This is a genomic window from Acetivibrio straminisolvens JCM 21531 (genome assembly GCF_000521465.1).
Lineage (GTDB): Bacteria > Bacillota > Clostridia > Acetivibrionales > Acetivibrionaceae > Hungateiclostridium > Hungateiclostridium straminisolvens.
Map to the genome: position 1 here is coordinate 1 of NZ_BAVR01000008.1, position 57671 is coordinate 57671.

Annotated in this window: 52 protein-coding genes, 4 pseudogenes and 1 CRISPR repeat array (1 of these 57 running past the window's edge); of the genes and pseudogenes, 10 read left to right on the plus strand and 46 right to left on the minus strand. The window is 37.2% G+C overall.

Going from position 1 to position 57671, the window contains the following annotated elements; genetic code table 11:
* Window positions 1-3: 3 nt before the first annotated feature.
* From JCM21531_RS03325 to JCM21531_RS03390, 14 genes are all read right to left on the minus strand, one after another.
* Window positions 4-396, minus strand: a complete 393-nt coding sequence (locus JCM21531_RS03325; RefSeq protein ID WP_038287338.1) for a DUF6365 family protein — start codon at window positions 394-396, stop codon at window positions 4-6.
* Between the two features lie 10 nt (window positions 397-406).
* Window positions 407-1324, minus strand: coding sequence for a radical SAM protein (locus JCM21531_RS03330; protein ID WP_038287340.1), 918 nt, complete (start codon window positions 1322-1324; stop codon window positions 407-409).
* A 34-nt stretch (window positions 1325-1358) separates the two neighbouring features.
* Entirely contained in the window at window positions 1359-2273 is a 915-nt protein-coding gene (locus JCM21531_RS03335) for a radical SAM protein (RefSeq protein ID WP_038287344.1), read from the minus strand.
* Window positions 2266-3165 (minus strand): radical SAM protein, encoded by a 900-nt coding sequence (locus JCM21531_RS03340; RefSeq protein WP_162149296.1) that lies wholly within the window; start codon window positions 3163-3165, stop codon window positions 2266-2268. Before JCM21531_RS03340 ends, JCM21531_RS03335 begins: the two co-directional genes overlap by 8 nt.
* A 73-nt stretch (window positions 3166-3238) precedes the next feature.
* Window positions 3239-4321 (minus strand): ABC transporter permease, encoded by a 1083-nt coding sequence (locus JCM21531_RS03345; RefSeq protein WP_038287348.1) that lies wholly within the window; start codon window positions 4319-4321, stop codon window positions 3239-3241.
* Complete coding sequence (locus tag JCM21531_RS03350; RefSeq protein WP_038287350.1) at window positions 4318-5247, minus strand: ABC transporter ATP-binding protein; 930 nt, start codon at window positions 5245-5247, stop codon at window positions 4318-4320. The genes JCM21531_RS03345 and JCM21531_RS03350 overlap by 4 nt, the downstream gene beginning before the upstream one ends.
* A 100-nt stretch (window positions 5248-5347) precedes the next feature.
* Window positions 5348-6145 (minus strand): nucleotidyltransferase family protein, encoded by a 798-nt coding sequence (locus tag JCM21531_RS03355; RefSeq protein WP_038287352.1) that lies wholly within the window; start codon window positions 6143-6145, stop codon window positions 5348-5350.
* 24 nt (window positions 6146-6169) lie between these two features.
* Window positions 6170-7027, minus strand: coding sequence for a radical SAM/SPASM domain-containing protein (locus JCM21531_RS03360; protein ID WP_038287354.1), 858 nt, complete (start codon window positions 7025-7027; stop codon window positions 6170-6172).
* Between the two features lie 13 nt (window positions 7028-7040).
* On the minus strand, window positions 7041-7262 hold the full coding sequence (locus tag JCM21531_RS03365) for a hypothetical protein (RefSeq protein ID WP_038287356.1): 222 nt from the start codon (window positions 7260-7262) through the stop codon (window positions 7041-7043).
* Entirely contained in the window at window positions 7262-7957 is a 696-nt protein-coding gene (locus tag JCM21531_RS03370; protein ID WP_038287358.1) for a hypothetical protein, read from the minus strand. Before JCM21531_RS03370 ends, JCM21531_RS03365 begins: the two co-directional genes overlap by 1 nt.
* A gap of 33 nt (window positions 7958-7990) precedes the next feature.
* Complete coding sequence (locus JCM21531_RS03375; protein ID WP_038287360.1) at window positions 7991-9190, minus strand: polysaccharide pyruvyl transferase family protein; 1200 nt, start codon at window positions 9188-9190, stop codon at window positions 7991-7993.
* Window positions 9191-9210: 20 nt separating this feature from the next.
* The gene (locus tag JCM21531_RS03380; protein ID WP_131464362.1) at window positions 9211-10458 is read right to left on the minus strand and encodes a DUF6365 family protein; all 1248 of its coding nucleotides are present in this window, start codon (window positions 10456-10458) and stop codon (window positions 9211-9213) included.
* A 46-nt stretch (window positions 10459-10504) separates the two neighbouring features.
* Window positions 10505-11161: a hypothetical protein gene (locus JCM21531_RS03385; protein WP_038287364.1), complete on the minus strand. Its 657-nt coding sequence runs from the start codon at window positions 11159-11161 to the stop codon at window positions 10505-10507.
* A complete protein-coding gene (locus JCM21531_RS03390) occupies window positions 11161-11478 on the minus strand; it encodes a hypothetical protein (protein WP_094184725.1) in 318 nt (105 codons plus the stop codon). The genes JCM21531_RS03385 and JCM21531_RS03390 overlap by 1 nt, the downstream gene beginning before the upstream one ends.
* A gap of 1158 nt (window positions 11479-12636) precedes the next feature.
* Here JCM21531_RS03390 and JCM21531_RS03395 point away from each other — a divergent pair.
* Window positions 12637-13218 (plus strand): RNA polymerase sigma factor, encoded by a 582-nt coding sequence (locus tag JCM21531_RS03395; RefSeq protein WP_038287370.1) that lies wholly within the window; start codon window positions 12637-12639, stop codon window positions 13216-13218.
* A 2-nt stretch (window positions 13219-13220) separates the two neighbouring features.
* The gene (locus tag JCM21531_RS03400) at window positions 13221-14618 is read left to right on the plus strand and encodes a GerMN domain-containing protein (RefSeq protein WP_038287372.1); all 1398 of its coding nucleotides are present in this window, start codon (window positions 13221-13223) and stop codon (window positions 14616-14618) included.
* Window positions 14619-14813: 195 nt separating this feature from the next.
* Here the strand turns inward: JCM21531_RS03400 and JCM21531_RS03405 are convergent, their stop codons facing one another.
* The 4 genes from JCM21531_RS03405 to JCM21531_RS03420 all read right to left on the minus strand — a co-directional run bounded on the left by JCM21531_RS03405 (window position 14814) and on the right by JCM21531_RS03420 (window position 18499).
* Window positions 14814-16496: a methyl-accepting chemotaxis protein gene (locus JCM21531_RS03405; protein ID WP_094184726.1), complete on the minus strand. Its 1683-nt coding sequence runs from the start codon at window positions 16494-16496 to the stop codon at window positions 14814-14816.
* Between the two features lie 80 nt (window positions 16497-16576).
* A complete protein-coding gene (locus JCM21531_RS03410; protein WP_054846980.1) occupies window positions 16577-17092 on the minus strand; it encodes a chemotaxis protein CheW in 516 nt (171 codons plus the stop codon).
* Between the two features lie 577 nt (window positions 17093-17669).
* Window positions 17670-18185 carry a DUF2812 domain-containing protein gene (locus JCM21531_RS03415; protein WP_038287374.1) on the minus strand — a complete coding sequence of 172 codons (516 nt, stop codon included), beginning with the start codon at window positions 18183-18185 and terminating at the stop codon, window positions 17670-17672.
* Window positions 18182-18499, minus strand: a complete 318-nt coding sequence (locus tag JCM21531_RS03420; protein ID WP_038287376.1) for a PadR family transcriptional regulator — start codon at window positions 18497-18499, stop codon at window positions 18182-18184. Before JCM21531_RS03420 ends, JCM21531_RS03415 begins: the two co-directional genes overlap by 4 nt.
* 159 nt (window positions 18500-18658) lie before the next feature.
* Between JCM21531_RS03420 and JCM21531_RS03425 the strand changes: the two genes are divergently transcribed.
* A complete protein-coding gene (locus JCM21531_RS03425) occupies window positions 18659-19840 on the plus strand; it encodes an FtsH/Yme1/Tma family ATP-dependent metallopeptidase (RefSeq protein ID WP_038287378.1) in 1182 nt (393 codons plus the stop codon).
* 18 nt (window positions 19841-19858) lie between these two features.
* Here the strand turns inward: JCM21531_RS03425 and JCM21531_RS03430 are convergent, their stop codons facing one another.
* Window positions 19859-20659, minus strand: a complete 801-nt coding sequence (locus tag JCM21531_RS03430; protein ID WP_038287380.1) for a hypothetical protein — start codon at window positions 20657-20659, stop codon at window positions 19859-19861.
* A 307-nt stretch (window positions 20660-20966) separates the two neighbouring features.
* Between JCM21531_RS03430 and JCM21531_RS03435 the strand changes: the two genes are divergently transcribed.
* The 4 genes and pseudogenes from JCM21531_RS03435 to JCM21531_RS03450 all read left to right on the plus strand — a co-directional run bounded on the left by JCM21531_RS03435 (window position 20967) and on the right by JCM21531_RS03450 (window position 24573).
* Complete coding sequence (locus JCM21531_RS03435; RefSeq protein WP_038287383.1) at window positions 20967-21827, plus strand: transporter substrate-binding domain-containing protein; 861 nt, start codon at window positions 20967-20969, stop codon at window positions 21825-21827.
* 62 nt (window positions 21828-21889) lie between these two features.
* Window positions 21890-22599, plus strand: a pseudogene (locus JCM21531_RS24980) (amino acid ABC transporter permease).
* Window positions 22583-23409: pseudogene (locus JCM21531_RS03445) on the plus strand (amino acid ABC transporter ATP-binding protein). The pseudogenes JCM21531_RS24980 and JCM21531_RS03445 overlap by 17 nt, the downstream one beginning before the upstream one ends.
* A gap of 234 nt (window positions 23410-23643) precedes the next feature.
* The gene (locus JCM21531_RS03450) at window positions 23644-24573 is read left to right on the plus strand and encodes a helix-turn-helix transcriptional regulator (RefSeq protein ID WP_038287386.1); all 930 of its coding nucleotides are present in this window, start codon (window positions 23644-23646) and stop codon (window positions 24571-24573) included.
* On the opposite strand, the gene JCM21531_RS03455 is transcribed toward JCM21531_RS03450, so the two are convergent.
* The 12 genes from JCM21531_RS03455 to JCM21531_RS24275 all read right to left on the minus strand — a co-directional run bounded on the left by JCM21531_RS03455 (window position 24549) and on the right by JCM21531_RS24275 (window position 37654).
* Window positions 24549-25103, minus strand: coding sequence for a YbhB/YbcL family Raf kinase inhibitor-like protein (locus tag JCM21531_RS03455; RefSeq protein WP_038287388.1), 555 nt, complete (start codon window positions 25101-25103; stop codon window positions 24549-24551). The two genes, JCM21531_RS03450 and JCM21531_RS03455, sit on opposite strands and share 25 nt — an antisense overlap.
* A 278-nt stretch (window positions 25104-25381) precedes the next feature.
* Window positions 25382-29375: direct repeats of the CRISPR family, unit length 30 nt; unit sequence GTTTCAATTCCTTATAGGTACGATAATAAC.
* 164 nt (window positions 29376-29539) lie between these two features.
* On the minus strand, window positions 29540-29803 hold the full coding sequence (gene cas2 / locus JCM21531_RS03460; protein ID WP_038287391.1) for a CRISPR-associated endonuclease Cas2: 264 nt from the start codon (window positions 29801-29803) through the stop codon (window positions 29540-29542).
* 13 nt (window positions 29804-29816) lie between these two features.
* The gene (gene cas1b, locus JCM21531_RS03465) at window positions 29817-30809 is read right to left on the minus strand and encodes a type I-B CRISPR-associated endonuclease Cas1b (protein WP_038287393.1); all 993 of its coding nucleotides are present in this window, start codon (window positions 30807-30809) and stop codon (window positions 29817-29819) included.
* Between the two features lie 15 nt (window positions 30810-30824).
* The gene (gene cas4, locus JCM21531_RS03470) at window positions 30825-31331 is read right to left on the minus strand and encodes a CRISPR-associated protein Cas4 (RefSeq protein WP_038287394.1); all 507 of its coding nucleotides are present in this window, start codon (window positions 31329-31331) and stop codon (window positions 30825-30827) included.
* Window positions 31332-31349: 18 nt separating this feature from the next.
* Window positions 31350-32354, minus strand: a complete 1005-nt coding sequence (gene cas3 / locus JCM21531_RS20330; protein WP_243467147.1) for a CRISPR-associated helicase Cas3' — start codon at window positions 32352-32354, stop codon at window positions 31350-31352.
* 41 nt (window positions 32355-32395) lie between these two features.
* Window positions 32396-33601 carry a CRISPR-associated endonuclease Cas3'' gene (locus JCM21531_RS20335; RefSeq protein WP_243467148.1) on the minus strand — a complete coding sequence of 402 codons (1206 nt, stop codon included), beginning with the start codon at window positions 33599-33601 and terminating at the stop codon, window positions 32396-32398.
* A 14-nt stretch (window positions 33602-33615) separates the two neighbouring features.
* Window positions 33616-33960, minus strand: coding sequence for a hypothetical protein (locus tag JCM21531_RS20340; protein ID WP_243467149.1), 345 nt, complete (start codon window positions 33958-33960; stop codon window positions 33616-33618).
* Between the two features lie 44 nt (window positions 33961-34004).
* A complete protein-coding gene (gene cas5 / locus JCM21531_RS20345) occupies window positions 34005-34340 on the minus strand; it encodes a CRISPR-associated protein Cas5 (RefSeq protein ID WP_243467150.1) in 336 nt (111 codons plus the stop codon).
* Between the two features lie 18 nt (window positions 34341-34358).
* Window positions 34359-35243, minus strand: coding sequence for a type I-B CRISPR-associated protein Cas7/Cst2/DevR (gene cas7i, locus JCM21531_RS03485; protein WP_038287396.1), 885 nt, complete (start codon window positions 35241-35243; stop codon window positions 34359-34361).
* A gap of 5 nt (window positions 35244-35248) precedes the next feature.
* Window positions 35249-36763 (minus strand): hypothetical protein, encoded by a 1515-nt coding sequence (locus JCM21531_RS03490; protein ID WP_243467151.1) that lies wholly within the window; start codon window positions 36761-36763, stop codon window positions 35249-35251.
* Between the two features lie 169 nt (window positions 36764-36932).
* Entirely contained in the window at window positions 36933-37313 is a 381-nt protein-coding gene (gene cas6, locus JCM21531_RS20350; protein ID WP_243467152.1) for a CRISPR-associated endoribonuclease Cas6, read from the minus strand.
* A 44-nt stretch (window positions 37314-37357) separates the two neighbouring features.
* On the minus strand, window positions 37358-37654 hold the full coding sequence (locus JCM21531_RS24275; RefSeq protein WP_369347564.1) for a hypothetical protein: 297 nt from the start codon (window positions 37652-37654) through the stop codon (window positions 37358-37360).
* 240 nt (window positions 37655-37894) lie between these two features.
* On the opposite strand from JCM21531_RS24275, the pseudogene JCM21531_RS03500 reads away from it, so the two are divergent.
* A pseudogene (locus JCM21531_RS03500) lies at window positions 37895-38814 on the plus strand (methylenetetrahydrofolate reductase).
* 28 nt (window positions 38815-38842) lie between these two features.
* On the opposite strand, the gene JCM21531_RS03505 reads toward JCM21531_RS03500, so the two are convergent.
* Window positions 38843-39658, minus strand: a complete 816-nt coding sequence (locus JCM21531_RS03505; RefSeq protein ID WP_243467153.1) for an undecaprenyl-diphosphate phosphatase — start codon at window positions 39656-39658, stop codon at window positions 38843-38845.
* Window positions 39659-39800: 142 nt separating this feature from the next.
* Window positions 39801-41159: an MATE family efflux transporter gene (locus tag JCM21531_RS03510; protein ID WP_243467154.1), complete on the minus strand. Its 1359-nt coding sequence runs from the start codon at window positions 41157-41159 to the stop codon at window positions 39801-39803.
* A 320-nt stretch (window positions 41160-41479) separates the two neighbouring features.
* Here JCM21531_RS03510 and JCM21531_RS03515 point away from each other — a divergent pair, with 320 nt between their 5' ends.
* Together JCM21531_RS03515 and JCM21531_RS03520 are read left to right on the plus strand one after the other, a co-directional pair.
* Window positions 41480-41899, plus strand: coding sequence for a bacteriohemerythrin (locus JCM21531_RS03515; RefSeq protein WP_038287404.1), 420 nt, complete (start codon window positions 41480-41482; stop codon window positions 41897-41899).
* Window positions 41899-42363: a chemotaxis protein CheX gene (locus JCM21531_RS03520; RefSeq protein ID WP_038287406.1), complete on the plus strand. Its 465-nt coding sequence runs from the start codon at window positions 41899-41901 to the stop codon at window positions 42361-42363. The genes JCM21531_RS03515 and JCM21531_RS03520 overlap by 1 nt, the downstream gene beginning before the upstream one ends.
* A 121-nt stretch (window positions 42364-42484) precedes the next feature.
* On the opposite strand, the gene JCM21531_RS03525 is transcribed toward JCM21531_RS03520, so the two are convergent.
* The 13 genes and pseudogenes from JCM21531_RS03525 to JCM21531_RS17580 all read right to left on the minus strand — a co-directional run.
* Window positions 42485-42736, minus strand: coding sequence for an acyl carrier protein (locus JCM21531_RS03525; RefSeq protein ID WP_038287409.1), 252 nt, complete (start codon window positions 42734-42736; stop codon window positions 42485-42487).
* 12 nt (window positions 42737-42748) lie between these two features.
* Window positions 42749-43792, minus strand: a complete 1044-nt coding sequence (locus tag JCM21531_RS03530; RefSeq protein WP_038287411.1) for an HAD-IIIC family phosphatase — start codon at window positions 43790-43792, stop codon at window positions 42749-42751.
* Window positions 43793-43806: 14 nt separating this feature from the next.
* Window positions 43807-44658, minus strand: coding sequence for a 3-hydroxyacyl-CoA dehydrogenase family protein (locus tag JCM21531_RS03535; protein WP_038287413.1), 852 nt, complete (start codon window positions 44656-44658; stop codon window positions 43807-43809).
* Window positions 44659-44689: 31 nt separating this feature from the next.
* Window positions 44690-46024, minus strand: coding sequence for an aspartate aminotransferase family protein (locus tag JCM21531_RS03540; RefSeq protein WP_038287415.1), 1335 nt, complete (start codon window positions 46022-46024; stop codon window positions 44690-44692).
* Window positions 46021-46980 carry an ACP S-malonyltransferase gene (locus tag JCM21531_RS03545; protein ID WP_038287417.1) on the minus strand — a complete coding sequence of 320 codons (960 nt, stop codon included), beginning with the start codon at window positions 46978-46980 and terminating at the stop codon, window positions 46021-46023. Before JCM21531_RS03545 ends, JCM21531_RS03540 begins: the two co-directional genes overlap by 4 nt.
* The gene (locus JCM21531_RS03550) at window positions 46977-48128 is read right to left on the minus strand and encodes an acyl-CoA dehydrogenase family protein (RefSeq protein WP_038287420.1); all 1152 of its coding nucleotides are present in this window, start codon (window positions 48126-48128) and stop codon (window positions 46977-46979) included. The genes JCM21531_RS03545 and JCM21531_RS03550 overlap by 4 nt, the downstream gene beginning before the upstream one ends.
* The gene (locus JCM21531_RS03555; protein WP_038287422.1) at window positions 48128-48388 is read right to left on the minus strand and encodes an acyl carrier protein; all 261 of its coding nucleotides are present in this window, start codon (window positions 48386-48388) and stop codon (window positions 48128-48130) included. The genes JCM21531_RS03550 and JCM21531_RS03555 overlap by 1 nt, the downstream gene beginning before the upstream one ends.
* Before the next feature lie 13 nt (window positions 48389-48401).
* Window positions 48402-52637 carry a beta-ketoacyl synthase N-terminal-like domain-containing protein gene (locus tag JCM21531_RS03560; RefSeq protein ID WP_038287425.1) on the minus strand — a complete coding sequence of 1412 codons (4236 nt, stop codon included), beginning with the start codon at window positions 52635-52637 and terminating at the stop codon, window positions 48402-48404.
* A gap of 9 nt (window positions 52638-52646) precedes the next feature.
* Window positions 52647-53414 carry an ABC transporter ATP-binding protein gene (locus JCM21531_RS03565; protein WP_038287427.1) on the minus strand — a complete coding sequence of 256 codons (768 nt, stop codon included), beginning with the start codon at window positions 53412-53414 and terminating at the stop codon, window positions 52647-52649.
* 39 nt (window positions 53415-53453) lie between these two features.
* Window positions 53454-55820 (minus strand): ABC transporter permease, encoded by a 2367-nt coding sequence (locus tag JCM21531_RS03570; protein WP_038287429.1) that lies wholly within the window; start codon window positions 55818-55820, stop codon window positions 53454-53456.
* Window positions 55821-55930: 110 nt separating this feature from the next.
* A pseudogene (locus tag JCM21531_RS03575) lies at window positions 55931-56403 on the minus strand (DUF6790 family protein).
* Between the two features lie 55 nt (window positions 56404-56458).
* Window positions 56459-57208, minus strand: a complete 750-nt coding sequence (locus JCM21531_RS03580) for a thioesterase II family protein (RefSeq protein WP_038287431.1) — start codon at window positions 57206-57208, stop codon at window positions 56459-56461.
* Window positions 57201-57671, minus strand: partial view of a hypothetical protein gene (locus tag JCM21531_RS17580; protein WP_131464365.1) — the 3' portion only. It continues 219 nt past the right edge of the window; the window shows 471 of its 690 coding nt (coding positions 220-690); its start codon lies beyond the right edge, outside the window — the gene reads right to left on this strand; the stop codon is at window positions 57201-57203. Before JCM21531_RS17580 ends, JCM21531_RS03580 begins: the two co-directional genes overlap by 8 nt.

Sequence of the window (57671 nt, forward strand, 5' to 3'; positions counted from 1 at the left end):
ATGTTACCTTCCGTACTGTTCCCCATTCGATCCAATGTTCCAAATCCCAACAAAAATTCGTCGAAAGTTCCCTAGTTTCCCTTTGAAAATTTTCAAATCTTCTACTGTAATACCATAATGCTTTTCACAAAAATAATAGTTCAAAAAATCCGAAAGTATTACATAATCAGGGCAATGCCTATGCTCTATATCTTGCATTAAAACACGATTGACTTTACCGAGTTTGGGAATGAGCAAACTATACGGAATTTTATGTGTTCTTAGTATCTTTTCATGAGAAGGCGGAATAAAAAAATACGGCTGATAACCACTCTTTTTTATTTTATTTGCAAAATTAAGAGCTATAAGTAACTCCCCGTAAGCCCAATAACTCGTTACAATAAACAGAACTTTCATTCCAACCACCTTACTTATTGCCTATCAATTCCGCTTCAGTCAACGGAGAAAACTCACTCCATCCGTAATAGTGCAAATATTCTTTATAAACACCGCCACACTTATTCTTTCTCACACATTCCTGGCACGGTGCTCCCTGCTTTCGAGTTTCATTTTCCATATATTCATTGTAATCCTTTAAAATGATTTTGTGGAAAAGCAACTTAAAATGAATTTCATCCCAATTTATCATATACTTTGCATAGTCTCTGAGAACACAGGCCGGGAAACCTTCCAGTGTAACTACCACACCACGGGACACTACTCTGTCTACAGCATTTTTTACGGCAGGCACTATTTCAGTCAGCCTTGGAGTTACTTCATGAAAATTCTTAAATGCTTTACCTGCCGGGTGTATGGCAGATATATTTACATGATCAACTCCCAAATCCATTACAAGGTCTATAATATCAACCAAATAATTGTAGTTTTGTTTGCAAACCACAGTATTGGTACGTACCTTTTTACCAAGCGACTTCACATTTTTTATTCCCTGTATTGCTTCATCAAAACTTCCCTGAATACTTGTGCAATAGTCATGCATTTCTGCATCCTTGCCATGAACGGATACTATAAACAGGTCAACATTTCTGGATGCAACTTCTTTTGCAAAATCCATATCACTCAGTTTTCTGGCATTAGTCTGCAGTGAAACAGTGGGATAACCCAGCTCCTTTATTTTGTCTAAAATTTCAAAAAATTCAGGAACAATAGTGGACTCTCCTCCATGAATATTCACGGATTCGTACCCCTTGCCGGCATTACTCTCCAAAAACTTGAAAATAATATTCCTGGCAACTCTTTCCGGTTTTCCCTGGTGGGAATCCACCACACAGAATTTGCAAGAATTGTTGCATTGATCTGTCAAATGTATACTTAGACTTTTCATAACATCTCCCCCTTTTAATTTTCTCAAAATCAATTTATCTGTTTCTCTTGTTTTTATAAACCGAACAGTTATCAAAACACAGTTGACCCTCGCGGAATTTTTTATAATTTTCACTTTCCCATATTTCATCAAAATCCTGTTCGAATATGTTTCCCACTTTGTAACCTGTATTTAACGCTATACAACAAGGGTGCACATCTCCTTTAAGAGTGATGTAAGGCACCATATCATCCCATATCATACATTTGAGTCTATAAGGCGAATCCATAAAAATTCTGTTCCGGGAAGCCGCACGTTTTGCTTCTTCGATGTAATAGTCTATCCTGTCTTTATTTTTTTCTACAAAATTTTCTCCCCTCCCCTCAATAGGAAGTTCAAAGTTCACCGCCTGAAGCCTGTTTTTTGCTGCAACTTCCACTATCTCGGGAAGTCTGTTCAAATTGTTTTCGTTTATAGTGCAGTTGATCATTCTAAAAATTGAAGGACTTTTGCAAACAGCTTTCAAATTGTCTAAAAGGTTGGACCAATTATAATTCCCTACAATAGCTTTCATCCCATCTTCATCAGGCGAGTCTACAGAAAATAATATTATTTCGACATTTCCGCTTTCATTAAGTCTGGAAAAATCTATAAGGATTGTCCCGCTGGTAATGATAACAACTTTTTGCTCCAATTCATTGACCACCTGGTAAAAATGTTTATAAACCGTAGGTTCTCCGAGCCCACATAGAACAATCCTCTCAAATCCCGAAAGCTTGTCCTTGAGTTTTTCAAATTCCTCCATTGAAAGATTACGGTCTTTATAATCAAGTTCTTTCCTCTTACAATAACTGCAATTCAGCGGACAACAAGTCGTAAGCTCCACTCCGATACTACGAGGTTTCCTGCCCAAAAGACCCAATATATCTTCACTTCGCTTGTCAAGGGCTTCCGTAAGTATACTACTCATACATCACCTCTCCTTCCCTGCTTATTTCGTTCATTTTTATCAGTGAACATTCACGACAGAAGTTTCCCAATTTGAAGTCCTGATTTTCTTTACTGTTCCACATGTCCTCCACATTCTCCGAGAATATGTTCCCAATCTTGTAATTTTTGTACAGAGCATATCCGCACGGAAACACTTCACCTTTAATATTTATGTAAGAAAGTATCCGGTCAAGCATTACACAGCAGTATGAATCAAAAAGATCTTCAACAAATATGTGATATTTTTTTGCCTTAAGACGGGCAAGGGCAAAATTCTGTTTTAGCTTCTCCATATTATCCCTCACGAATTGTTCCCGTCCCCACGGCAGCGAATAATGTACCGAGACAAATTTATGCTCTGCCGCCATGTCTATCAGTTTCGGCATTTCTTCTATATTGTGTTCATTAATTGTGCAATTCATTACTGAATTTATGCATACTCCTTCAAATCTCATCTTCTTATTGTAGGATTTTAATTCTTCCAAATTCTTTATAAGGTTTTTGAAATTATATGCTTCCCCGCAAATCTTTTTCATGAGACTTTCCGTGGTGGCATCAATCGAAAATATAAGTAAATCCACATTTTTAAATTTATTCAGCTTTTCATAATCTATAAGAATCATTCCGCTGGTTACAACGGAAATACGGTATTCTTTCAGATTATGAATAATTTCGTAAAAGTCCTTGCACAGTAACGCCTCACCTATGCCGCAAAACGTTATACGGCTTAATTCAGGAATTTTTACCAGGCGTTCTTTAAGCTCAAGAAACTTTTCGAAAGTCATTGTAGAGTTTGCATCTTTTTTTCTATAGCAATAGCTGCAGTTAAGAGGACAACTTGTTGTAACCTCCAGCGAAACAGCTTTTGGCATTTTTTCTGTAAGTTTAAGAGGGTGCAATTCTCTCTCCTCCTTTCCCGGACTTTACACACACCTTTCCGGCTTTTTATTCCCATTTGAACCTGGTTGATAGTACGAGACTCACAAACAACCATCCTGAAAGTACAACAACATTCGTTGCAACACTAAACATTGGAGCAACTCCGGTCATAGTCTGGCGCAGAACATCAGCCAAATAAGTCAGAGGTATAACCTTTACCACCGGAAGCATAAAATCCGGCATTATTTCAATGGGTATAAATATACCTGACATAAACATCATTACAAACTGTACAACTTGTATAAGTCCTTGACCGCTGTCCGACGTCTTGACGAATGAGGCAAACATGTATCCCATTGAAACAAACGTAGCAGCACCCAAGAGAACCAATCCAAGAATAACTGTCCAATTACCTACAATTTTTATACCAAAAACAGCATATCCCACACTTACTATCAACACAGTCTGTATAACCGACATTATCATCCTTACTACAACTTCACTGGCTATGAACATACTTCTGGGAAGGGGAGTAGCCCCTAAAGACTTAAGTATTTTTCTTTCTCTTAAGCTTACCATTCTCAAAGAACCAAATAATCCAAGCTGCATTAAAGCGAGTGCCAAAATTCCGGGAAGAAAGTAATTTATCTGGCTTAATTCCTCAGTCTGAACAGAAGTTGCATTGGCTTCAAATACCGAAGGACTTCCTGTCATTTTGCGTTCCACAGCGTTAAGAATCTCATTAACTGTAGATAATAAGACCTGATTTGTTGAAACATTGCCGGCATCATAATATACGGGTATTTCTGTTTTCTTTCCTTGCACTACAGACTCCGTTAAATTTTCAGGCAAAATTATTACAAGAGAACGATTGCCTTTTTTAAGCTCTTCCAATTCTTCTTCTCTTGCACCTGAGTACATCTTAAAAACAGTAACAGACTCAAAAGCTTCTTTTAAACCACGGCTGACCTCACCTTGATCTTCCAAAACAAGACCTACATCAAATTCCATTGCCTTATCGCCGCTGTTAAAAATTGTCCCGAGAATCAAGACAAATACTATGGGAAATATGATAAACCAAAAAATTTGCATACGCTCGCGCAGCATTTCTCTTATATTTGCGTCAACCAACCTTAAAAAAACTTTCATTCTCTAATCCACCTTCCTGTCAATTTAAGAAATACATCTTCAAGTGTAGCCTGCCTTACTTTGACATCATCAACTTTTGTCCCTGCTTTCTGGCAAAACTCCATTAAAGCAGGTATGGTCTGTGCAATGTCTTTTGTATATATCGTAACATATTCTTCCGTTGACTGTACTTTATTGACTCCCGGGAGCTCATTAAGTCTTTTGTCTTTTGAAAGCTCAGGATGTTCAAACTCAAGCGCACTTTCCTGAAAATGTTCTTTTATCAATTCCTCAGGTTGACCAAGAGCTATTATGTGTCCATGATCCACCACTGCCACTCTGTCACACAACTTCTGAGCCTCGTCCATATAGTGTGTGGTTAAAAAAACTGTTTTGCCTGCTGCTTTAAGTGCCGTAATCGCTTCCCACAGCTTGCGGCGAGATTGGGGATCGAGTCCTGATGTAGGTTCATCAAGAAATATGATATCGCCGTTACTGACCATGGCTACGGCAACAGCTACCCTCTGCAGCTGGCCGCCCGATAAATTCATAATTCTCGACTTTTTCTTTTCTTCCAATCCCACCTGCTTAATTACATCATCAGGTGATAAAGGCGACGGATAAAAACCTGCAAAAAGTTTTACTATCTCGCTTACCGTAAGTCTTGGAAAAAGAAATACCGTTTGAAGCTGTACTCCTATACGTGTCTTAACGTCTGTGGGTTGTTTTTGCGGATCCATCCCCAGGACCTTTACTTCACCTTCATCACGATTCTTAAGTCCTACCAATATTTCCATTGTAGTACTTTTCCCTGCACCGTTGGGACCTAACATACCGAAAATTTCACCTTTTTTTACTGAAAAACTTAATCCGTCCACAGCTTTAACCTGACCGTAATTTTTACGCAAATTATTGACTTCTATAGCCATTTCCCCAGGCATTGTCATGTATACTTCCTCCTCTTTTATTTATTGTTTCTACAAAATTTATTTTAGGTCTGCCGGCCAGACTCTGTTTTCATTATACTGCAAGCTGCATATGTACCTTCTATTTCAGAACGTGTTGCCATAAATTCATCAATATTGCCCAGGTCATAACACCTGCCGTTTTGAAAAATTTTGCATATACATTTAAGCCTTCTTTTATCGCCGCATTAAATATATCACTCAAAAGGATTTCGGTTCCCGTATTTTCCTTTTTTGACACATAGTCCCAAACGTACTCATGCAACAGTTCTGTAAATCTGTTTGACCATACGGCTATATTCCAAGTGTTAAATATCCTGGTTTCCTTAGGTTTATCATAAATTATTTCAACTTTGCTTGTATTGCTGTTAATCACTACAGGTGCCAGGCGATGGGGTTTATTTGTAGGAAATACGCCGAGAGTCAGATCGGCCTTCTTCTCATTACTCATCTCAAGCAGTTGTTTAAAACAATCAAACGGTTCGACTATAGTGTCCGGCATTCCCATCATAACCGTACAGTCTTTCAGCCACCTGTACCCTTCATCTATAGCTATGGGCATTCCGGTAATGTTACGGCTTGTATCCTGGCATAAATACGCTATACTGGCTCCGTTAAGACTCCCGTTCCCAAAGAAACGCAGCAGCTCTATTTTTTGTTCGTTCAAAACCATAACAATTCTTTTGGCACCTGCCCGCACCATGTTATCTATTGTATATTCAGCAATTAGCTTTGGAATAAACTTACTCTTTTGCCCGTCCGAATATTCCTTATATCCTACAGGAATCAGTTCCTTCCAAAGCTTAAAAGGTTTCATTCTGGTTCCCAGCCTCCGGCCGGGACAATCCCAATCACTTTTTCCAAAACACTCATAAACCATCCACCACCACCACTATTCGTTTACTCATATAACTTTTTGGTTTTGTACACATCCAAAACAGTACTCAGCACTCTTGAATTTCCGGTATGTAGGTGAATCCCATATTTCTTCAAACGTATTTTTCAGTAAATTCCCCGCTGTAGATATTCGGTTAAAATGATCACAACAAGGTCTTACGTCTCCTGAAAGTGTTATAAAAGGAATTACCGATTTTTCAAATACGCAGTTCATTTCACCCGGTGCTTTTATCTTTATGCCATGATCTTGGGCTACAATATAAACCTCTTCCATTGTGTTTTTTATCTGTTCCGCTTTTCGCTTTACCCAACGCATGTTATACGTCGGAAGCAAAAGATTAAGAACTTTCACGCCATACTCACTGCAAAACCTGACCATACTTGGCATAGCGTCCAAATTATGCGGACTAATAACACAGTTAATTCCTATTGTCAAAGAGCTATAGCCACGTGAACGTTTAAGATTGTCCAACAAGTTGCTAAATTTATAACCGAGACAGCTTTTAAGCATTATCTCTTCAGAGGGCCCGTCAACCGAGAAAGTTATTGAAGATACATTACCTTTTGCACTTAACTTGTCATAATTTATAGGTATTGTACCGTTAGTAATTATAAGCACATTTTTATCCTCAAGAGCTTCTATCATGTCATAAAATCGTGAATGCAAAAGCTGCTCCCCCATGCCACACAGGCACACACTTTCAGCAAAATTTATGCGTTCTTTTATTTTTAAAAAAGTTTCCCAAGATATTTCCTTATCATGTATATGCCACTTAGACCTAAAACAGTAATCACATTTTAAATTGCATGTGTTGGTAACTTCCAACATTACCAGTCTCGGATATGAATTACATATATCCTTCATAAAGAGGCCCTCCTCAATAGTTGCTGTCAAGAAGCTCCAAATTAACATTTCTTCTCACATGGACCGGAACCTTTTTAGTCTCCGACTCATCCGGCATATTCTGAAGCGCTATGTAACTTTCCAGCATTGTTCCCCTTACGGGAAGTCCAGTCATTACATCAAGGCAGATCCGCCCGGAATAATATGAATATCCTTTCCTGCTCCTGCTTGCATCCTCATCGTTTTCGGTAACCATTACCTTCGATTCGTCACACCAATACTCAAATACTGAGCAAATATTGTCTCCAAATTTTCCATATCCCAAAAACATTGCATAAAAGTACCGTTTTTAAAAAACGAAGATTTTGAATATAGTCCAACGCCAATCTCATTCTGAAGATTAGAAAGGTTTTCAATTTCTACCGCTTTTCCCGGATTATCGAACAATGCCGGAGTAGAGCAAATAAATGACGTAAACACTTCAAATGCAAGTATATCAAATGTCAGCATAACCAAAAGATAAACACTTGGAAGTCTGGGAAGACTGCTATATGTACCGGAAATTTTCTGACAATGCTTCAATACCTGACTATATATGTTCTTGTCGGATAACAACTCAAACTCTTCAGGTTTATTGCATGAAAACAGGTAGTGAGGAAAACTCAAACCTTCCGCAAAAGTCCATTTTATGTTTTTTCCGCCTTCTTTATGAAGATAATTTACCGCCTCAAAATGATAATCCGTAAGTGCCAAAAAAGGTACAATTACATTTGATATGGTCCGGGAAAAAGTAGAGTTTAACTCTTGCTTTCTTTTAATACCCCCTATGGAGTTTAAATAATAATTTCTCATCTGTATTTTGTACAACTGTTTGTGGCCCGAAATCAACTGAATATTTTTGCTCTGGTCTCTCTTTTCAAAAATTTCTCTTATGTTTTCCGCCAAATTCACTCAATATCCCCCCTCTTTACATAAACTCTGTTTTTATAACAGGTCAAGGCTTTTTAGCATATTACAAAAATGATTTTTTACCTCCATGTTCAGCTTTTGCGATACACGTTTGTACATATCCTTGGCGTACGGACTAAGTAATTCTTCCACCTTCTCAACTATTTTTCTCCATATTTTTCTTGTATCTATCATGCCACAAAAACTGCGGGTACTTGGTTCACCGCAGACAGAAATCATCGGAGACATATAATAATTGTCCAGTCCGCACTGCCAAATAAAATCCCTTAATTTGCTTCCTGCCGTATCATTTGAAAGATAACAGTCCAAAGCCAAAGCAGGAGTATTACGAGAAACAGCAGAAACCATACCGTGATAACGTACCGTTATGTAAGCATCAAACATACCTACCAATGTCCAAGTCTCAATTGGGCTAAGCACATCTTCTACCAGAAAACTCCCCGGGCAAAGTTTTGCAAGTTCTTTGCATGCTATATCGTCTCCGTACATAAGTCCAAACGGAAATATAATCGTTTGTACACCTTTAGAATTCAAAGCATTTATTGCTTTTGCCAGTTCAGTCATAAACAGCTTTAATGAAGCTTGCATTATTTCAGGTCCGACCGATACTCCCAACACCTGTCTTTCTCTGTCTATATGAAACCTTTTTTCAAACTCCGACTCCATTTGTTCACTATTTTCTATACTTAGACCTATAACCGGGTCCGAAACAAGATTAATTTTATCTTTTGGGCATCCTGTATTTTCCAGCAGTCGACAGGTGGTTATGGATCTAACACTTATATAATCTACTTTATCCGTTGCCTTTTTTAATTTAGCATACCATTCTGCAAGCTTAGGACTTGCCGTAGGTGCCCACTGGCTTCCCAACGCATTCCATGCAGTTTTGGGGAGCCGTGTTAGATCAATGTGAGTACCGTGAAAAATAAACGGCTCAAATTCCGCTACCGGAACCAACAATCCGCCGCCCCCTATAATAAGTGCATCATAATCATATATTTCCCTCCAGAATTCTTCCTTCTTTAAATCTACAGCACACCATGATAAATCACTTTCATTTTTCTTACTTATGTCGGTAAATGCACTTATCTGAGGTGAAAACACTGTTATATCCGCATCTTTAATTCTCTCTTCTATCGCTGCTTTAGTAGCAATAGCAACTAAATTGTCTCCTGTATTATTAACGCCAAAAGCACCCAGTAGTCCTATTCTCATTCCTGCACACTTCCTTTTATCTATGTATCGCTCATAATACTCCTCATAACTTCGTCCGGTGTAGGTAATTCAAGCATTTTATCTACATATTCAAGCTGACGTTGTTTGAGCTCTTCTATAGCCGTTTGATCATACAAATATTTTTCCAGTGCCGATATAGCTTCAGAAACTTTAAAAAACGGTGCTTCTATATAGGTTTGAGTATAAGGATTGTCTTCAAGTGCCGTTTTCAGCAATCTGTGCCATCCAAAAACTCCGGCACGGAAAGGATAAGCTATTTTCAATTCCTGTGCCATCTCTCTATACCAGTGGGGCATTTGACTTAATCTATTACTTAATTTATTAAAATCTATAATTTTATGGTTTTGAAAAACTACACTGGGTACAGCTCCGTAAACAGCCTTTGAAAGTGTTACTGAAACCACATTCAGCGTCACAAAAAGGTCTGACGCTAAAAGGTACAAATCAAATTCAGAAGGAGGTAAATAATTAAAATGATGATACCTTACCAAATCACTTTCAAACTCATTCCATGGAGTTGGACTGACATGTATTACCGTTATCTTGCGGTTAAGAGCTGAAATATAGTTTTGCAATATAACAGGCATCCACTTCAAGAACATACCCAAGGCAGGCAATCTGTGAACATTAAGCATTTCCCATCTTGAACCGGCTGTAAATATAATCTTTTCGTCATCTTCCACTTTAAACCGTTCACGTACCTGTTTCTTTTTGCTTTCATCAAGCATCAATTTTTCGCCGTACAGGCTAAAGTATTTTATTCTGCTTTCGCTTTCTTCACGTTTTTTATTAAACGGACAGTTGCAAAGTATATAGTCGCCTTGTTCAATTAAAGGTGGCAAATTTCTAATAATAGAACCATAGTAGTCCACAGTATAACCTGCATTGGTATACTCATATTCATCAATACATATTATGGGTATACGATATTCCTTAAGGGCCGCAAAGTTCAAGCCCGTCCAGGACTGAGCGTATTCCATGGTATATACATCTGAAATTATAAAAAAGTCCGGATTGACTTCATTTATAAATTTATCAATATTTTTTTTATTTATCTGAGGGTCTTCCCATATGCTTAGAGTTTTGTTTTTTATTCCCCTGTCATCCAGAAATGATTTGTTTTTCTCGGGAATGAGAAAATAAGTATCATAAATATCATTTGGAAGACGACTTGCAAACTCATAAGCTATGGTCAGCTCACCTGATGAAAGTTCCCCTAAAACTACAAAAACAATTTTAGTCATCATAATCCCTCATAATTAGAATTCTTCTTTGGTATGTATAAAGCCGGCTTTAGTTATATTGATCCGGAAACAAATCACGACCAAGCCCTAAAATTCTATTAGCCATTTCATACTCCCCGGAACTAACAAGTTTATTTTCCAAACTTACAAAAGGTAACACCAAGAAATCCTGCAATATTTTGACAGGCTCCCTTTTTAATTCTTCAGCTTCTTTTATATATTTTTCAGCCTTTTCTTTATGTCCGCCGGAATGATAAAACTCTGCAAGTAAGATATATGGTATTATAAAATACGGTTGATACTGACTGTTTTTCTGGATTTCAATCATTGACTCCAACTCTTCGATAACTTCTTCTTCATACCTGACACTGCTGGGCAACATTAAAAGCAGACGGCTTTTTAGCATTCTGACCAACCAATAACCCGGCTCTTTTAATATAATGGAATCAAAAGCCTCCAAAGCATTTTCAATATTCATTTTGCTTACCATCATATCATCTTTCTCAATGGCCAGTAAGTTAAAAAGTCCAAATGCAAAAGCCACTTCAATATCAGAGGAGTTTTTTTCATACGATTTTGTTAATTTTGACCTGATCTCACCGTGTTTATCAGTCAGCTTTGCCATAAATACTATAGTTCGCACGGTTTCCGCATCTTTGCTTGTAATCGGTCTGAACTCTACCTTTTCGCCAACCTGATTACTCATTATATATCGTCCTCCTCTGCCACATCAACCTCTTCTGCTCCCTCTTCAAGATCCGGTGTATATACTGCTGCATCAGCGGAAAAAAACTCTTCTAGGTTTTCTGGTGTCAACTTTTCCAAATCCCCTTCATTTAGTGTCTTTACAAGCATTTTCTGCACTTCTGTCAGTTTATACCCTTCCATAGCTTTATCAGGGTCATTGGCCAGCAAAGCCCTAAATTCAGGATCCTGGACCGCACGAATAATAAGATCCTTTATTTCAGTCGCTTCTTCTGCACATTCATGCATTTCATTATTATCAAAATTCTTTTCATTCATAATAAAACCTCCCCTATTTTTACTATTTTTATATTTCTTACTTATTCTTAGTCAAAATATTATCTTTAAAAATTTAAAAAGCGGATTCTTAAATTAGACTAAAACTTGTAAAAATCATACATGTAATTGTTGGGATATATATAGAGAACTCTATAACCTACTACATGCATATTTGACCGGATGCCTCGATACTTAATCTAATCCCCCCCTTTTAGCAAATTTAACTAAATTGACAGTAAGAAATGATGGTTTTGTAAAATTTGGTAATTATATATATGTCTTTATTTTACTATTGCAGTTTTGTTTGTCTAAAAAACATTTTTTGTATTATATTTTGTATAAATTTATATAAACCGAGGAAATATCTGTATTCGTAAAGACAATACCCCCATTTTATAACTTTTAAAAACATAACATTTTGAAAAGATTAGCTTCTTTGCTAAATTGCTTAAGTTTGGAAATAGAACCGTCACAAAACAAGGATTAAGAAAAACGATTTAGAGCTTTTTAACTTCTTCTCCCCTATTTTGCTCGAATAGGATTGCATCACACACTCCAATTATTATAAATAGCCACAATAAAATCAACCATTTAACATAATCGGCATATTTCTACAAAAAAATCGACTTTTATCGACTATTTTCGGTAATCACCACCATTTTTTTAATAAAATAATATTATCATACACTCAAAGAAATATCAACCCTATGTCTAATATTTGTCACATTTTAATTATAAATCCTTTGCTGTATGCTTTTTCTGCCTGGTTAAGTAGTTTTGCGGTAATTCCGATTACCGGGTATTATTGGATTTACAAGGAAAACTCTACCAGAATATCGATATATTCATTAGCTCGCAAACTTCAATACATTGTATCAAATACGTCATTTCAATGAGTCTACGACAGAATTTTTGTATTTTTCTATTAAAAAATAAATAAAATAAGCAAAAAATATTTTTACCGTTACCACAAACAATTTTATGCGTATAATGATATGAAAACATCAAAAAGAACAGTGAAAAGCAACGATTTAGCAGTTAATTATATTTTTTTAAAAGCTTTTAATGTTTTTTAGAAATTAAATTCGGAAAATAAAATTTACGAAGTAAAAATTTATAAGATTCATAAAATAATTAAAAGTTTTTTGAAAAGAATATATGATTGGTGTGTTAACTATGAACAGAGAACGGGACAATATATTGATTGAGAATACTTTAAATGGCAATATAAACTCTTTTGAAGAGCTGATAACGTTGTATCAGGGAAAGCTGTTCAATTTTCTCTTAAAAATGACGGCCTCTCGAGAGGACGCAGAGGAAATTACCCAGGAAGTATTTATAAAGGTATACAACAACCTGTATAAATACAACAATAAATGGAGTTTTTCCACCTGGATTTACCGAATAGCTATAAACACACTCAGGAGTGAATACAGAAAAGTAAAAACCGCAAAAAATGTTGACTACTACGCAAACGTATCGGAACTACCTGCAAACTTCAGTGATTATCCTGAGTTGGCTTATGAAATAAAAGAAAGGCAAAGAGAAATAATTAGACTTATTGACGACCTTAAAGAAGACCAAAAAACAGCGTTGCTTTTGCGATGTATGCAAAATTTTTCCTTTAAAGAAATCGGCGATATATTGGGAATTTCGCCTGAAGCTGCAAAAATGAAAATACAAAGGGCTAAGCAGACCATATGTAAAAAGTACGAGAAACTGGATAAGGAGGGTAGATAAAAATGAGATGCACTTTTAATTTTGAAGACATAATTAAATATTCCGAGAATCAGCTGTCCGATGAAGAAAAAAAGAAAGTTAAAGAGCATTTGGACGTATGTGAAAGGTGTAGAAAACATTATAGTGTTCTGAAATTTACAGAAGTTTATGCAAAAGACAGTTCTTCGGTAAGTGAAAACATCAGCAAAAATGTAATGGAGGTAATTGATATGAATAGATATAGCAAGAATAAAAAGTTTTGGGCCGGCAGAATGTTTTATCGGGCCATGCCTGTTATAAAACCGCTTTTGATTTCTGCGGCAGTATTTGCTGTGGTATTGATAGGAGTATCAAACTTTAGTAATTTCAGAGATTTAATTAATAATCCCGGCAGTGAAGTCCCCAATCCGACCACTTCGGTTGTTAATCCGCAAGATACCAATGCAGCCGGTGTACCTCAAAATACAAACCCGGCAGTTCAAAATCCCGCAGAAAAGAAGACAATTACACTTTATTATTCAAATTCCAATGCAGACAAAGTTGTTGCTGAGAAAAGGGAAGTTGAAATAAGCAAAAACACACAGATAGAAAAAATAGTGTTTGAAGAATTACAAAAAGAGCCAAAAACTGAAGGTTTATATGCAGTAATACCTAATGGAACAAAACTTTTATCGGCGTCAACCGAAGGTGGAATATGTACACTTGACCTTTCCAAAGAGTTTGTCGATAACAGTCCCGGAGGTTCGGCAGGAGAATTGATGACTTTATACTCAATAATTAATACAATGACTGAACTTCCAGGTATTGATAAAGTACAGTTTCTTATTGAAGGACAAAAGAGAGATGTATATATACATGCTGTATTTAACGAACCCTTTAAAAGAAATGAAGAAGTTATCGGCAAGAGTCCAAGTGAGATAAAAGCTGAAGTTGAAGCAAGATCCCAGGCAGCTATTAAAGCTATAAAAGAAAAAGATATGGAAAAGCTGGCCTCAATGGTACATCCTGTGAAAGGAGTTCTATTTTCTCCCTATTCCCACATTGAATTAGGAAAGCATCAAGTATTTACAAAGGATCAATTAAAGGATCTGCTCAAATCGGAAAAAGTGTATACTTGGGGAGAATATGACGGAATAGGTGATCCGATTGAATTAACATTTGCTGAGTACTTCGAAAAATTTGTATATGACCATGATTTTGCAAATGCAGAAAAAGTAGCATACAATGAAATACAGCAGTCGGGAAACACTATTGTCAATATTTCGGATGTGTTTCCTGAAGGAAAGTTTATGGATTACTACTTTTCCGGATTCACTCCCGAATATGACGGATTGGATTGGGCAAGCCTAAGGTTGGTTTTTGAGGAGTATGACGGCCAGTGGTATCTTGTATGTATTGCTCATGGCCAATGGACTATCTAAAATAATTGCTTTAAGTTATACCGTTCTTGGTATTATGCCAAAACGGTATATTTTTTGATAAAAGCTCGGGACATCGAGTCCCTTCGCTTTTGCCTCTTTCATTTCATTCCAAGAGTCCAAATAAAAATCACCCCGCTCCAATTTATAAAAGAGGCAGGATGATTTAAGACAGAGAACTGTCCCCCATTTTACGTTTTAATATTTGCCAAACTCATTTTCACTCAGCACAATTTTTTTTGAACTATTTGATATCGGTTCTTTATTTTTTTCACCGGCTGACTTTTTAGCAGCTTTGTCTTTATCCATCATATCCTCAAGCATTTTTAAAACGCCGGGATTAATATCGTTCACTTCTCTGAAAGAAGCCGCTGACCTAATAGTCTTTCTAAGTTTAAACCTGGAAACCTGTTCTTTTAATACTTCTGCCTGGCCTGCAAGTTCTTCGCTTGCAGCAGCACTCTCTTCAGAAGTAGCAGATGTTGTCTGCACCACCTGCGATATCTGAATAACTCCTTGATTTATCTGTGCAATTGCAGAGGCCTGATTATTTGATGCTGTGGCAATGTCATTTACCAGCTCGGTTACCTTTGCAATATTATCAACTATTTCATTAAGGGCATCTGCTGTCTCTTTTGCAATCTTAGTGCCATCTTCTACTTTATTAATAGAATCTTCAATCATTGTTGTAGTTTCCTTTGCTGCATTTGCAGACCTTTGTGCAAGGTTCCTTACTTCCTCCGCTACTACTGCAAATCCTTTACCGTGTTGGCCTGCCCTTGCAGCCTCAACTGCTGCATTTAGTGCCAGTATGTTTGTTTGGAATGCAATCTCGTCAATTACTTTTATAATCTTAGATATACTCGCAGAAGAATCATTTATTTCATCCATAGCTTTTAGCATCCTGCTCATATGTTCATTACCTTGGGAAGCATTTAATTTTGCATTTTCAGCAAGCGAATTAGCCTGGTTTGCATTCTCTGCATTTCGTTTTGTTTGCGATGAGACTTCTTCAATAGAAGCAGAGAGCTCTTCTATGGAAGTTGCCTGCTCGGCAGCTCCCTGAGAAAGGGATGTACTGAAGTCGGAAACCTGTGTAGAACCCGATGCTACCTGTTCTGCAGAAGAGTTTATATTAGACATAACTTCATTTAGATTTTCGGTCATTTTTTCAAATGCTTCCGCCAAAGCACCAATTTCGTCTTTATAGTACTTATTGTCTATTGTTACACTCAAATCACCCTCAGCAATCTTTTGTGCCACCATTTTTATTTCATTTACAGGACGAGTAATCATCCTTGTTATGAAAAATGCAATTGCCAGTGCTATAAGGACTGAAAAAGATGTTCCTATAATGATAATAATATTTGTTTTTGATTTCAGATCTTCCAATTCTTCTGCACGAGTAGCCAACAATGCCCTTTCAATGCTTTCAGACTCCTCAATGATTTCTCTGAATTTGTCAAATGCTTGTTTACCTCTTGCAGCCTGTTCATCTCTTATAATATCATCCATTGTATTTGTTCCGTTTAACACATTCCTTCTAAGGCTTATGCTGGCTTCAGCTATTTTAAGCCACTCCTGCTGTACACTTTTAAGAGAGCTTAAAAGCTCCTGCTGCTTTGGGTTATCGGCTGTCAGTTCTTTTACTCTGTTATAATTCTTTTCAAAATTTTCTTTACCTGTATTAAACGGTTCTAGAGATTCTTCTTCTCCGGTTAGGGCAAATCCACGCTGACCGGTCTCCATATTTATCATTTCTTGCAGCATAGATTCCAGTTCAGTTATAACTTCATATGTATGTGTGTTCCAATTTGTAGTTTCATGCAGCTTTGAAAAGTTTGTAAATGTTATTGTTGATAATGCTATAAGAATTACCAATACTGCTGCAAAGCCCGAATACAGTTTTTTTTCCCAAGCTTAAATTACCGAAAAAATTCATAATTTAGATTCCTCCTGGATTATTGAATATTTTCTAGATTCTTAAACTCATCTTTACTTAATAATTCATTGCAGTCCAATAAGAGTTTTACTTCACTTTCCACTTTTGCAATACCCTTGATATATTTGTTGCTAAGACCTTGGTTCATATCTGGAGGAGAAACTATATCTTCTTCCTGAATTCCTATCACTTCAGACACACTATCAACGATAAGGCCAACAGAGGCATTTCTTATGTTGACAACAATTATGCAAGTTCTTTCATTATAATCTCGAAATTGCTTTTTAAATCTCAGTCTCATATCTACGACCGGTATAATTTTGCCCCTTAAGTTTACTATTCCGCGGATGTAATCCGGGAGCTCAGGAACTTCTGTAATCGGTTGAATGCCAATAATTTCAGTCACATTTTTTATTTCTATACCATATGACTCTTTGCCTAATACGAAGGTAAGAAATTTATCTTTTTGAGTGTCTTCTTCCTGTCCTATGATTTCAAGTTCTTCTGTTTGGGTCACCTGTAAACCTCCTTTCATGTTTTTATGTAACTTTTTTTGTGTTTAAGCCACCAAATCTCAAAACATCTAATAATCTTAGGGCGTAAAAGAAAGCAATTTCGTTGCAGGAATGGCTGCACCACCTCCTTAGAAATAAAAAAGAAACAATGAACGGTTCTTTGCGCTACGTTATGCAACCCCCATTAACTGTCAATCCAGTAAATTCTGACAGCTGTCATTATGAACTTTCTCTTGGTTCGCTTATGTATCTTAAAATGTCTATATGGATTGTACTCTCCTCATTGTGAAAAGAAGGCAATTATACAATAGACTGTTCTAACACTACTGACTTGCCAATGCCATTAGACTCTTTGAACTTTTAAACCTCCGTTTTTCTATTCCCTGCAATGATTTCCAAAACAGAGTCTACATAAATAACTTTTGCCTTATTTATATATTCGTCATAATTACTCCGTTTATATATATTAATTTTTTCCCCTTATTATAACGGATTTAAACATTAGCTACAGTTTCTTTGCAGATTTTGACATAAAAATCGCCCTACCTTTAATTAAATAAAGGTAGGGCAAAATAAAGCAGAAAACCATCCCCTGTTTTATCCCTTTTCCCGTTGTAATTGCTCTATTTTCCACTGGCATCTCCATACTATACGAAGGAAGAGAATAGCAAAAACACCTGCCAATATTGCAAAAATCCAAAACAGTAAACTCTTTGTTCGCAGTGCTGCATTCATTTCTATCAAAAAACCTCCCATCTCCAATATGAATGCAGCTCGAAAGAAGTTCTTTATTCTATTGTACTGATTTATTTTAGAGTCAATATCTGTATACATCTCAAAAGGACCATCCTCAGCTTTTTTTCTGAGGTAAACCCATCTATACCATTGTGAAACCACTTCAACACCGCTGTCTTCCATAAATGAAGCAAAATCTTCTTTGTCTCCGTCCCAATTTTCAAGTAAATCAATCTGATAGATATATTCTCCCGGCTTACATGGAACGAAAGTATATACACCCAGGAAAAATTTCTTTAATGCCCATCCTTCTGACGACATTTTTTGCAGCCAATCCTGCTCTCTGTCTTTATCATAATACAATCTAAACTTCTTCATGCCAATCCCTCCATCAATTTTGCATTCCGAACAAGCTCTTCCAATCTCTTTACCTCTTTAAAAAAAACTTCTATACCCTCTTTTGTAATGAGATATTCCTTCTTTTTTCTAGAAGCCATATCTTCGCTATATAGCATTATCCATTTTTTCGATAGTAAAGAATTTATGGCACCGTATAATGTACCGGGACCGAGCACCACTCTCCCTCCGGTAATCTCGCTGACTTCCTGAATAATTCCATATCCGTGGTTGGGTTTTCGTACAGCAAGAAGAATATAGAATATGGCTTCGGTCAATGGTAAATTATTGTCCATATATATCACCCCTCAATCTATCGTCCTCCGATATATTTAATATATCACCTCCCGATATATTTGTCAATATGTAAATGGAAATAAAATTCTCTTTGTATAATACAAGCCATTTTGTTATAATTGAGTTTAATACAGACTTAGAACAAGGGTGAAAGACTAATGAAAAATAAAAAAAATTTACTAATCGTTTCTATGGTTATACTTACAGTCATTATAGGTATAACTCTTTATTTTGAAATTGATAAATCTCAATATATTCCTTATTCCGATTTCTACAGCTATGTAAAGAACGGCAAGGTAGTTTCTGCAAAAATAGGAAACGATGAAGTTAGCTTTTACTTGAACGGCGATGAAACAGAATACCGTACCGACAATCCGGAATTGGATTCTTTTAAAGAATTTTTGCTCCTTAACGGGGTTAAAGTCAGTTCGGAAAAAGGCATGGACGAATTTTTAGTTGCAGTCACGGATGCAATTTTCAACATTATTTTTTTCGGCATTATAATATTCGGTCTATATAAATTATTAGATTTTAGAAAAAATACATTTAAAGTCATTCGTGATAACAATACTAAATTTTCTGATGTTGCAGGCATGGAAGAATTAAAAAGAGAGATGCTTCAGGCTGTGGACATCTTAAAACATCCAAAGGAGTATGCAAAAAAAGGAATACGCCCGATAAACGGTATTTTGCTCGAAGGTAATCCCGGAAACGGTAAGACACTGTTTGCAAGAGCATTGGCAGGTGAAGCCAAGGTCAATTTCATTGCAACCAAGGCAACGGATTTTCAAAGCGCAATTATGTCCATAGGTCCTGCCAAAATTAAAGCTCTGTTTAGAAAGGCCCGTGCCAATAAGCCTTGCATAATATTTATAGACGAGTTTGACGGAATAGGTGAAAAACGTAATTATTCCGGTACAGGAATTGACAAAGAAAACAATAGAATAATTGCTGCTATGCTAAATGAAATGGACGGCTTTACCCGTGAGGAAGGTGTTATGGTTATTGCGGCAACCAACAACTATAAGGCTCTTGATGAAGCGTTGGTACGTGCAGGAAGGTTCGATAAAAAATATACTGTTCCCAATCCTGACTATAAAACCAGAATTGAATTGATAAAAATATATACAAGAAGCAAAAAACTGTCGGAGAGTATATCGGTTGAGCAATTAGCTGCAAAATTTGAGAACTTAAGTTGTTCCCAGATAGAAACAATACTTAACGAAGCGGCGATGGTCGCCACCGGTGAGGTCCGGGAAGATATAACGGAAATTGACTTGGTTGAAGCGGTAAAAAGGGTATGTAATGTTGTATCGGCCAAAGAAGCAAAAAGAAGATAATATTATTTTGCAAACTGTTTAAGGGGGACAAAAATCCCCCTTATCTTTTTCCAATATCCAGAATACTATTCTCTCAAACGGGTTCATTGCCATCCAAGACAAGTTCTCCGAATAAATAATGTCTTTATAAACATCCTCCAGCTGATTTGCCATGCACGGTACGGAATTAGTAAAGTCCATGTCATCCAAACCGGTATGGGCGCTGCCGTAAATACCCATAATATTTTCTCCGTTTAAAGCGTCATATTCCCGTATAAAATTCTCTGCCATCTTATTTTCACGATACACATCATCGGAGTTTTCATAAAAATATTTACCTTGTTCTATTGATTCCTGCGTCAACCTATATTGTTCTGTGTCTTTCAGATTATTGTCTTCAAGATACTTTAAAAAACGTTCACCGGTAGTATGGAATTGGTGCCCGACATCTGTGCCATGAAAAATCGTCTCGGGACACTTACTCTTAATATTCTTATAAAACTCCTTGGTATAAGGATTATGTGAAGCAGTTCCCATCCAATCATTATAAAGCTCATCCAAAATTTCATCACTGTCCGACTTCATCCAGATATTTAAAAACTCTGCTGTATAATAAGGAAGCTCAACAAATAGGTGCCTCATATTCTTATTGCTATAGTATTCACACCACAACTCAAGCTCTTTTTGCAGTATTTTTTCCACACCGTGTCTTTCTCCATATAGAAAAATCTTTTTTTCGGAATCCGGTGCGGACGACGAGCTACAAGCGTTAAGCGCAATTAACAAAATAAAGAACATAACAAGTGATAAAACATGTTTATTTTTCTCCATTAATCTCATTTATTTCTTCCCCCATGCTATCCATTGTCAAAGCAAAAATAACACTCCATTTTACTTGGTTAACATTTTTCGTAAAATTTGTTGTATAATTATTCACAGAATACTACTAATTAAATCAAATTAAGCAAATTATATTATAATATATCTCAATACGAAAAGTAAATTTGTCATTTTTAAAAGGCTTGTGCTTCTTGCTGATACAAAAACTTGTTTACATTGACAAAAACGTTGAGATACGATAATTTATATTTATAATAATGTATGCATAAAATATATAAATTTATAAAAATTTAAGGAAAATGTCCGTATGAAGAAAGGTTTTATTTTTACTGTTGCAATGCTTATGCTTTGCAGTTTTATCTTTACAGGTTGCAATTCAGGCAGCAAAAGTTCAACCGCTAAGCGCGCCAAAGTTATTGACATCCCGTTAACTCAAGAAGAATACGCTTTTGGAGTAGATAAAAGCCAACCGGAATTGCTTGAAAAGGTAAACGAATTTATCTCAAAAATCAAGGCAGATGGAACCCTTGAAAAAATAAACGATAAATATTTTGGTGGCGGAGAACCTAAAGCTGTTGAATCCGCAGTGGAAGACAGCAGCAAAGATCAACTGGTGGTTGCTACAAATGCAGCATTTGAGCCCTTTGAATATATGGTGGGCGATAAGTATTACGGTATTGATATGGAATTTGCAGAACTTCTTGCAGAACATCTCGGAAAAGAGCTTGTAATCAAAAACATGGATTTTGATGCCGTTTGTCTCTCCGTAGGTCAGGGAAAGGCCGACATCGCCATGTCCGGTCTTACAGTAAAAGAAGACAGAAAAGAGTATGTTACATTCACGGATACATATTACAACGCTTCCCAAAAGCTTATCGTCAGGGAAGACGATACCACCTTTGACAACTGCAAAACCGCTGCTGATGTGGAAGAAATTCTTTCGAAATTCAGCAGTAACACAAGCGCAGGTGTTCAACTAGGTACAACCGGACAGTTCTATGTTGAAGGCGATGAAGACTGGGGATTTGAAGGCTTTAATGTTAAATGCATAGGCTATAAATCAGGTTCTCTTGCTGTTCAAGACATGCTCAACGGCAATATAGACTTTGTTGTTATTGATGAGGCTCCCGCTCAAAGTATTGTAAGAGCAATTAATGAGCTTAACTGATAACAGCTGTTCAATTCTCTTAAAGATATTTTGTGATACTGTATTAATATAAGGGATAAATTATGGGAAATTTCGATAAAAAATTAATTAAGTTTTGGGAAATCTTTTATAAAAACAACGGCTACACAAAAGTCCTTGTGGGACTAAAAAATACAATTTATATCGCAGTTTTGGGGCTTATGCTAGGAATCATTATCGGTACTTTAATTGCGGCTGTTAAAGTAATGCCCAAATATAAAAGATTACCCAAAATACTAAATGGCATATGTGATTTCTATGTTGGACTATTCAGAGGTACTCCGGTTGTCGTGCAGCTCTTGGTGGCCTATTATGTAGTTTTGCCTCTTTTAGGCATGAATCTGTCCGCGCTTACCGTGTGCATACTGGTATTTGGCTTAACAGCGGTGCTTATGTTTCTGAAATAATGCGAAGCGGCATTATGTCTGTAGACCATGGCCAGATGGAGGCAGGCCGGGCCTTGGGACTTAGCTATCGCGTCACAATGCTCAAAATAGTTATCCCTCAGGCTGTCAAAAACATACTCCCTACTTTGGGAAATGAATTTATAGCCTTGATTAAGGAAACTTCCGTTGTAAGTTTTGTCGGTGCTTCCGACCTTTATGTTGCATTTAGTTATATTGGTACAAACAGTTATGAATTTATGGTACCATACCTTGTTATGGCACTTATTTATATAGTACTGGTTATGATAATTGCATCTCTCATAAAAGTAATGGAAAGGAGCCTCAGAAAGAGTGATAGACGTAATTAACCTAAAAAAAAGCTACGGTAGCCTCGAAGTTTTAAAAGGTATTACTGTTAGCATCAAAGAAGGCGAAAAAGTTGCCATCATAGGTCCGTCCGGAAGCGGAAAAAGCACCTTTCTGCGCTGCCTCAATTGTATGGAAGACCCAACAAAAGCGGCTCCATCATATTTGAAGGTGTCGATATTGCCGATATGAGAGTTGATATTAACCTTTACCGCCGTCATATGGGTATGGTTTTTCAGCAGTTCAACCTGTTCAACAACAAGACTGTTATTGAAAATATAATGCTTGCACCGGTATATTTGCAAACGCATGATCTTAAGGTAAAAAAGTTTAAGAATTTCTTTATAAGACTTGGAAATATTTTTAGTATAGATAAAAAGCCTCTGTATGAAATCAATACTACTCGGGAAAAGATAAAGGCAGATGCACGGGAAAACGCTATTCGCCTGCTTAGAAGAATTGGGCTTGAAGACAAAGCAAATGTCTACCCTTCAACCCTTTCCGGCGGACAGAAGCAAAGGATAGCAATAATCCGCGCTCTTGCAATGAATCCGAAAGTTATTTTGTTTGATGAGCCCACTTCAGCTCTTGACCCTGAAATGGTTGGAGAAGTTCTTGACCTTATCAAGCAACTTGCAGACGAAGGAATGACAATGGTTATAGTAACTCATGAAATGGGATTTGCAAGGGAAGTGGCTACCAGAGTTTTATTTATGGATGAAGGAAAAATCCTGGAGCAAAATACTCCCGAAGAGATTTTTTCAAACCCTCAACATCCCAGAACCAAGGAATTTTTGTCGAAAGTATTATAAATCTTTATTTGAATATTTCTTCTACCATTCATTTATTCAATATGGATAAAGCCATCCATATCATTTTATAGAACAGTTTTTTTGCTGCATATTCTCAGTGAAAACCGGTATGGACAGTGTTTCAACTGTTCATTCCGGTTTTATATTTCTAGAAAATATCAATCTATTACAACCGGATTGACCTAATGTAAATCCTTGGTTATAATTAATAATAAAATAAGGGCAGGGGTTGGAATGGATTTATTTACAAGAAGCTATGATAAAGATTGGAACCGCATTGTATATTTGAAAGTATTGGAAAATCAAGAAGCATGTTTTCATCTGAAAGATGATCAAACCTGCAAATTAATTCTATTCCTTGAGGGGAATTCTACCATAACATATAATAATCAAACAGCATTTATCACCGCACCTTCCGTTCTTTGCTTGAATCATCTGGATACCGTAGAATTTGACAATAACCCCGCTTGCAAAATAACGGTACTCTTTTTTAGGCCAATTGCCTTAAATGACCAACTGGAGTACAGCATATTCCATCGGAGTTATTATCAAAAAATGGTTGGAACAACTCTTTTCCAGGATTTGACCTTATTGAGTTCATTCTATGATATTAACAATTCAAAACGTGAGCTTATATTACTGGATGCCGTTTCTGCCGTTAGCTTAACGCAATTGCTAAATAAAATAAACAAAGAGCTGATAGAGCAGAAAGATGGATATTGGCCATGCAGAAGCAGATCATATTTTATCGAATTACTCTTTTTCCTTGAGGGTTTACGGTGCAACGAGTCATTGCAAAACATAAGTATCGTATTGGAGAAGAATAGAAACGATATTGTACATAACATAGTCCGCTATCTCAATCAAAACATCGACAAGAAAATAACCCTTGAACATTTAGAAAAAACATTTGCATGTAATCGAAATCAGATTAATAAAGAATTTCAAAAGGAACTAAACACAACTGTAATGAAGTATTTTACCCAAATGCGAATGCAGTTAGCCAGCATATTATTAAGAGACACCGAAATACCCATACTCGATGTTGCGCTCAGAGTAGGGTATTCCGATGCCGGCTATTTTTCCAAAGCTTTTAAATCATATTGCGGTATTTCTCCCAGCGAATATCGTGATTCCTTTTATTCAACGATATCACCGGCTTGATAGGTTCCTTTTATAACTCCGGTTGCCAGTATGTTCCCGGTTGAACCTTTTGAAGTATCAAGGGCTTCAATAATCTTGTCAAGTGACGGATTGGGATTATCAAAGTCACCCTTATAGGAGTCTGGAGAGTCTTTTAAGGCAAAGACCATCACCTCATATGTATGAACTCCACCCGGCGGATAAGGTCCAATGTATTGACTGTTTTCAAGCTCTGCGCCCAGTTCGAGTTCTGTTACCTTGACATCCTTTGCTAACCAGTGGCACCAATTACCTGCGGAGATATCAATCATATAGATGGCATAACAAGAAGCAGTTTCTACCGGCGTCCAAGATAATTGCGGAGATTTGTTTTCACCCAAGGATAATGTTATAACAGATTTCCATTTTCCATCACTGTTTAGAGAAGAAGAAGTAATCTGAATTTCCTCTCCCGGTTTGATCGCTTTTAAGGACTGTTCCGGTTCGGAACAAGCAGTAAAGGTTAGCGCAATAAGTAAACATATGATAAAAAATACAGTTAGCCGTTTCATAAAATCCCCTCCTAACTTAATTCACTTTGATTGTAATGGAAATTGAGAGAACATGGAATAAAAAATCTGCACAGATAGTTGGAGAATTTGCACGAATAGATTCAAAACAATTACCCTAAGCAAATCTAACAGGGATTTCTTCTTATTCTACATACTATTGCAGTAATCGCCAAATACAAAAGGTTATTCAACCAACTCCGGAAAGAACCAAATTTTTATTGACATTTACACGATAATAACGACTGTTGACGTCTCAAACCCTTTATATATCTATGTTTGATTCAATTCCTTATAGGTACGATAATAACAAGCGGCAAGAAGAGCAGGTTACAGTGAGAAAACTGCGTTTCAATTCCTTATAGGTACGATAATAACTATGCTGAATTTATAGCACATGGTGGTCAGGCTGAGTTTCAATTCCTTATAGGTACGATAATAACGGCATTCGTGCCAGTATCCGCAGTTTTTCTCGTCACACATGTTTCAATTCCTTATAGGTACGATAATAACGAAAATAGGTACGATAATAACCGTACCTGAAGAACATCACTATGTTCGCAAAGACGGTGTTTCAATTCCTTATAGGTACGATAATAACTTATTGAAGATTCCGAGGGCAACCCGATTAGTATCGTGTTTCAATTCCTTATAGGTACGATAATAACTTTTGTTGACTTTATCCACGTTGACGACATCCCGCCGGTTTCAATTCCTTATAGGTACGATAATAACGTAGAGTTATTGCCAATGGCGCAGATGTATCTTATGCGTTTCAATTCCTTATAGGTACGATAATAACTGGGTTGGAGAGGCAACAATACCACTTATGACCGTGATGTTTCAATTCCTTATAGGTACGATAATAACGGTGAAGATAGCGAGATGAAAAGCAAGGCCCCGGGTGTTTCAATTCCTTATAGGTACGATAATAACTTACATATTGCAAGGTTTTTAAATATGAGTGATAAAAGTTTCAATTCCTTATAGGTACGATAATAACTAGTAATGTGATATGTAATGTTACTTTTATTATAGTGGTTTCAATTCCTTATAGGTACGATAATAACTTCTGCATCTATCGCATCTGCGTTGTCGTTGAAGTCGCGTTTCAATTCCTTATAGGTACGATAATAACAGGGTCTTTGCCCAGTAAGTTTTCTAGCTCAATACCAGTTTCAATTCCTTATAGGTACGATAATAACAAGTATAATTGTAATGTTACTATTATTATAGAAATTGTTTCAATTCCTTATAGGTACGATAATAACAAGTTTTAAATTAGTATAAAATTGGTATTATATATAGTTTCAATTCCTTATAGGTACGATAATAACTTGCTGCGTTTTTTCGCAGCAAGAACCGATGCTAACGGGTTTCAATTCCTTATAGGTACGATAATAACGTTTCAAGCCATTTTTCGAACCAGTCAGTAGCCTTGTTTCAATTCCTTATAGGTACGATAATAACACACAAACACAGCCTACAGCCAAGACTTGTAAAAATGTTTCAATTCCTTATAGGTACGATAATAACTGTAGTAGAGCGCATAAGAAAGCGTAAGAGCATCAGGTTTCAATTCCTTATAGGTACGATAATAACGAATCCAAAGATATGTTGAGAAGGGAGGCTGAACGAGTTTCAATTCCTTATAGGTACGATAATAACAACCATGCAGATATGTTTTGCTATGTCGATGGGAATGTTTCAATTCCTTATAGGTACGATAATAACGTAGCAAAAATCCTTGATATAAAAGGCATAGGGCAAAAGTTTCAATTCCTTATAGGTACGATAATAACTGCTTGGTTTTATGATGAACATATATTCCGAAAGCACGTTTCAATTCCTTATAGGTACGATAATAACCTAAATCATCCGTGCTGTAATTGCCGTAGACTTCATGTTTCAATTCCTTATAGGTACGATAATAACCAAGCCAAACCCCGCAAGACTATCAAGACTGACGAGCTGTTTCAATTCCTTATAGGTACGATAATAACGGATAACCATCACAGCAGAAGATGAAACGGTTACAAGTTCAATTCCTTATAGGTACGATAATAACGATGAAAAAAACCCAGCATTATATAATGACGCACTAAGGTTTCAATTCCTTATAGGTACGATAATAACTTTGTAGTTAATGTTATATAATAACAGAATATTAATGTTTCAATTCCTTATAGGTACGATAATAACTTCGTTTGAAGAATATGTTTCTCAAATGAAGGAAGAGTTTCAATTCCTTATAGGTACGATAATAACGGTATACTTTTTATAACATCCTTTTCTTCTTCATTGTTTCAATTCCTTATAGGTACGATAATAACCAGCTTGAATATGCAAAAAGGTACTTGCAGAGCAGGTTTCAATTCCTTATAGGTACGATAATAACAGGAGGTTAATAGAATGGAAATATTTAAGTTTAAGAGTTTCAATTCCTTATAGGTACGATAATAACTTGATGACCTCAAGAAAGCTGGTGGCTGGATTATAGAAGAGCCGTTTCAATTCCTTATAGGTACGATAATAACTAAGTCCTTCTCAGTAGAAGATGCAGAAAAAGTTGAGTTTCAATTCCTTATAGGTACGATAATAACCAGCTAACAATATCGGGATTTCTTCTATTGTTCCTGGTTTCAATTCCTTATAGGTACGATAATAACGATAATACTGTTCTTAAAATCGCAAAAAAGCGTGCTTGTTTCAATTCCTTATAGGTACGATAATAACTTGGCAAGTTTTTTCGGAATGATTTTTGGAAAAATCATGTTTCAATTCCTTATAGGTACGATAATAACTTTACAATTTCCTGAATTCATACAAGAAAGTACAGGGTTTCAATTCCTTATAGGTACGATAATAACTAGGTATTTCGATTTTTCGCACTGGGTTTTCGGGAAGTTTCAATTCCTTATAGGTACGATAATAACAAATATTGCAGAATAGCAACATAGAACTTGACACATAGTTTCAATTCCTTATAGGTACGATAATAACGAGAAATATACTCTATTAGTTTGATGGTGAAGAAAGTTTCAATTCCTTATAGGTACGATAATAACTAGGTTTAGAGTCTTGTTTTTTAGCAATGTGATATGGTTTCAATTCCTTATAGGTACGATAATAACACCTGCTGATATAACAGCATTGGGCTATAGTCCATGGTTTCAATTCCTTATAGGTACGATAATAACTTGATATTTTTTGCAACCTTACGGGGCAATGCCCGGTTTCAATTCCTTATAGGTACGATAATAACGCAGAAGAGTTAATATTGCTTCCTATGCGCAGATGGCGAGTTTCAATTCCTTATAGGTACGATAATAACAACAGGCCCAAAAGAACGATGGAGAATTCGATGAAATGTTTCAATTCCTTATAGGTACGATAATAACTACTTCTTCATCTAGAATAATAAGCTGCCCTTTATTAGGTTTCAATTCCTTATAGGTACGATAATAACTTTTAACATAATCCAACAAATTTTTTAACATTTTTCAGTTTCAATTCCTTATAGGTACGATAATAACCTTTTCCAGCATCAAGACGGAGGCGTATGAGTTCCAAGTTTCAATTCCTTATAGGTACGATAATAACGGTACTATAGTACAGGAAAACATGTATGGGAAGGAGGGGTTTCAATTCCTTATAGGTACGATAATAACGAATGGAGAGAAGGACCTCCTTCCGGATCCAGCGCTGTTTCAATTCCTTATAGGTACGATAATAACCAGCATAACAGAATTCATAAAATAATGTACAAAAATTTCGTTTCAATTCCTTATAGGTACGATAATAACGTTATGCCGGAGGATTGCGAACACAAGGAGCCGGCGAGTTTCAATTCCTTATAGGTACGATAATAACAGACAAGCTTGATGCTGCCAGCGCCAATGCGTGATGGTTTCAATTCCTTATAGGTACGATAATAACATTCACAGGAGTATATGATGGAAGCGGATTTGAAAGTTTCAATTCCTTATAGGTACGATAATAACTTCTGTAAATTTATCGCGAAAGTATCCCGGCACATTTGGTTTCAATTCCTTATAGGTACGATAATAACGCCTTGAAAAAAATCATCTGACGGTGTGCCACGTACGTTTCAATTCCTTATAGGTACGATAATAACTAATAGGGTATTCTGTTATCTTTGTGTCTACACTTAATTGTTTCAATTCCTTATAGGTACGATAATAACGAAATCATGCGTCATAAGCGGTACTTCATAATGTTTGAGTTTCAATTCCTTATAGGTACGATAATAACCCATAGAGCCCGCTAAACTCTTACTTCACATTTTAACCCTACATAAATCAAAAATCAATACAAAAAATAAAAAAACCTCTAAATACCTATAAATCAGTATTTAAAGGCAATTAATAAACTTTGTCGATCCCCCAGCCTTTTTGCACTACTCCACATCGACAAACTTATAGAATAAAGTTATTAGGATCAACATTCTTTCCAATAACCTCTCTCTCAGTGTACTTCATCGTCCGAAATTTGTAAAATATAACCGAATCCTCTGCGCTATCTACCTTCATCCTTATCTCTTCCTTCAGTTTATGATAATTAGCTTCTGTCAACTCACCTTCAAATACAGAATTTTGAACCCAGTGAAGATACTTTCTCCCTACCTTTAAAACTTTACTATTCCTTTTTTCTCCTGCATCATACACCATAATAACAAACATTTAACCCCTCTCCTTACCATGAAGCAATATATGGTTTATATTCTTGCTCACCCATAAGATGCTTTTCAAGCTTATATAATTCCAACCTGATAAGTCTTCTGTAAGACACTTCCCTTCCTAAAGGTTTATACATCAAAGTTGTATTAAACTTTTCCAACATTTGTGATACAAACTGTTTACGGCCCTTGTCATTCAAAACAATTCCACCCGCTTTTTCTTCGAAATGCTTGCTACTCAACATTTTCTTGCCAACCAATGTAAAAATCACTCTATCCACAATAATAGGCTTAAAAACCTCCGCAACATCAAGATTTAACGTAAATCTCCTGTGATTTGTAGAATGAAGGTATCCTATTCTCGGATCTAAGTGGGTTTTATATATCTCACTTAAAACAGTAGTGTAAAGCATACTGTTTCCAAAACTAATTAAAGAATTCATACGATTTTTAGGAGGCTGTTTTGTTCTTCTATCAAACTCAAAATACTCATCGTTTACTATGACATCGAAGGAACTATAGTAAATTTCTCTTATATTCCCCTCAATCGCCATCAAATTGCTAATTCCATTCATCCCATCTACTTTCTCTGCCAAATCATTAATAGCTGTTATCTGTCCATTTAAATCTTTCTCTCTGTTATTATAGTATTTTAAAACTGCAAGCATATTTTTTACACTGCCATGTATAAACTTTTTAGCAATTGCCATCCTCTTTTTCTCATCAAGATAATGCTCTGCCTGCTTTAATATCATAAAACCGGAATTATAATGCTCCCTGGGATAATAGGTTCCTGTATAATACTCATTGTAGTTATAGAAGTGAAGAAGTATTTCCTTTTGGGTCGCCAGTTCCAAAAACTTTTTTGTTACAGTAACTTCACCGAAAATATAAATATCGCTAATATCTTCAATCGGAAGATAATTTTTCGAGTCTTCACTCTCAAAAAGGACTGTGCTATCCTTCCTTTTCAATTCTCCATCACTAAAAATAAAAGCACTTTTCTTCATTTTTTCTCCCCCTCTCTATGCCCAGCAAAGCTCTGAGTATGCACAGTTTCTACAATACTTGCACTTTTCAGGAAGCGGAGGCTTTTCAAGATTCACTATCTTAAAAATATCTTCTATAACCGTGTTCAACTCATTTTGGGAAGCTTCATCTAACACCACTTCCTCTCTTTTTCTCTCCTCTGGAAAAAGCAATATTCCCTTGGCTTCAATTCCGGACTTTTTAATTTCATAAATATAGAATAAAAGCTGCATTTGAGCACTTTTTTTATACTTGGAAGACTTTTTTATTTCCTGAACTACAATCTTACCGTCAATACTGTCTGCAACATCAACTTTGAAATTATCAAAATCAATTTCCTTTTTCTCTCTCGAATATGCATTTTCATGAATAAACCTTCCGATTTCAATATTTTCATCATCTTGGTCCGCACTTATTCCATGGGCAATGAGCCATACCTCGCGTTTGCAAATGAAATAATACCATATCAGTGTTCCATTTATTCTTACATCTGCTTCCTGCATACACATCCCCCCTTCAAATCAAAATGAATAATGGGTATTGGAATCATCCTCCTCATAATCAATTCCATACTCACTGTTATATCTTATTTTAAAAATAGGTAAATTGTATTTATTGCTTATTTCCAGCCTTCTTATATATTTTTTAAACTTGCTTATTGAAACAGGTATTTCATATAGAGATATCATTTTATAATTCTTATTCTCAAACAGTTCTTCAACAGTTTCCATATACTCATCTGCAGGAATAACAGGAACTTTAACAACATCAAACTTTCTAGTTGCGAGATTTTCGTCTTCTTGAAAAATATTAACATCAAAAAAGTTGTATCTTTGCTCAATATCCCGTATAATCTCTGTCCCTAGCTTATAATCTTCATTATATAGATTAAATCCCTCGTAAGCCTCCTCAACCATAGTCATAATTTGCTTTTCCGTTAACCTACCGTAATTATTCTTTAATACCTCAACAGTTCTATCAAGAATGTCCTTCTGTTTTCGATACACGTATTTGACAGCAGTATCCGAAGGATTAAAAACATAAAACCTTCCAAAGCTTATAAGTCCATGGCGATTGCATCTTCCTGCCCTCTGCACCAAACTGTCTATAGGTGCACATTCTGAGAACATAACATCAAAACTCACATCCAAAGACACTTCTATTACTTGAGTAGATATCACAAGCTCGTAAGGATTTCCTTCTTTAGATGTCAACCGACTCTCCTTTTCTTGCCGGTCAGCCATTGTAAATTCTGAATGAAGGCATAACACTTCAAATTCCTTTTTGGAGTAGTATTTATATTCCTTTTTAGCTGTTTCCACATCATTGACAATAAGAGCAACCTTTTTTCCTGCGGATATTTCCTCAAGCACCTTCTCCCTTATGCCATCAAGATCAGTATCTAAGTACGCCCATTCATTGCTGGCCCTTTCCATAAGCTCTCCTGCAATTACTAAAGATTTTGACTCAAGAAGATTTAAAAAATGATCCCTTAAAAACTTCGGCATAGTCGCACTCATCAACATAACTCTGCCGCCATATTTTTTTATCTTTTTTATAACGGAAGTTATAAGCCTATGGTATAGCTGTCATAAGCATGTATTTCATCAAAAATGACCGAACTTCCAACCAGTGCATATTCCTTCTGGTTCCACAGTCCCGTATGAAACTCCGTAGACAAAAGCTGGTCAACTGTCGAAACCATTACTGCCGGAATAAACGCTTTTTGATGTAAAATCTGAAATTTATCATAATCGTTTTCCTTTTCATCCTCTTTTGATTTTCTATAAAAATACGTCTCTGCTCCAGAATGGGAAAGTCCACAGCTTGTTTTAGGAAAATAGCAGGTTGAAAGTCTCTCGTAGAGACTATTGGAAGTAACCATTGTCGGCATAAGAAAAATAATTTTTGATGTTCGGGAATTCTGAGCCCACATTAACGCTGCCTCAGTTTTTCCCGAGCCTGTAGGTGCAATTGCTACAATATCACCGTATGTATTGGCACATATTGAGTGAAACTCCCTTTTCACATATTTTTTGCTTTCCCTCTCCAACTTTTCCCTAAGCTTCTTTTCAATATCATGGGCAGATACATTAATAAAGCATACATCATTATAGTCAATCTTAGATGAAGCTATCCAGTCACAGTTTTGCAAAAGTCCTTTCGATATGGAATAAATCAATCTCAGCCTTTCCCTGTCTTTATCATACAAAGCTAAAGCCAACTTTAACAAAGCATTGAGGTAATTGTTAATATTTCTTCCTTCAATACTACCTTTTCCATCAACTTTTATTCCTTGTTCTCTGGCAACTTCCAACGCATGTTTTACAGCCTCTTCTGAAATCTCAGGCCACTTGTCCTGCCAAACCCTCTCCCTCTCAAAGTTTTTCAAATCCGCAGAAAGCATCTTGTGATGTCCAAGAACAGCCAGTATATGATATGGAAAGTAAGCTTCTTTACTTTTCTCATTTGCCATAAGAAAAAGGCACGAAAGAACTTCGTGCCTAAAGTGCTTTATCCCTGAAAGCTTCTTTTTTTCAATTATTCTCTTCATGTAGTCTTGAAAATACGAATTAAGCTTTCCAAAATCATGGAAAATTACAGCAGTTTTTATTTTTTGAATGAAATCCTCAATGTCAATACCATAATTTGAAAGAATTCGTTCAAGGATCAGATACTTTGACCGAATTTCAAAGTCCAGTATTTCAGTGCACTTTTTAACATGATATTCGTATGTTCCTTCATAATCGTCAACAGGCTTTGCAAAATACATCTAGAGCACCCCTCTTATCCTTCGTGCTTCATAACAGCGGCAAATTTATTGCCAAATACAAAAACTTTAGCTTCTGTCTCCAATACATGATTGTCACCCATAAAGGTGATATCCAAATATCTTACTGCCTTCCTTACGCCATTAGCATCGAATTCAAAATCACAAGGCAGTTTCTTGACTATAGGAGGCTTTAGTGTAAAACTTATCTTTGACTTCTTCACCTTTTCCCAATCAACTTTGAGCTTTCTCGAATAATCCCCCGGTAGCCATGTATTTGTCAGGATTTTTCTTTTTTCACAGCTGATTTCCTCAAACATTTCCACAGAACATATTTTAGCAATTTCATCGCTATTACCCAAAGTTATTGCATAAACAGGATTTTCGAAGGCATCTGCAAGCTTTCTTATAATTTCACGCTTTTCGCATGCAAAAATATCTCTACTTTTAAATCCGATAAGAAATTCCTTATAATAATAGCACTAGTAATCTCTCCGGATTTAATCTTGGTATAATTCCATAAATCCTTCCCTCTTCCTTCGCTGTTTCCATTGCATCCAACCATAACAGCATGCTCTTTCATAAATGCAAGTGCCTCCTCAAAAGAACACCCTAAAGCCGCACCTGCAATTCCCGTTATAGTACTGGGCGGCGGAAGGGGCATTGTGTCATGATAAAGCTGAGCTCCGGGATCTCTAAAAGAAGCAGTTTTTGCATAAAGTGTAACCACTAAACCATACATGGCAATACCTCGATTCTTTTAGTCTTTATAGTACTCTTCAACCCAAGAATGAATTTTTTCAAAGCATTGCCCCAAGGGAACTGCCATTTCACTGTCCTGCGGGAAAAACCCTTTTCTTTCTCCAATGGAATAATCGATTATCTGTTTTTGAGAATCATCTATGGTGTTTTTTACAAGGCTGATATCAACATTCCCATTGGCACCAATTTTGACGCACTCTAGAAATATGGGATTTTTAGCCTTCAAAAGAGCAGCTGCCACAAACTTGGGGGATACATCGCTTAAAAAACGGCTTTGGCGTCCTATGGTCCATAGATTCTGTATAGCATCAACAAGTGCCTTTACACGCTTTTTCTTTTCATCCTGTGATAAATTCAACTCATACTCATCCCCCGGACTCTTTTCCCCAACTCTGTCCAACTCAATTAACACAGTACCCACATAATATCCGGAATGAATCTCGGTTTCAAATATATTCGGCGTCCCTCCGGCCTTTACCGACATATAATTTGTACCAAAATCCATTCCTCCTCCATACGCCTCTAATGCCACAAGGGGAGATACTCTTACAGGACTCGTCCTTTTTACGGTTTTGCTCGAATCTGCATTCATAAAACCAAAAAGGTCGTCATCGATATATTTTGAAGGCTCACACAGTGTAGATGCTGCTCCTTTCTTTTGTTTTGCAACAGTAGCCTCTGAAAGTTCCCACCCCATTGACGCCAATTGCTCTCTCAAGGCCCTCCTTACAGCCTGAGATGAACAATAGGGATATTCCTTTCCGTCATTCATCTGTATTTTCTTTATGCTTACAATATTGTCCGCTTCCTTGTCGGCTCCATTTAGTGAAGAATATGTAGCTTTTGTAATGTATGTAACAGTAATAGCTTTGGCATCTTTCATAATTATTAATCCTCCTTCTCTTTGCTGTTTTTTGCATTATAAATATTCAAAGCACCAAGCACACAATAAGCTCTGAAATCTTCAAAATCTACCTCTTCCAAAATTCCCTCCAGGATGTTCTTTGATACCGCAATCCCGTACCTGAACTGCAGGTTGTTAAGCTGGTTTATAAAGTCGGTTTTTGTCCTTGACTTTCTCAGTTGATACAAATCTCCTTTAATTTTCTTTAATGCCTGCTTCTCGCTTTCGTTCTCCGCCTTGGCCATCTCAACTGCCTGAATTACAATCTGTTTTCCCAAATTGACAGCCGTTTCAATTTGCTCCTTGTTCATCTCATCACCCCTTATTATTTGTTCATATTCTATTGTGAATTTTAAAATATTGCTCATGGAGATTCTTTGCTCCCTCATAACCATCCTGAAAGCAAATTGCTCAATATGTCTTAAAATACTGCTTTTTCTTAAAACGTTTCTAAGTATCTTCTCCCTGAAGGCATACTTTTCTTCGTACAGACTGCTAAACAGCTTGCGCGTATTAACTCCGGATTTTTTCATATGGTGTATCAGCCTGTAAAAATATCCAAGCTCATCATATAAAACAAGGTTCTTAGTCAAAAATGTCTGTCCGCTGTCCACTGCATAAAACACGTTTATTTGAACAGGCATTTTACTGAGTTTCTCGATAAATTCAAAGAAGAAGTTGTCCGGAGTATCATCTGAAGTTTCTTCACCTTCAGTGGTCTCTTTCAAAAGCAGGCTGTATTTTTCCTCCATAAAGGCCCAGAGCAACTCATAAGGTGCACTACATTTTTTTATGAGGCTGTCCTCTTCCTGACCAATATTGGCATAAAAATATTTGTCGTCCAACATCCTAAGGCTGGATAACGAACCAAACTCCCTCTGCATCTCAATAAGCTTGTCAATGTCCGGTGATGTCACTTGAATAACAAAAGTTGAATCATTCTTTCTTATATATGACGCGGACTCAACTGCAAATTTCGATATAAATTCACATTCCCAGCAAAGCTTTGCCGGCTTCTTTCCCTGCGAGTTAAATGACTTTGTTGCAGTAGAACTGGCAAACAACAAGAATGACGGAAGACCTACTTCTATCATATAATGAGAATGTTTTCCGCAAACACAGCACACTTCGCTTTTTTCTTTTTTCTTTTCTTTGGGTAATATGGTCAGCTTCTGATGACAGACAGGTTGCGTTAAAAGAAGTAATTCTTTTTTACCCCACAATTCTGCCTTGTTTTTTTCTAAAAATTCATCAACCCTCGATTTCAAAGGCTCCGTAATGTCGCTGTATGGAATTCCATCTCTTTTCCAACTACTTCCGCCTGTAAACAAGCTTACAACAGGAGTCGGATTTCTTTTAGGCATCAGCGTTATTTCGTCCTTCTCTTTGTCATAGACCACAAGTTCAGGATGTTCTTTCTGCTTTATAGTAGAAACATTCCAGTATCTTTCAGCCAAAATCTCATAACAGGTTTCAAAATAAGCCCGGAGAGTATCCATATCCTTACCCTGAAATGTCAAAGCCTGATTTTAGCTGTCCACATTCATCTTAACCTCAAATTTCAACAGCCTCTCATCCGGGCTTTTAGAAATTGAGTAAAGCCCTGCAATACCGGCATCGAACCACCAATGCCTCCTCAACGCTATACTATATTCCACGGCACCACCCCTATATTAACTTAAAGCATCCAAAACCTTGGGAATTCTTACCTCCAACCCCTGCATCATAAGCAAGCTTTATAAGCTCCTGATTTCCTCTTAAAACGAAATCTCCCATCCATCCTTCTATAATAAAGCCATCATAATTGCTTATGACTTTTGTGCATTTATCTGAAGCAATCTCTATATCAAAGTCCATATCATTTCCGCAATTTTTCTTGTAAAATGCCTTGTACTTTTTAATCAAATTATCCCTTATAATTCTTTTGAAATCGTGATTATATGGAGAAAAATAGACTGTTCGTTTATCATCCAAAGTTGAATAAGCTGTGACAGGTGAAAGCATCCTTATTTTTTGAATACTCTTTGGCTCTTCCATAATAATATCCATTTTACTTACATAAGCTTTATGACTTGCAATCTCTACATCTCTCTTTAGAAGAGACAATGACAAGTCAATAAAAAATCATCATAGCAAGAGGAAACGATTAATTCAACAGGTGATTGGTATATAATTTTTTTCCTTTTAGAATCAATTGAAAATTTTCCTTGAAGTCTTGAAAATGTAAACATTTTATATTTACGTTTTTCATAAGAAAATCCTTTGTCATGTATAAACTGTGCCAAATCTTTATCCATGATATTTCTATATATAAATCCCTGGAGAATTTTATTATAGTTGAACGGCAATTCAAGACTTTTGTCAAAATCAATACTAACTATAAACCTCATTTTTTACTCCTCTAGCTACTGTAAAATAACAAAACAGTTAACAGAAATATAATTCTTATTCTATATAATAACATAAAAAATAAAATACTGCAATAATGATGAAAAACAAGCAAAATAATCATAGATATACATAATCATCCTCAATTTAATATAATGCAATTTAGAATACATTCTGGTATAATATTTTCATCAAAAAGCTGCATGTTAAAGAGCTTCTAAAAAGATTTAAAGGTGAATCAAATGTTAAAGCAAAAGATTATAAACAGGGAGTCGGGTATTATTACTTACGGTATAACCCCTCCTAAGAAAAACAACACAGAGGAAAAAATAAAAGAAATATCCCAAAAACATATTGAACGAATAAAAGGTCTAGATATAGACGGTTTGGTCATATATGACCTTCAGGACGAAAAAGACCGCATTGCTGAGGACAGGCCGTTTCCCTTTATGGAAACCGTTGATCCCCAAACTTACAGTGAAAACTATCTAAACGCTTTAAAAATACCCAAAATCATTTACAGAAGCGTTGGCAAGTATACTCCGGATGAGTTTATCCATTTGATACGCCCGGTACCCGGGCAAGACGCCTTTTCTGTCTTCGTGGGTGCGGCTTCAAGAAATCAGTCCGTGCTGCTAAAATTGTCCGACGCTTATAAAATAAGCCAAGACACAAATCCCGACCTTGTCTTAGGCGGTGTTGCCATACCCGAAAGGCATATGAAAAATACCGACGAACACTTAAGAATCATCGGAAAAATTAATAAAGGCTGCAAATATTTTATTACTCAAGCGGTATATAATGTTGAGGCTGCAAAGGATTTTCTGTCCGATTATTACTACTACTCAAAAAACAACAACCTGGCAATGGTTCCGATTATATTTACCCTTACACCTTGCGGCTCAACAAAAACATTGGAATTCATGAAGTGGCTGGGAATCAGTATACCCAGGTGGCTGGAAAATGACCTGATGAATTCCGAGGATATACTGAACAAATCCGTATCCCTTTCAAAGTCCATATTTAATGAATTGATGGAATTTTGCCTTGAAAAAGGTATTCCTGTAGGTTGCAATATTGAAAGCGTGTCGGTTCGTAAAGTCGAAATAGAAGCTCAATTGATTTGACAAAGGATATAAAATACATGATGAAGGGAATATAGATTTTCCATATTCCCTTCAAAACCTTTCTTATCTTACAGCCAAAAAGTAAAGAACAACAATCAATCCCAGTATAATTCTGTAGTAGCCGAAGGCTTTAAAATCATTCCTCTTGATATATCCCATAAGAAACTTGATAGCGAAAATCGAGATAGCAAAGGCAACAATCATGCCCGTAAAGAGTATAATTAATTCAAGTTGCGAAAAAGCAAATCCAAACTTCACCAATTTTAATAGGCTTGCCCCAAACATAACCGGTATTGCCAGGTAGAAGGAAAACTCCGCAGCAATTTCTCTCGAGCAGCCAATCATTATTGCTCCCAAAATTGTCGCACCGGAGCGGGATGTTCCCGGAATAAGAGCAAGAACCTGAAATACTCCGATTAACAGGACAGCTTTATAACCAAGTTCATCAAAAGTGCTAATTAGAGAAATCTTTGACTTGTTTCTGTTCTCCATAATGATAAATAAAATACCATATACGATCAAGGTTATAGCAACTGTTGTGTAGTTATAAAACAATGAATCAATTTTATCATCAAAAGGTATACCTATCAATGCCGCCGGCAAAGTGGCAGCCAGCACCTTAATCCACAAGGAAAAAGTATCTTTCTTTATTTGTACCCCGTCTTTGAAAGAAAAAGGAAAAAGCTTATTCCAGTATAAAACGACCACCGCCATAATGGCTCCAAGCTGTATGACAACCCTGAACATTTCCATAAATTCATCGGACATATTCATCTTTATAAGCTCTTCTACCAAAATCATATGCCCCGTACTGCTTATGGGCAGCCACTCTGTAATTCCCTCGATAATACCTAAAATTATGACCTTAATTAATCCCACACCTAATTCCACGCTGCTGCATCTCCCCTGCAAAAGTATTTTTATATCAATTCAGTATACAGTATGTCTGTTTTATAAGTATACCATATATACCAAGTTTATGACTATAACATTTTTGTAAGGTAAAACTTCATTCAAAAAATCAAGAACATGCTTTCATTTTCGCTATCTCTGAGTTTCTAGCCTTAATATACTTCCACTTGCCTGAAACAAACCTGAAATACACAATAGCGGCCCTTGTATATTGATCAAGCACCAAAGCTGCCCATGCTCCTACCAGCCCCCAATGAAAAACATTTACAAAAACATAGGCAACCAGCACACGGAAAATCCATATACCGAAAGCAGACGAATACAATGGAAACATAGTATCCCCTGCTCCCCTGAGCACACCTGCAAGAGAAAGCTGTGTCGATTGCCCGGGTTGGGCAAGAGCCATTATTTTAAGTATAACACTGGCCATCGCAGCTACTTCCAGGTCTTCGGTATATAGACATGCCAAGGGATACGAAAACAAAATAAACATTACTCCCATAAAGCAGGCAACAGCAATAGCCATATGATGTATGATATCGGCATACCTTTGAGCCCTCTCCTCATCATTTGCGCCAAGACTTTGCCCCACCAAAGTCGTACCGGCAACACCGAAAGCCATGCTGGGTGAAAAAGTAAGCCCGCAAATACTAAGACCTATCTGATGAGCAGCAAATGTCATAGTTCCCAAGCTTGAGACTGTACGTGCAAACATCATAAGCCCGCCCTGAATCACAAATTGCTCCAGTGCCGACGGCAAACCAATTGAGAAAACTTCCCCGGCAATATCAAAGTTTATTCGATAGCTGCCCCTAACCTTAAGCGATATAACAGACCTTTTTGAAAAAAATACTATATAAAGACCAACTACACAGGCTATAAATCTTGATACGGAAGTGGAAATCGCAGCTCCTGCCACGCCCAATTTAGGTAAGCCAAACTTTCCGAATATAAGCAAATAGTTTCCCAGGACATTGAAAAGATTACTGCCCACATTGTACATCATAGGAAGCGTTGTTTCTCCAGCTCCCCTTAGGGCAGCAGTAATTCCCATGCTAACTGCCTGGAAAACCAGTCCGGCAGATACTATTTGAAAGTATGCGGTAGCATCCTTAATTGTATCCGCCTCTGCGCCCATAAAGACTACAATTTTATGGGCCAGAGCAACTCCTACCACACTTACAATAATTCCCATAACAAAGTTTAGGACAATAGTTTGCCTGGCAATTGTCTTCGCCTTTTCAGTATTGCCGGCACCAATGTTCCATGCCACAATGGTGGTTGTACCCACGTTAACAGCAGAAAACACCGCCAACAGAACCATAAAAGGCTGAGTAGTAAGTCCAACAGCCGATATCGCTGCCGAGCTGAGCCGCCCTACCATAATCATGTCAATCATGCTAAACAAAGTAGACATAACCAATTCTATAAATGCAGGCCACGTGAGGAACATTACTTCTCGTCTCATCTGCTTGGAATAAGTTTGAGATTGTTTTTGTTGGCGTAAAAATCGAAGCAACCAAATTCCCTTCCTTCTTATATGTAACGTTTACTATTATACTCTTCACGTCAACAAACTTCAAATATATATTTTCCCTATAAAATAGTTCTGCAAAATTTCCGAAAAATAAATCGATACGCAATACTATACTTATTATACTTTTGGCTGTTCTTTTAAAGCGTCAGGAAGATATTACATACAAATGAGGCTATTGTAATAGAATCGCAGATGGGCTTTTGGGACAGGATTTCGAGGTAAAATTATAATACAGAAAGCGAGGGATTAATATGATGTGGAAAGAGAAGTACAAAATCGGTGTAGATTTAATTGATGAGCAGCATGAAGAACTCTTTAGACGTGTCTCTGATTTTACCAGGATTATTCGAAGCGAAGAAGATTGGAATGCCAGAATCGACAAAGTAAAGGAAACAATGGCCTTTATGAAAGACTATGTAATCGTTCATTTCAAGGAAGAAGAAGATTATCAGGCCAAGATAAATTATCCTGAGCTTGAAGCTCACAAAAAGGCTCATGCCACTTTCAAAGAAGGTATTGACAATTATGTGAAGATTTTTGAGGAAGAAGGCTTTAATGAAAACAGGATACAGGAATTCGGCGGTAAGCTTATGACCTGGCTCATCATGCATGTCGGCAATATGGATCAGAAGATTGGTGAATATGTTAAAAGCAAAGGAGGACAAATATAATGAAAGCGGAATATGTAAACTCCTTTTACAAAGCAGCAAAAGAAGTACTTCAGTTAATGGTTGATATAGAGCCTCAAAGAGGAGACTTGAAATTGATAGAAGATTTATCCAACGACAAAGATGCCAATGTTGAACTTGGAGTTATAGGAGATTTAAAAGGAAAAATCCTCTTTAGCTTTCCGAAAAATATGACTCTCGAAATGGTTAAAATATTGTCCGGCATGGAAATGGATAAAATTGATAACTTCGCATCTTCAGCCCTGGGAGAAATGGCAAATATCATCGGCGGAAACGCGTTAACTCTTTTGGCACAGCACAACTACACCTGTGATATTGTCCCTCCGCAAATTTATGTAGGTGAATACAAACCATATTCTATTGACAACGATAAGGCTTTGCTGCTGCCTTTGTCAACTCCTATCGGTGAATTTGACATCGTCATTTTTTTAAAGGAAAATAAATAGAACTTAGAAGGTTCTATAGCAGTAACCATTTGAAATATACTGCTATAGAACCTTTTTTCATCAATCTTCTTCACTACTTAAAATACAGTCCGAATTAGTGTCAATGTTCATATTATCGTTTCTATTCGGTTTTCTTTTTCTTATTGATTAAAGCCACGATATTGTTTACAGTGCTAAAGTTTTTTATGTCCAGCTCATCATTGTCAACTTCAATGTCAAATTTTTGTTCCACAAAGTTTACTAATTTCATTGCAAAAAGTGAATTTACAAATCTCAATTCAAAGTAGTTGTCATCATCTGTAAAGCTGACATTGTCATCATCAATAGATAAATTCTCCATAATAAAATTTCTTACTTCATTTCTATAATCCATACTTCCCTCTCCCTACCATTTAACATTTGTAGATATTTCAATATAGTCAGGAAAATCCTGAATATTTTCCAGATCGTGTTCTAATACATAGTTTCCGTTTCCGTCTGAGGACTTTTCTTTAAATCCCGCAAAACGAAAACATATTTGCATCATCCTGTTGCGTCCTGTATCTCTAAAATCGGCAAGAAGACGCTTATTGTTCCTTTTTGCTTCTTTCATTATATAATTAAGCAGAACAGTGCCTACTCCCCTTGATACAACCCGACAGGACATTAACATCATTTCCAATCTCCAGTAATCTTCGCTCATGTTTATTAAGGCCAAGCCTATCTTTCCGTAGCTTCCGAATTTGTCTTCCAATTCGCAGATAAGCAATTTATAATTTTCCGATTGTCTAAGCTCATTTAATTCATCATAACTGAATGTTTTACCTGTAGCATTCAACTGATTGGTCCTTACGGTAAGCTCCTCGGCCCGCCTCAAATCTTCCTCCTGAGTATCGCTGATAGAAAATTTCATATTCAGTGAAGCCAAAAACTTTTCCGAAGGTCCGCTAAACTCCTCTTCTGCTTGTTTTCGTTTATAATCGTCCTGGTACATCTTTCGTCTGCGTGCAGAATCAACCGTAATAAATCTGGGATTTAGGCGCGGATCGCTCAGTAATGTCTGATACTCATTTGCATTTAAGCAATTAACGGATTCGTGAGCATTCTTAACCTCTGCCAATTCAAATTCCTGGTCGTCAACAAAAAGTATCGTATCCATTCCGATATTGATATTCTTCTGTATCCGCTCCAAAGAAATTGATTTTGCATCCCAATGTATTTCAGGATAAAGGAAGTAATCATCGAGACCAAACTCTTTAAGCTTTGACATTGCCAAATCATATTCATTTTTACTTGCAATGGAATGAAGAATTCCTCGGCTGTCCAGCGTCTCAATAATTTCTTTGATCCCCGGTTTTAACTGCACATCATCAGACTCAAGCAATATTCCGTCCCATATGGTATTATCCAAATCCCACACAACACATTTTATCTCTTTTTTCTCTCCCATAACTCCTCCCCCCTTTAATATTTGTAAAAGCCTTTGCCGCTTTTTCTACCTAAGTGACCTGCATCCACCATCTTTTTGAGCAGAGGGCAGCATCTGTATTTCGGATCCTGATAGCTTTCATATAAGACCTCTAAGGAATTTACTACAGTATCCAATCCTATCAAATCCGCTGTTTCCAATGGCCCCATTTTGTGGTTGAAACCCAGTTTGATAATGTTGTCCACCTGCTCCGGCGTTGCAATTCCATCTTGCACAATAAAGGCTGCCTCATTCATAAACAGATGTGAAATACGGTTAGAGACAAAACCCGGCAAATCTCCAATGACAATAGGCTTCTTTCCAAGACTTTTCAGAAACGAAACAATCTCTTCTTCCGTTTCTTTTGATGTATGATATCCCTTTATAACCTCTACCATTTCCTTTAAAGGAACAGGATTCATTAAATGCGTACCGATTACCCTTTGAGGATCCGGCAAATACGAAGCCAATTTGGTAATCGAAATACAACTGGTATTTAGAGCAAAGAAAGCATCTTTATTGCATACTTCTCCCAAACGCTTATACTCGGCAATCTTCTTTTCCATGTCTTCAGTAATATTTTCTATAATAATATCAGCTGCTTCAACACCATTATAGTCTTCTTGAAACGATATGTTCTGAAGAATCGTATCCAAACTTACAGAAGAATATTCTTTATTCATCATGCATGCAGAACGGTATTCATTTCTTATATTTTTCCTGGCTTTTTCCAAAATTTCAGTTGAAATATCCTTGAGGATAACCCGGTATCCGTATCTTGCTATATGCAATGCTGTAGCACTGCCCATAACTCCGGCGCCAATTATGGCAATTGTTTTATTTTGCATTTTTTTACCCCCCATCCGATAGATTTCTTTTTTAGACAATCTCATCATATATTTCTTTTGTTTCTATTACTGCATTACGGACTCTTTCCCTAAACCATTCCACGTCGTCTTCATTAAGGCTGATATTCGGATACATTCTTGAAATTGAAGAAACCAGTATACCGTTTTTCAAAAGGCTATTGTTTAAAATAATGTCCAGAGACATAATCTCAAAGTCATACTCTTCCGGATTCTTTAAAACATCCTTGCATACATGGTAAGAAGCACATCCGGGAGGTCCCTGAATCACAAGGGGAAGCCCTGCATTATCAGCTTCACTTTTTAATATTTCATGTATCATTACCATTTTCTCATTCATTTGTGAGATAGCCTGTCCATTATTTCTGCTCAGTATTTCAAGGGTAGCTTTTACTGCAGCTGTTCCAAGGGGATACCCGTTAAATGTTCCGGCATGGATGACTTTCTTATCTACTAAAAGCTGCATAATCTCTTTTTTGCCAACCAGTGCGGATACAGGAACTCCGCCACCCGCTATAGCCTTGCCCAAGGTAGTCAAGTCCGGAGTTACACCATATTCCTGTTGTGCGCCTCCCAATCCCATTCGAAAACCGGTTATAATTTCATCAAAGATGAGTACAACATTGTATTCATCACACAATTCTCTCACTCTCTTTAGATATCCCGGAGCAGGAAGCACGCTTCCTCCATTTACGCAAACCGGTTCGGTTATCACTGCTGCAATTTCATGACCTTTGCTCTTTAAAAGGTTTTCAAGAATGTCGGCATTGTTCCACGGAATAAGATATGACTGACTTTCCATTGAATCTTTTGCACGACCGTCCGTACCTTTCAAGTCTCCAACATAATCCGACGGAATAGGATCTCCAGTCTTAGGTGCCCTTCCTCCCATAATATTATCAGCATTTCCATGATAGTGGCCTATAAATCTGACAAAACGGTTCTTACCTGTCCATGCCCTTGCCAGTCGAAGCGCATTTTGAACAATTTCAGTTCCCGAAAGTCCAAAGCGGATCATCTCGGCAGAAGGAATAAATTTGGCAATTAATTCTAAAGCTTCGGCATCCATATCACAGTGGCTTACCGAAAGCACCCTGTCAATGGTTTCTTTTAAGCACTCATTGTATTCCTTATTTCCATGTCCCACTATCATAGCACCAAATCTGGCGTACAAATCAAGGTATTCATTCCCGTCCATATCCCAAGCTCTGCTTCCGTCTGCTTTGACAAAGTGTATAGGGGTTTCCTCCCACGGCAGGCGGAAATTGTAATGAACGCCCCCCGGAAGATATTTCTTTACCCTAAGGTTATATTCTTTCATGCTGGCAGGATTTTGCTGAGATTTCATAGCACCCCTCCCCCTTTAATGTATTGTATTATCTTTTCTCTGTCTTCTTCATCGTCAAACGACAAACACATAGGCAATTGCGGGTTTTCCCTCACCAGGTTTCTTGTTATCTGCTGAGGCCCTATGTCAACAAACAGCTCCACTCCCGATGCGGCAATCTGTTCTAAAACTTGATTCCACCTGACGGGCAGCACCAATTGATTGCATAGAATCTCCGAAATGCTGTCCGTTTCTCCGATTATCTTTCCGGTAACGGTGGACCAAATGTCAAAGTTTGTTTTTCCGAATTCTATACTTCTTATAGACTCTTCCAGTTCGCAAGTTGCAAAGGACATAAGTTCACTGTGGTAGGGAGCATCAGCTTTCATCGGAATCATTCTAAATGGAATAAATTGTCCGTCAGTTTCGTCCAACTCCCTGTCTAAAATTTTAAGAGCTTCTTGGGTGCCTGCAATAACAAACTGTCTTGGCGAATTGTAACCGGAAATTGTCACATATTCTTTGGCTTGAATGGATTCGATGATGCTTTCCAATACCGAAACTTCCAAGTCCACTACAACTCCGGATCTCCCCTTCTTTTGATCCATCGCTTGATGCATAATTTCCCCTCTTTTTCTGGCAAATACAACGCCATCGGAAAAAGAAACCGCACCCGCGCAAACAAGAGCCGTAATCTCGCCCAAGCTATGTCCCGCAGCACAAAAAGGTTTTATGCCTATTTGTTCTTCAAAAACACGATATAGGGCATAACCTGCAGTTACAACTGCCGGTTGAGCATTTTTTGATAAAGTCAGCTCTTCAATATTACCTTTTAATATCAGAGAACGTATATCGTAACCCAAGGCACGGTTTGCCTCTTCAAAAACTTCATATGCTGCCTGGTATTCTTCAATCAGCTTGGCGCACATGCCTATATACTGGCACCCTTGCCCCGGAAATAGTAATGCAAACCTCATGATTTATTGCTCCTCTTATAATAGCGTTTTAATCCAAAATCAGAAATTATCTCCTGCTGTATCTGGGAAGAACCTTCAATGATTTCCAAAACTTTAGCTTCCCTGTATAATCTTTCTACCGGATACTGATTGGTAAACCCGTTGCCACCATGAATCTGCAGGGCATCATTTGCCACATCCACAGCAACTTTCGATGTAAAGTATTTTGCCATTGTTGTTTCCATGGCTGAATCGGGATCCTTTTGTTTTCTCAATTCGCTGGCTCTCATGCAAAGAGCTCTGGCTGCATGAATTTTCGTTACAGCATCGCCAATCATACCGCGGATGAGCTGAAAACTTCTCAGCTTGTTGCCAAACTGCGAACGGCTTCTGGAGTATGATACCATTGCCTCCAAAGCCTCCTGTGCAATTGCAAGACCTGCCCAAGCAATGCTGAAACGTCCATTGTCCAAAGCTGTTGAAACAATATACTCGAAGCCAAAGTTTAGTTTTCCCAACACATTTTCTTTGGGCACCTTTACTTGATTCAAAGAAATTTCAGCAAGATAAGTTGCACGCCCAGCCATCAATCCGTTGATTCTTTTTGTTTCTACCCCCGGAAAGGACCTTTCCACAATAAATGCAGTACTTTTTCCATTATTGGATGCAATAATTATGAAAACATCCGCAATATCACCGAAAGTGATCCACTTTTTCCTGCCGTTTATGACATAGCAATCATCCTCTTCATTCCAGGTGGTCATGATACTTTTTGCATCAGACCCGATATCCGGCTCCGACAAACCGAAAGCGGCAATCTTTTCTCCCCGGGCCAACTGCGGCAGCCACTTTTCTTTTTGCTCCTCCGTTCCGAAACGCAGCAAGGTTTCACCAACCAGTGATGTATGTACAGTAATAAGGCTTCTTGTCGCCATACAAGCTTTTCCGAATACCTCAGTAAACAATCCGTAGTAGACCGGGTCGAGGCCAAGTCCACCGTACTTTTCGGGGAACGGAGCAGCCAAATATCCTTTTGCAGCCATTTTCCGAATAAGCTCCAAAGGAACGCCGCCCTTTTCCTCAAAATCATTCACAAATGGGCGAATCTCGGCATCTACAAAAGCTTTTGCTTCCTCAATAATAGCTGCTTGTCTTTTATCCTCAGTCATCATATCACCTCTTCTTCACGCATTTTTGCACACTCACTTAAGTAACCGGCAAGTTCGGAAATGGTTTTATATTCAAACATTGCAACCGGATTAATATCGATTTCGAGTTTCTTTCTGATTCTATTGATAATCTTTAAAGCCTGAACGGAAGAAATTCCAATTCTTAAAAAGTTTATATCCTCATCAATAGAATCCGGTTCTTCATTTAAAATTGCGGCAATTTCAGCTTTAATAAAATCAATAATTTCTTGTTTACTCATTTTCATTCTCCTTTCAACAGCTAATCCAAAAAGATTTTTTCTCAAACGGATATGACGGCAAATTCATAAGTTTTCCCAATCCGTCCGGATATATATAATCCCAGTTAAAATCAGCTCCGGCCACATACAGTTCTCCTATGATAGTAAGCAAACTGGAATCAAAAGAACCTTCAGGGGACGGTTGAAAATCAACTATTTTGAGTTTGCTTTGAACTTCCTCAGGCAATATATCCGATAACTCTTCTTGCATACATATGCTTAAGACAATATCCGATTTTATTCTTTGCGGCTTACTATCGGCGCCATTCTCCTCCAAAATACCTTCCGCTTCTTGAAAATACATTCTCAGCGCCGTTTGTAAATCAATTTTTCCATTTGCTGCATCTGCTAAAGCTTGTCCCGAATTTACACCATAAATCTCATTGATATTTGTACCGCTGTCTTTAAGAGCCCGTACCAATGAATACCAGTAAGTAAAATGAGCCAAATCGTTTCTATTGTAGTGATTCAAATCGGTTATTCCATGCTTTTTAGCACACTCACTAATTTCAGAGAAGTTCTTTATAAATGTCTCACTGGTTTCATCAAAAAGATTAGGAATATCTTTACAGTTCTTTTTCAGGTCGCCTATATATATGCATGTTTTTGCCGAACGACCTTTCAAGAATTGTCCTCTTTTAATACCCTCCAATGTTCTTGCCTTTTCATTTTCAGAAATAACACATGCTGCACGGTAACTGTAGTGTTTTCTATAACGGTTGCGGGTAAAGCACATATCATGGATATTCAACTCGGGTAAATCCCTAAGCATGTCCTCAGTTTGCTTGATCATAACCTCCAATGCTCTCTCAGACTTGGCCGATAAAGTGAGAAGATTCACTTTTCTCTTTTCTTTCTGTATGTTATGACTTTGATTCCATTCTTCCAAGATTAAATGTACATTGGTTCCACCCAATCCAAAACTGTTTATTCCCGCTTTGCGTGTACTTCCTTCTTTTACTTTCCACTCCTCTACCTCTTGTACAACATAAAAAGGTGTTTTTTCTATCTGGAGTGCGGGATTAATTTCTTCCATATGCAGACTTGGAACCAATTTTTTATTTTTAAGGCAAAGCAAAACCTTTGCCAGGGAAGCTCCCCCAGATGCCGATAAAAGATGCCCGATATTTGTCTTTACAGAACCTATTCCAATATTGCTGGATTTTTCTACGTTATATTCCGAGAACAACTTGGACAATGCATTAACCTCAATAGGGTCTCCAATGGTGGTTCCTGTTCCGTGGGCCTCTATATAGCCGATTTCGCCAGGCGAAAGTTTGGCATCATTATATGCTTCCAACAAAACTTTATATTGTCCTTTAGGGTTTGGTGCCATAATTCCCAGCGAGTATCCATCGTTATTGATAGCACTTCCCCTTATTACCGCATAGATATTTTTGTTTTCTTTTATTGCTTTTGCCAAAGGCTCAAGATAGACAACCACCACACCTTCACCCAAGACAGTCCCGTCGGCATCCTTGTCAAATACTCTGGCGTTTTTGGTGGATGATACAATTCCCGCCGTTTTTGAAAGTATGTGTGCAATGGGAACGACCAAAATATTGGCGCTTGTCACAACCGCACCCTCAATGCTTTTGTGTCTTATTGCCTCTACTGCATGATGAAGAGCTGCCAAAAAGGATGAACATGCAGTATCAATGGATAATGCAGGACCAGTAAAATTATATGCATGGGATATAATTGCCGCTGTAATGTTATGCATATTGCCAACCATGGTATTAGGGTGAAGCTTCTCTGCACCGTATTTTTCAATATACCTTGCAAGAAGCTGGTAGTATGTATTGGTACTGATACCCGAGTATACTCCAATATTGCGCTCTTCTTCAAGCCCTGGAATCATTCCCGCATCCTCTAAGGCTTCATAGGATGTTTCTAAAATAAGCCTTTGCTGAGGGTCCATAAATTTTGCCTCTTCAGCAGAGATTTCAAAAAATTCGTTATCAAAACACTCAATGTCCTCAAGCTCTCCGAGCCAGTCATTCCATTCCGGTTTGCCGGAAAGCTCCTTTCTCTTGGGACTGATTTGGGATATGCAATCTTTTTTAGAACACAGGTTGTTCCAAAACTCTTGTTGGTTTTTGGCACCGGGCAATCTTAGAGCCAATCCGGTGATAGCAACAGCCTTGTCCATATCTATCCGATTGTCGGTCTCCAACTCTATCGCAGAGTTCTTATCAACAGACGGCATACCTTCAATATACTCGGAAATTTGTCTTATTGTCTTGCAGGAAGCCAAAAGTTCACTTCCAACTTCCCTTTTTAAATGCTTTGATATTTCATCAAGCAATTGATATGCCTTAATTGAGTTACCGCCCAAAGCAAAAAATGCATCATCAATAGATATGCTTTGTTCCGGTATATTTAAAATTTTAGACCAGCTTTCCCGCAAAAACATTTCCAGTTCGTTACGGGGTTGTTGAATTGATTTTTCCTTATTTTGCTTTTTTTGAATACACTCCTCAATTTCTCTGAGTAAGTCATCATATTCTCCATTTTCAAAGTTTTTGCGCAGTTGGAAACGCTGCACTTTACCGCTAGTAGTTTTCGGTATGGCACTAACCGGAATCACATGGGTTATCTCCACGCCCAATGCTTCATGAAGTTTATCAATGATACTTTTACGCAGTGGAAGAAATTTTTCAATACTAGACTTGTACTTTATAAATGCAAGGAGTTCCTCCTGCTGAGTCTTGCTGTTAAAATGTCCCACCAAAGCAATATTTCCTCTGTCTATAGTGTCCAGTTCGTAAATAATTTCCTCCAAATCATGTGCAAAGTAGTTTTGACCTCTAACAAATATAACATCTTTTATTCTTCCGCTCACTACAAGGGAACTGTCCGCCATAAAACCGAGGTCTCCGGTACGTAACCAGCCATCTATAAATAGGTCTTTTGTAGCTTCATCATTGTTGTAATACCCGGAAGTAACATTATTTCCCCTAATTTGAATTTCTCCAATCATGTATTCATCCAAGGTATTTCCGTTTTCATCTGCAATCCTTACATCCACACCGTCAAAAGGATGCCCCTCATGCACAAATTCAATTTTGTCGGTTTCATTGTTATTCTCAACCGTAGCTACAATATTTTCATTAATCATCTTTGTTCTGCATATTCTCTCAACTCTTACCGGCGTACCGATTTTTGGCATAGTAACACCCACTGTTGCTTCTGCCATTCCATACGCAGGTTTCATCATATTTTCCCTAAACCCGCATTTAGAGAACTTTTTCACAAAATTGTCTATTACCAAGGTAGAAATAGGTTCAGCACCATTGGCAACAAATCGAAGAGAAGATAAGTCCAATGAAGCCAACTTATCGTCGGATATTTTTCTTGTCATCCAATCATATCCGAAGTTTGTGGCACAGAACCAAGTCCCTTTGTGCTCGGTAATTTTTTTCAGAAACATATAAGGTGAACGGACAAAAGTAAACGGTGAAAACACCATGATGTTGCATCCGTTTTTTACGGGAGTAAGGTGCTGGGCAAACATTCCCATATCATGGGTATGAGGCAGCCATGTAAAAACCGTATCGTTTTCTGTACTTTCAAATCTGTTGGATATGGCAATAATATTGGTTAATATATTTCTGTTTGTCAGTTTTACTCCCTTGGGAATTCCGGTACTACCCGAAGAAAACTGTAAAAATACCAGTTCATCCGGTCCCGGGTAACATATGTCGTCTTCCATTTCGCTGTTTTCCAGTTCCTGCGTTGAAATAAATTCAAATCCTTCAAAACAGCCGCTGTCCTTCAACCCTTGATATTGGGCACGAAACGGTTCTTCAATCAATATTAAGGGCTTTTTTAAGACTTCCCAAACCTTGGACAATTTCAGAAGCCCTGCTGAATTGGGTTCCCATGATGTAGGCTGGCTTATCGGTGCAACAACTATTCCTCCTAAGACACATGCCCAAAAGGTTTTGTAAAACTCTTTCGAGTTGTCGATTTCCAGTATGACAACATCTCCTTGCTTGACACCCCTCTGATGCAGAGTCTTAAGGTATCTGCGTGCATAACCCAAAAGCTCGGAATATGAAAGAAATTCCTCATCTCCGGATGCACTTATAAATGTCAAGCCCTTATGCGGATACTTCTCCCCAACATAAATCAATAACTTGGAGATGCTATCATATTCTTCCGGAACGTTAACCGTTTTACCGTATAAAATTGCTTTCTTTGACATGTTATCCCCCTAAAAACCTCTTTCTTTTAACCATTTAATCAGTTCATCTTCCCGTTCTTTTAAATTATTTTTCTGTGTGTTGAATTTACCCAGTGTGCATTCCGCTTCAATATTTCCGTCTGAAAAATAGATGACTCTGTCTGCCCTTGCTGCCACTTTTATATCATGGGTAACAACCAAAAGGGTTGTTCCATTCTGATTAATATCGTTCAAAATATTCATTACTTCCGACGAAGTGCTGGAATTCAAAGCTCCTGTAGGCTCATCTGCAAAAATTATGTTAGGAGAATTGATTAGTGCTCTGCATATAGCAGCACGCTGTAATTGTCCCCCTGAAACTTTGGTAATGTCATGTCCTCCAATGTTTCCGATTCCAACTCTATCCATGAGTTTTTTCGTGTCATTCATTACCATATTTCTGGGTTTTTTTCCCGCTTTAATACCCGGAAGAGCAATATTTTCTTTAATTGATAGAGTCTTTAACAAATGAGAGTGCTGAAATATAAATCCCATTTTATTTAACCGAATCTGGCTCATTTCTTCATCGGACAAGCCGGATATGTCTTCTCCATCAAATATAACCTGTCCTCCGGTAGGTCTGTCCATACCGCTGATGTTGTAGAGAAGTGTTGATTTACCTGAGCCGGACTGGCCCATGATTGCAACAAATTCTCCTTCTTTTATCGCAAGATTTACGCCTTTTAGTACTACAGTTTCTTCTTCTTTTGATTTTCCAAAAGTCTTATATAAATTCTTTGCTTCCAAAATTGTCTTCATAGTATGTTATCCCTTCCCGTAATTTTAATGATTTTTGAATTACTCATTAATTAGCTGAACGATATTATATCTTTTAAAAGCCTTCGAAGAATACCATGTTACCGCCACAGCGACTATGAGAGTAGCAATCGGACACAATAAGTACGCATTTACAGGATTTATAATAAATGTAATTTTTGAAATCCCAAGACCCAGAATACTTAGAATACCGCTAACTATACCTTCACCCAAAGCATTTGCCAATACTGTACCGAAAACTATACCAATCATTGACACCATAAGAACCTTTAACAGATATTGTTTTCTTATATCCTGTACCGAAAAACCGATTGCTTTCATAATGGCAACTTGTGAATATTCTTTTGCAGCTTGCAAATTGAAGAACAAAATGATAATCAGAGCAACCAAACACATTGACATGATTATAACCGCAACCACTGCCTTTCCCAACTGACGGGAAACTCCGCCCAATGTCTGGTCGATAAATTCTTCCATAGACACAACTTCTGTTTCTACGCCCATTTTATTCTTATATAAATCTATCTTTTTTTGAATATTCACACCGTCTTTAACATTTATGTAGAATGAATACCCTTCCACTGCTTCTTTGTCATACGGACGCATCATTTTAGCGGTAAAGCCGCCGCTGGTAACGTCCTGGTAAATTCCCGAAACAACGATGCTCATTTCTTGACCGTTAATCAGCATAGGCAGAGTATCTCCTACCTTTACTCCCATTTCATTGGCATTTAATACCGAAAGGGCAATTTGGTTTTCGTTTTCCGGTGCCTTCCCTTCAAGATACTGAAGTTCGCTTTTTGCAACGTCACTGCAATCAACATGGATATTAGTCCAATCCCCATCTTTATTAATGGCTTCATATACAACTTCTGCCTCTACGTTATAATCCTCAACTTCCGAATCTGAGTTTAAAACGTCAAATACTTCGTCAAACTTTTCTGCAATATTCTCAGATTTGGCCAGCGAGACAACAATATCGCTTTGTGATTGTCCCATGTAAGTAATAAATTTCGGGGACTTAAACGTATTATGTAAGTTTACCGGAACTACCATTATACCAATGGCAATCAGTATAACAAAGAATAGCAAAAGCCATGCTCTGGCCTTTACCGCCACATCCTGAACAGCCATCAATATATCAACCGGCAAACTTTTGAATTTGCTTAAATTTATAAATTTTGCCACCCGCGATGCATTGGCCTTGCTTCTGTCCGCACCGCTTCTAAGAGCTTCTACAATAGTAATCCTCTTTATCTTTTTGATAATTTTTTTACAGAAATATATCTCAAACAAATACACAAGGCATACCGTAGCAATCGGAGCCAACATTGCTGCCAAGGTCAGCTTAGGCGGACCAAAGGTTTCGGCAATATGTGATGTAAAGTATTTGTTTATCACCAGCGAAAGGGCATAACCGGCTATACATCCTAAAATCGCCAAAAACCTGTATTTAATCAGGTAAATCTGGCTGATATTTTTATAGGACATTCCAATTGCTCTCATTGTTCCAATTGACTTTATCTCCTCTTCCATGGCAGTTAAAATGGTAAACCGCAGACAAATTGCCACCACAAAGATTAGAAACAAGCTTACCAAAACAATGATAAGAACCATGATAATATCAGAAATACCGCTTACAAGCCTTATAATCGCATAGGTTATAGGCTGCCCGTTTGCCGGCATTCCGGCCTTTTCATAGGTAGTCTGAAATTTTGATGCCAAAGATTCATCGGGAAAATAAAACTCTATCAAATACTCAATCTTTCCAATACGATTTTTTATTTCGTCATGCTCTTCCTCGTTAATCAAAAATCTTGTAGACGAACACAATGTTGAATTCATCTGCGAATCGCGAACATAGGAGGTAACTGTAAAGTCTTTGGAATAATCCCCTTCCGTAATAGTCAGTGTATCTCCAATCTTAATATCATAGCTGTCCAGCAAAATTATGGGCACTCCTATTTCTCCTTTAGACGGATAAATAGGTGTATTGTTGGTATCCAGCAAAAGATCGTACTTATCGTTTTGCTTTACAAAACCAATATCCAAAAGGCTGTCGGACATTACATAATATTTACCGTCAGGTTTTGTTATACGGATATTTCCCCCATAAATATTTACCATCTCTATGACTTGCCAACTCTCCACATAATCAACACTTTCGGCAAAGTCGTTCAATTCCTCCCAATTAATCTCTCCTGTATGCATTTGCATGAAATGAGGAGGTTTTGCTATTTCGTACATACTGTCAATAGCACCGAAAAGTTGTATAACTATCATAGTTCCTACCGATATCAGACATGCCGATAAGACAATAAATAACAGTAGTGTAATGTTGATTGCCTTATTTCTTGAAAAGTCTTTCTTAATCATTGTAAGATTCATCCGCTAATCCTCCTAATCAGCAATTTTCATCGTTTTACTGCGTTTCTGCTATTGTCGCTTTTCACAAACCAATCTAAATATATTCCGGCTTCTCTTATATATTACATCTGTCAGCGAAACACGCCCGGCACCTGAAATAACATGATAGTTATTACAACGTGGTAAATTATATCCAATACAATATTTGCAAACTCTATAGCGTCAAATTTGCCCTTCTTCATCATTTCTTGAGTATGTGTCCACAATCCGCTGGCTCCATATATGTACATTGTAATTAATGTTCCAAGCCAAAACGGACCTTTAAACCAAATGGATAATACACCCATAACCCCAAGACCAATTGGGAAAAACCGTATTTTATCTGAAACGGTCCTCCCGGCCAGCCGAGGGACTTTGCCGTATCGTCAGCCTTTATTACATTGATGTAGAATCCCAAAACACCTATCAACCCGTTGGTCACTATAAATTGATGCAACACGATTATCTCAAAAATAGTACTTATACCTGCCTGAAATCCTCCTATTACATATAGATGTACCAAAGCTGAAAGTACTCCGGCACCAATTAACACTAAAATCCACATTGTTTATTCTCCCTTTCTTCTAAAATATCTTATTTTTCCGTTTTGTTCTTATATTTTAGTTTTGCAAACCGTACAATATCTTTCTTATACACTCCGAAACTTCCGCCGGATGACTATTGATAAACAGATGTTCTCCTTTTTCTATAACAAATACTTCTGCACCGTTTCTAAGATATGGCAGCCACTTAGGAAGCGGATTTACCGGCTGTTCAGGGTCATTTTCGCCCCACAGCAAAAACGCCGATACATCCAAAGGAATAATAGGTTCTTTAGCCGCAGCCGACTCCAGTATTTTATAATCGGCGCGAAATATGGGAAGGAAAAATTCTATCAAGCTTTTTTCCTGAATAATTTCTTTAGGCATAGCTCCATAGGAAACAATCAATTCCAGTAGTTTGTCATCCCGAAGTTCTGAAGTTTTTTTGTGCCTCATGGTATTAGGTGCATCGCAAGCGGACAGAATTAAAGATTTCAGCTTGCCGGCATGCTCTTTTGAATTCATAGTCCTATGAGCTACATAATAGGCAACTATACCGCCCAAACTATGACCGAAATATGTACATTCCGGCATCATTATATTTTTTAATTCTTCAAAATACATATCCGCTACAATATCGATATCTTCCACCAAATCCCTTTTGGAATTGCCGTGTCCCGGAGGATTGGCACACCATATACTCACATCCATATCCAGCTTGCTTATTAAATTATGAAATGACGATACCGTTCCACCCAGGTAAGGAAAAAATATTATTTGCTTGTTACTTGTTCCTTTTTTCATTTCATAAAATAATACATCATTCATATGAAACAGCTCCACTTCCCAAATTGTTTTTTCTGCTTTCTTTTAGGCTGTCACCCTCTATAAAATCAGGGAATATTTGCAAAACTTCCTCTTTTGATTTACCTGAATTTTTGGACTTAAACACCCAATACAGGATAGCAAACAATATACTGTACAAAATAATCTCAAGGATTTGAACGCTTATGTTAAATTCATAAATTCCCAATTTTCCGCCCGATCCTGCAACCCACATTGCCAGCATATAAAAGAGCACATTTCCCTTTGTATCGTTTAGAATAAAGCTAATACAAACACTAAACACTATATGCTGCGCAACATAAAGCAAATAGGAAAGCGGGTCGGACAATGACGGTAAGAATAATATTCCTAAAAGTAACCCAGTCATAATACCGGCTTTAATATTGTTTTTGTATTGTCTTTGAAAGTATGGCAATACAAAACCGTAAAACCCTATTCCCACGCC

Bases quoted from the DNA above. Each gene is read 5' to 3' on its own strand.
- JCM21531_RS03325 (WP_038287338.1), bottom strand. From the start codon at position 396: ATGAAAGTTCTGTTTATTGTAACGAGTTATTGGGCTTACGGGGAGTTA.
- JCM21531_RS03330 (WP_038287340.1), bottom strand. From the start codon at position 1,324: ATGAAAAGTCTAAGTATACATTTGACAGATCAATGCAACAATTCTTGC.
- JCM21531_RS03335 (WP_038287344.1), bottom strand. From the start codon at position 2,273: ATGAGTAGTATACTTACGGAAGCCCTTGACAAGCGAAGTGAAGATATA.
- JCM21531_RS03340 (WP_162149296.1), bottom strand. From the start codon at position 3,165: ATGCCAAAAGCTGTTTCGCTGGAGGTTACAACAAGTTGTCCTCTTAAC.
- JCM21531_RS03345 (WP_038287348.1), bottom strand. From the start codon at position 4,321: ATGAAAGTTTTTTTAAGGTTGGTTGACGCAAATATAAGAGAAATGCTG.
- JCM21531_RS03350 (WP_038287350.1), bottom strand. From the start codon at position 5,247: ATGACAATGCCTGGGGAAATGGCTATAGAAGTCAATAATTTGCGTAAA.
- JCM21531_RS03355 (WP_038287352.1), bottom strand. From the start codon at position 6,145: ATGGTTTATGAGTGTTTTGGAAAAAGTGATTGGGATTGTCCCGGCCGG.
- JCM21531_RS03360 (WP_038287354.1), bottom strand. From the start codon at position 7,027: ATGAAGGATATATGTAATTCATATCCGAGACTGGTAATGTTGGAAGTT.
- JCM21531_RS03365 (WP_038287356.1), bottom strand. From the start codon at position 7,262: ATGGTTACCGAAAACGATGAGGATGCAAGCAGGAGCAGGAAAGGATAT.
- JCM21531_RS03375 (WP_038287360.1), bottom strand. From the start codon at position 9,190: ATGAGAATAGGACTACTGGGTGCTTTTGGCGTTAATAATACAGGAGAC.
- JCM21531_RS03380 (WP_131464362.1), bottom strand. From the start codon at position 10,458: ATGATGACTAAAATTGTTTTTGTAGTTTTAGGGGAACTTTCATCAGGT.
- JCM21531_RS03385 (WP_038287364.1), bottom strand. From the start codon at position 11,161: ATGAGTAATCAGGTTGGCGAAAAGGTAGAGTTCAGACCGATTACAAGC.
- JCM21531_RS03390 (WP_094184725.1), bottom strand. From the start codon at position 11,478: ATGAATGAAAAGAATTTTGATAATAATGAAATGCATGAATGTGCAGAA.
- JCM21531_RS03395 (WP_038287370.1), top strand. From the start codon at position 12,637: ATGATTGGTGTGTTAACTATGAACAGAGAACGGGACAATATATTGATT.
- JCM21531_RS03400 (WP_038287372.1), top strand. From the start codon at position 13,221: ATGAGATGCACTTTTAATTTTGAAGACATAATTAAATATTCCGAGAAT.
- JCM21531_RS03410 (WP_054846980.1), bottom strand. From the start codon at position 17,092: ATGAAAGGAGGTTTACAGGTGACCCAAACAGAAGAACTTGAAATCATA.
- JCM21531_RS03415 (WP_038287374.1), bottom strand. From the start codon at position 18,185: ATGAAGAAGTTTAGATTGTATTATGATAAAGACAGAGAGCAGGATTGG.
- JCM21531_RS03420 (WP_038287376.1), bottom strand. From the start codon at position 18,499: ATGGACAATAATTTACCATTGACCGAAGCCATATTCTATATTCTTCTT.
- JCM21531_RS03425 (WP_038287378.1), top strand. From the start codon at position 18,659: ATGAAAAATAAAAAAAATTTACTAATCGTTTCTATGGTTATACTTACA.
- JCM21531_RS03430 (WP_038287380.1), bottom strand. From the start codon at position 20,659: ATGAGATTAATGGAGAAAAATAAACATGTTTTATCACTTGTTATGTTC.
- JCM21531_RS03435 (WP_038287383.1), top strand. From the start codon at position 20,967: ATGAAGAAAGGTTTTATTTTTACTGTTGCAATGCTTATGCTTTGCAGT.
- JCM21531_RS03450 (WP_038287386.1), top strand. From the start codon at position 23,644: ATGGATTTATTTACAAGAAGCTATGATAAAGATTGGAACCGCATTGTA.
- JCM21531_RS03455 (WP_038287388.1), bottom strand. From the start codon at position 25,103: ATGAAACGGCTAACTGTATTTTTTATCATATGTTTACTTATTGCGCTA.
- cas2 (WP_038287391.1), bottom strand. From the start codon at position 29,803: ATGTTTGTTATTATGGTGTATGATGCAGGAGAAAAAAGGAATAGTAAA.
- cas1b (WP_038287393.1), bottom strand. From the start codon at position 30,809: ATGAAGAAAAGTGCTTTTATTTTTAGTGATGGAGAATTGAAAAGGAAG.
- cas4 (WP_038287394.1), bottom strand. From the start codon at position 31,331: ATGCAGGAAGCAGATGTAAGAATAAATGGAACACTGATATGGTATTAT.
- cas3 (WP_243467147.1), bottom strand. From the start codon at position 32,354: ATGTTGATGAGTGCGACTATGCCGAAGTTTTTAAGGGATCATTTTTTA.
- JCM21531_RS20335 (WP_243467148.1), bottom strand. From the start codon at position 33,601: ATGTATTTTGCAAAGCCTGTTGACGATTATGAAGGAACATACGAATAT.
- cas5 (WP_243467150.1), bottom strand. From the start codon at position 34,340: ATGTATGGTTTAGTGGTTACACTTTATGCAAAAACTGCTTCTTTTAGA.
- cas7i (WP_038287396.1), bottom strand. From the start codon at position 35,243: ATGAAAGATGCCAAAGCTATTACTGTTACATACATTACAAAAGCTACA.
- JCM21531_RS03490 (WP_243467151.1), bottom strand. From the start codon at position 36,763: ATGGATACTCTCCGGGCTTATTTTGAAACCTGTTATGAGATTTTGGCT.
- cas6 (WP_243467152.1), bottom strand. From the start codon at position 37,313: ATGGATATTATTATGGAAGAGCCAAAGAGTATTCAAAAAATAAGGATG.
- JCM21531_RS24275 (WP_369347564.1), bottom strand. From the start codon at position 37,654: ATGAGGTTTATAGTTAGTATTGATTTTGACAAAAGTCTTGAATTGCCG.
- JCM21531_RS03510 (WP_243467154.1), bottom strand. From the start codon at position 41,159: ATGAGACGAGAAGTAATGTTCCTCACGTGGCCTGCATTTATAGAATTG.
- JCM21531_RS03515 (WP_038287404.1), top strand. From the start codon at position 41,480: ATGATGTGGAAAGAGAAGTACAAAATCGGTGTAGATTTAATTGATGAG.
- JCM21531_RS03520 (WP_038287406.1), top strand. From the start codon at position 41,899: ATGAAAGCGGAATATGTAAACTCCTTTTACAAAGCAGCAAAAGAAGTA.
- JCM21531_RS03525 (WP_038287409.1), bottom strand. From the start codon at position 42,736: ATGGATTATAGAAATGAAGTAAGAAATTTTATTATGGAGAATTTATCT.
- JCM21531_RS03530 (WP_038287411.1), bottom strand. From the start codon at position 43,792: ATGGGAGAGAAAAAAGAGATAAAATGTGTTGTGTGGGATTTGGATAAT.
- JCM21531_RS03535 (WP_038287413.1), bottom strand. From the start codon at position 44,658: ATGCAAAATAAAACAATTGCCATAATTGGCGCCGGAGTTATGGGCAGT.
- JCM21531_RS03540 (WP_038287415.1), bottom strand. From the start codon at position 46,024: ATGAAATCTCAGCAAAATCCTGCCAGCATGAAAGAATATAACCTTAGG.
- JCM21531_RS03545 (WP_038287417.1), bottom strand. From the start codon at position 46,980: ATGAGGTTTGCATTACTATTTCCGGGGCAAGGGTGCCAGTATATAGGC.
- JCM21531_RS03550 (WP_038287420.1), bottom strand. From the start codon at position 48,128: ATGACTGAGGATAAAAGACAAGCAGCTATTATTGAGGAAGCAAAAGCT.
- JCM21531_RS03555 (WP_038287422.1), bottom strand. From the start codon at position 48,388: ATGAGTAAACAAGAAATTATTGATTTTATTAAAGCTGAAATTGCCGCA.
- JCM21531_RS03560 (WP_038287425.1), bottom strand. From the start codon at position 52,637: ATGTCAAAGAAAGCAATTTTATACGGTAAAACGGTTAACGTTCCGGAA.
- JCM21531_RS03565 (WP_038287427.1), bottom strand. From the start codon at position 53,414: ATGAAGACAATTTTGGAAGCAAAGAATTTATATAAGACTTTTGGAAAA.
- JCM21531_RS03570 (WP_038287429.1), bottom strand. From the start codon at position 55,820: ATGAATCTTACAATGATTAAGAAAGACTTTTCAAGAAATAAGGCAATC.
- JCM21531_RS03580 (WP_038287431.1), bottom strand. From the start codon at position 57,208: ATGAATGATGTATTATTTTATGAAATGAAAAAAGGAACAAGTAACAAG.